General features: G+C 67.6%; 56 protein-coding genes and 1 tRNA gene (2 of these 57 running past the window's edge). 23 read left to right on the top strand and 34 right to left on the bottom strand.

The window, feature by feature from the left end; translation table 11 throughout:
• The 5 genes from V5F89_RS00250 to V5F89_RS00270 all read right to left on the bottom strand — a co-directional run.
• On the bottom strand, positions 1 to 354 hold the start of the coding sequence (locus V5F89_RS00250; protein WP_338446270.1) for a methyltransferase family protein. 1005 nt of this gene lie to the left of the window's left edge; only the first 354 of its 1359 coding nucleotides appear in the window; it begins with the start codon at positions 352 to 354; the stop codon falls past the left edge of the window.
• 211 nt (positions 355 to 565) lie between these two features.
• Positions 566 to 1912 (bottom strand): PQQ-binding-like beta-propeller repeat protein, encoded by a 1347-nt coding sequence (locus V5F89_RS00255; protein WP_338446271.1) that lies wholly within the window; start codon positions 1910 to 1912, stop codon positions 566 to 568.
• A gap of 19 nt (positions 1913 to 1931) precedes the next feature.
• Complete coding sequence (locus V5F89_RS00260) at positions 1932 to 2699, bottom strand: tetratricopeptide repeat protein (RefSeq protein ID WP_338446272.1); 768 nt, start codon at positions 2697 to 2699, stop codon at positions 1932 to 1934.
• Positions 2700 to 2824: 125 nt separating this feature from the next.
• A complete protein-coding gene (locus V5F89_RS00265) occupies positions 2825 to 3976 on the bottom strand; it encodes a glycosyltransferase (RefSeq protein ID WP_338446273.1) in 1152 nt (383 codons plus the stop codon).
• Entirely contained in the window at positions 3973 to 4833 is an 861-nt protein-coding gene (locus V5F89_RS00270; RefSeq protein WP_338446274.1) for an alpha/beta hydrolase, read from the bottom strand. The genes V5F89_RS00265 and V5F89_RS00270 overlap by 4 nt, the downstream gene beginning before the upstream one ends.
• An 87-nt stretch (positions 4834 to 4920) precedes the next feature.
• Here V5F89_RS00270 and V5F89_RS00275 point away from each other — a divergent pair, with 87 nt between their 5' ends.
• Together V5F89_RS00275 and astD are read left to right on the top strand one after the other, a co-directional pair.
• The gene (locus tag V5F89_RS00275) at positions 4921 to 6315 is read left to right on the top strand and encodes a protein adenylyltransferase SelO family protein (RefSeq protein WP_338446275.1); all 1395 of its coding nucleotides are present in this window, start codon (positions 4921 to 4923) and stop codon (positions 6313 to 6315) included.
• A gap of 104 nt (positions 6316 to 6419) precedes the next feature.
• The gene (gene astD, locus V5F89_RS00280; protein ID WP_338446276.1) at positions 6420 to 7832 is read left to right on the top strand and encodes a succinylglutamate-semialdehyde dehydrogenase; all 1413 of its coding nucleotides are present in this window, start codon (positions 6420 to 6422) and stop codon (positions 7830 to 7832) included.
• Here astD and V5F89_RS00285 read toward each other — a convergent pair.
• Positions 7819 to 8580 (bottom strand): hypothetical protein, encoded by a 762-nt coding sequence (locus tag V5F89_RS00285; protein ID WP_338446277.1) that lies wholly within the window; start codon positions 8578 to 8580, stop codon positions 7819 to 7821. The two genes, astD and V5F89_RS00285, sit on opposite strands and share 14 nt — an antisense overlap.
• 86 nt (positions 8581 to 8666) lie before the next feature.
• On the opposite strand from V5F89_RS00285, the gene V5F89_RS00290 reads away from it, so the two are divergent.
• Positions 8667 to 9776 carry a PA0069 family radical SAM protein gene (locus V5F89_RS00290; protein WP_338446278.1) on the top strand — a complete coding sequence of 370 codons (1110 nt, stop codon included), beginning with the start codon at positions 8667 to 8669 and terminating at the stop codon, positions 9774 to 9776.
• A gap of 45 nt (positions 9777 to 9821) precedes the next feature.
• Here the strand turns inward: V5F89_RS00290 and V5F89_RS00295 are convergent, their stop codons facing one another.
• From V5F89_RS00295 to V5F89_RS00305, 3 genes are read right to left on the bottom strand one after another with little or no spacing between them, the layout of a single operon-like run.
• Positions 9822 to 10718, bottom strand: coding sequence for an RES family NAD+ phosphorylase (locus V5F89_RS00295; protein WP_338446279.1), 897 nt, complete (start codon positions 10716 to 10718; stop codon positions 9822 to 9824).
• Between the two features lie 37 nt (positions 10719 to 10755).
• A complete protein-coding gene (locus tag V5F89_RS00300) occupies positions 10756 to 11187 on the bottom strand; it encodes a DUF1330 domain-containing protein (RefSeq protein ID WP_338446280.1) in 432 nt (143 codons plus the stop codon).
• Positions 11184 to 12794 carry a long-chain fatty acid--CoA ligase gene (locus V5F89_RS00305; RefSeq protein ID WP_338446281.1) on the bottom strand — a complete coding sequence of 537 codons (1611 nt, stop codon included), beginning with the start codon at positions 12792 to 12794 and terminating at the stop codon, positions 11184 to 11186. The genes V5F89_RS00300 and V5F89_RS00305 overlap by 4 nt, the downstream gene beginning before the upstream one ends.
• Positions 12795 to 12877: 83 nt before the next feature.
• Between V5F89_RS00305 and V5F89_RS00310 the strand changes: the two genes are divergently transcribed.
• Positions 12878 to 13285, top strand: coding sequence for a hypothetical protein (locus tag V5F89_RS00310; RefSeq protein ID WP_338446282.1), 408 nt, complete (start codon positions 12878 to 12880; stop codon positions 13283 to 13285).
• On the opposite strand, the gene dnaE is transcribed toward V5F89_RS00310, so the two are convergent.
• The 5 genes from dnaE to V5F89_RS00335 form a co-directional block, all read right to left on the bottom strand.
• Positions 13226 to 16699 (bottom strand): DNA polymerase III subunit alpha, encoded by a 3474-nt coding sequence (gene dnaE, locus V5F89_RS00315; RefSeq protein WP_338446283.1) that lies wholly within the window; start codon positions 16697 to 16699, stop codon positions 13226 to 13228. The two genes, V5F89_RS00310 and dnaE, sit on opposite strands and share 60 nt — an antisense overlap.
• Before the next feature lie 122 nt (positions 16700 to 16821).
• Positions 16822 to 17313: a glutathione peroxidase gene (locus V5F89_RS00320; RefSeq protein ID WP_338446284.1), complete on the bottom strand. Its 492-nt coding sequence runs from the start codon at positions 17311 to 17313 to the stop codon at positions 16822 to 16824.
• Positions 17314 to 17373: 60 nt separating this feature from the next.
• On the bottom strand, positions 17374 to 17649 hold the full coding sequence (locus tag V5F89_RS00325; protein ID WP_338446285.1) for a hypothetical protein: 276 nt from the start codon (positions 17647 to 17649) through the stop codon (positions 17374 to 17376).
• Between the two features lie 50 nt (positions 17650 to 17699).
• A complete protein-coding gene (locus tag V5F89_RS00330) occupies positions 17700 to 18374 on the bottom strand; it encodes an ABC transporter ATP-binding protein (protein ID WP_338446286.1) in 675 nt (224 codons plus the stop codon).
• Positions 18367 to 19608 (bottom strand): lipoprotein-releasing ABC transporter permease subunit, encoded by a 1242-nt coding sequence (locus tag V5F89_RS00335; RefSeq protein WP_338446287.1) that lies wholly within the window; start codon positions 19606 to 19608, stop codon positions 18367 to 18369. The genes V5F89_RS00330 and V5F89_RS00335 overlap by 8 nt, the downstream gene beginning before the upstream one ends.
• A gap of 165 nt (positions 19609 to 19773) precedes the next feature.
• On the opposite strand from V5F89_RS00335, the gene purF reads away from it, so the two are divergent.
• Both purF and V5F89_RS00345 read left to right on the top strand, forming a co-directional pair.
• Positions 19774 to 21240 carry an amidophosphoribosyltransferase gene (gene purF / locus V5F89_RS00340; RefSeq protein WP_338446288.1) on the top strand — a complete coding sequence of 489 codons (1467 nt, stop codon included), beginning with the start codon at positions 19774 to 19776 and terminating at the stop codon, positions 21238 to 21240.
• Positions 21240 to 21962, top strand: coding sequence for an SDR family NAD(P)-dependent oxidoreductase (locus tag V5F89_RS00345; RefSeq protein WP_338447589.1), 723 nt, complete (start codon positions 21240 to 21242; stop codon positions 21960 to 21962). The genes purF and V5F89_RS00345 overlap by 1 nt, the downstream gene beginning before the upstream one ends.
• 430 nt (positions 21963 to 22392) lie before the next feature.
• On the opposite strand, the gene V5F89_RS00350 is transcribed toward V5F89_RS00345, so the two are convergent.
• Together V5F89_RS00350 and V5F89_RS00355 are read right to left on the bottom strand one after the other, a co-directional pair.
• Positions 22393 to 22710: a hypothetical protein gene (locus tag V5F89_RS00350; RefSeq protein ID WP_338446289.1), complete on the bottom strand. Its 318-nt coding sequence runs from the start codon at positions 22708 to 22710 to the stop codon at positions 22393 to 22395.
• 286 nt (positions 22711 to 22996) lie between these two features.
• Positions 22997 to 23087, bottom strand: a tRNA-Ser gene (locus V5F89_RS00355).
• Positions 23088 to 23348: 261 nt separating this feature from the next.
• On the opposite strand from V5F89_RS00355, the gene V5F89_RS00360 reads away from it, so the two are divergent.
• Positions 23349 to 24428, top strand: coding sequence for a peptidylprolyl isomerase (locus tag V5F89_RS00360; RefSeq protein ID WP_338446290.1), 1080 nt, complete (start codon positions 23349 to 23351; stop codon positions 24426 to 24428).
• 121 nt (positions 24429 to 24549) lie between these two features.
• Here V5F89_RS00360 and V5F89_RS00365 read toward each other — a convergent pair whose 3' ends face one another.
• The gene (locus V5F89_RS00365) at positions 24550 to 26640 is read right to left on the bottom strand and encodes a bifunctional (p)ppGpp synthetase/guanosine-3',5'-bis(diphosphate) 3'-pyrophosphohydrolase (protein ID WP_338446291.1); all 2091 of its coding nucleotides are present in this window, start codon (positions 26638 to 26640) and stop codon (positions 24550 to 24552) included.
• Positions 26641 to 26736: 96 nt separating this feature from the next.
• Here V5F89_RS00365 and V5F89_RS00370 point away from each other — a divergent pair, with 96 nt between their 5' ends.
• From V5F89_RS00370 to V5F89_RS00400, 7 genes are all read left to right on the top strand, one after another.
• Complete coding sequence (locus V5F89_RS00370) at positions 26737 to 26964, top strand: AbrB/MazE/SpoVT family DNA-binding domain-containing protein (protein WP_338446292.1); 228 nt, start codon at positions 26737 to 26739, stop codon at positions 26962 to 26964.
• A gap of 5 nt (positions 26965 to 26969) precedes the next feature.
• The gene (locus V5F89_RS00375; protein WP_338446293.1) at positions 26970 to 27356 is read left to right on the top strand and encodes a type II toxin-antitoxin system death-on-curing family toxin; all 387 of its coding nucleotides are present in this window, start codon (positions 26970 to 26972) and stop codon (positions 27354 to 27356) included.
• Between the two features lie 93 nt (positions 27357 to 27449).
• Positions 27450 to 28895 carry a cytochrome ubiquinol oxidase subunit I gene (locus V5F89_RS00380; protein ID WP_338446294.1) on the top strand — a complete coding sequence of 482 codons (1446 nt, stop codon included), beginning with the start codon at positions 27450 to 27452 and terminating at the stop codon, positions 28893 to 28895.
• Positions 28895 to 29890 (top strand): cytochrome d ubiquinol oxidase subunit II, encoded by a 996-nt coding sequence (gene cydB, locus V5F89_RS00385; protein ID WP_338446295.1) that lies wholly within the window; start codon positions 28895 to 28897, stop codon positions 29888 to 29890. The genes V5F89_RS00380 and cydB overlap by 1 nt, the downstream gene beginning before the upstream one ends.
• A complete protein-coding gene (locus V5F89_RS00390) occupies positions 29890 to 30021 on the top strand; it encodes a DUF2474 domain-containing protein (RefSeq protein WP_338446296.1) in 132 nt (43 codons plus the stop codon). The genes cydB and V5F89_RS00390 overlap by 1 nt, the downstream gene beginning before the upstream one ends.
• A gap of 1545 nt (positions 30022 to 31566) precedes the next feature.
• A complete protein-coding gene (locus tag V5F89_RS00395; RefSeq protein WP_338446297.1) occupies positions 31567 to 31854 on the top strand; it encodes a putative quinol monooxygenase in 288 nt (95 codons plus the stop codon).
• 52 nt (positions 31855 to 31906) lie between these two features.
• Positions 31907 to 32344: a MarR family winged helix-turn-helix transcriptional regulator gene (locus V5F89_RS00400; protein ID WP_338446298.1), complete on the top strand. Its 438-nt coding sequence runs from the start codon at positions 31907 to 31909 to the stop codon at positions 32342 to 32344.
• Positions 32345 to 32380: 36 nt separating this feature from the next.
• On the opposite strand, the gene V5F89_RS00405 is transcribed toward V5F89_RS00400, so the two are convergent.
• From V5F89_RS00405 to hemF, 3 genes are all read right to left on the bottom strand, one after another.
• The gene (locus V5F89_RS00405; protein ID WP_338446299.1) at positions 32381 to 34297 is read right to left on the bottom strand and encodes a M1 family metallopeptidase; all 1917 of its coding nucleotides are present in this window, start codon (positions 34295 to 34297) and stop codon (positions 32381 to 32383) included.
• 111 nt (positions 34298 to 34408) lie between these two features.
• Entirely contained in the window at positions 34409 to 35434 is a 1026-nt protein-coding gene (locus V5F89_RS00410) for a hypothetical protein (protein WP_338446300.1), read from the bottom strand.
• Positions 35435 to 35527: 93 nt separating this feature from the next.
• The gene (gene hemF, locus V5F89_RS00415; RefSeq protein WP_338446301.1) at positions 35528 to 36406 is read right to left on the bottom strand and encodes an oxygen-dependent coproporphyrinogen oxidase; all 879 of its coding nucleotides are present in this window, start codon (positions 36404 to 36406) and stop codon (positions 35528 to 35530) included.
• Between the two features lie 46 nt (positions 36407 to 36452).
• On the opposite strand from hemF, the gene pdeM reads away from it, so the two are divergent.
• Both pdeM and infC read left to right on the top strand, forming a co-directional pair.
• Entirely contained in the window at positions 36453 to 37148 is a 696-nt protein-coding gene (gene pdeM, locus V5F89_RS00420) for a ligase-associated DNA damage response endonuclease PdeM (RefSeq protein ID WP_338446302.1), read from the top strand.
• A gap of 178 nt (positions 37149 to 37326) precedes the next feature.
• The gene (infC, locus tag V5F89_RS00425; RefSeq protein ID WP_338446303.1) at positions 37327 to 37806 is read left to right on the top strand and encodes a translation initiation factor IF-3; all 480 of its coding nucleotides are present in this window, start codon (positions 37327 to 37329) and stop codon (positions 37804 to 37806) included.
• Positions 37807 to 37839: 33 nt separating this feature from the next.
• Here infC and V5F89_RS00430 read toward each other — a convergent pair whose 3' ends face one another.
• Positions 37840 to 38520 carry a hypothetical protein gene (locus tag V5F89_RS00430; RefSeq protein ID WP_338446304.1) on the bottom strand — a complete coding sequence of 227 codons (681 nt, stop codon included), beginning with the start codon at positions 38518 to 38520 and terminating at the stop codon, positions 37840 to 37842.
• Positions 38521 to 38691: 171 nt separating this feature from the next.
• Here V5F89_RS00430 and V5F89_RS00435 point away from each other — a divergent pair, with 171 nt between their 5' ends.
• The 6 genes from V5F89_RS00435 (at position 38692) to V5F89_RS00460 (ending at position 45086) form a co-directional block, all read left to right on the top strand.
• Complete coding sequence (locus V5F89_RS00435; RefSeq protein ID WP_338446305.1) at positions 38692 to 39270, top strand: hypothetical protein; 579 nt, start codon at positions 38692 to 38694, stop codon at positions 39268 to 39270.
• A gap of 111 nt (positions 39271 to 39381) precedes the next feature.
• Positions 39382 to 40800 carry a DASS family sodium-coupled anion symporter gene (locus tag V5F89_RS00440; RefSeq protein ID WP_338446306.1) on the top strand — a complete coding sequence of 473 codons (1419 nt, stop codon included), beginning with the start codon at positions 39382 to 39384 and terminating at the stop codon, positions 40798 to 40800.
• A gap of 167 nt (positions 40801 to 40967) precedes the next feature.
• Entirely contained in the window at positions 40968 to 42287 is a 1320-nt protein-coding gene (locus V5F89_RS00445; RefSeq protein WP_338446307.1) for a cystathionine gamma-synthase family protein, read from the top strand.
• A complete protein-coding gene (locus V5F89_RS00450; RefSeq protein WP_338446308.1) occupies positions 42287 to 43174 on the top strand; it encodes a hypothetical protein in 888 nt (295 codons plus the stop codon). The genes V5F89_RS00445 and V5F89_RS00450 overlap by 1 nt, the downstream gene beginning before the upstream one ends.
• A 39-nt stretch (positions 43175 to 43213) precedes the next feature.
• On the top strand, positions 43214 to 43921 hold the full coding sequence (locus tag V5F89_RS00455) for a rhomboid family intramembrane serine protease (protein WP_338446309.1): 708 nt from the start codon (positions 43214 to 43216) through the stop codon (positions 43919 to 43921).
• 175 nt (positions 43922 to 44096) lie between these two features.
• A complete protein-coding gene (locus tag V5F89_RS00460; protein WP_338446310.1) occupies positions 44097 to 45086 on the top strand; it encodes a hypothetical protein in 990 nt (329 codons plus the stop codon).
• A 127-nt stretch (positions 45087 to 45213) separates the two neighbouring features.
• Here V5F89_RS00460 and V5F89_RS00465 read toward each other — a convergent pair whose 3' ends face one another.
• The gene (locus V5F89_RS00465; RefSeq protein WP_338446311.1) at positions 45214 to 45747 is read right to left on the bottom strand and encodes a J domain-containing protein; all 534 of its coding nucleotides are present in this window, start codon (positions 45745 to 45747) and stop codon (positions 45214 to 45216) included.
• 168 nt (positions 45748 to 45915) lie between these two features.
• Between V5F89_RS00465 and V5F89_RS00470 the strand changes: the two genes are divergently transcribed.
• Complete coding sequence (locus tag V5F89_RS00470) at positions 45916 to 46062, top strand: hypothetical protein (protein WP_338446312.1); 147 nt, start codon at positions 45916 to 45918, stop codon at positions 46060 to 46062.
• A 46-nt stretch (positions 46063 to 46108) separates the two neighbouring features.
• Here V5F89_RS00470 and pal read toward each other — a convergent pair whose 3' ends face one another.
• The 12 genes from pal to V5F89_RS00530 all read right to left on the bottom strand — a co-directional run.
• Positions 46109 to 46621, bottom strand: a complete 513-nt coding sequence (pal, locus tag V5F89_RS00475) for a peptidoglycan-associated lipoprotein Pal (protein ID WP_338446313.1) — start codon at positions 46619 to 46621, stop codon at positions 46109 to 46111.
• A 73-nt stretch (positions 46622 to 46694) separates the two neighbouring features.
• The gene (gene tolB / locus V5F89_RS00480; protein WP_338446314.1) at positions 46695 to 48116 is read right to left on the bottom strand and encodes a Tol-Pal system beta propeller repeat protein TolB; all 1422 of its coding nucleotides are present in this window, start codon (positions 48114 to 48116) and stop codon (positions 46695 to 46697) included.
• Positions 48113 to 48928: a TonB C-terminal domain-containing protein gene (locus V5F89_RS00485; RefSeq protein ID WP_338446315.1), complete on the bottom strand. Its 816-nt coding sequence runs from the start codon at positions 48926 to 48928 to the stop codon at positions 48113 to 48115. Before V5F89_RS00485 ends, tolB begins: the two co-directional genes overlap by 4 nt.
• 12 nt (positions 48929 to 48940) lie before the next feature.
• A complete protein-coding gene (locus tag V5F89_RS00490; RefSeq protein ID WP_338446316.1) occupies positions 48941 to 49384 on the bottom strand; it encodes a biopolymer transporter ExbD in 444 nt (147 codons plus the stop codon).
• A 1-nt stretch (position 49385) separates the two neighbouring features.
• A complete protein-coding gene (gene tolQ, locus V5F89_RS00495) occupies positions 49386 to 50081 on the bottom strand; it encodes a protein TolQ (RefSeq protein WP_338446317.1) in 696 nt (231 codons plus the stop codon).
• Complete coding sequence (locus V5F89_RS00500) at positions 50078 to 50539, bottom strand: YbgC/FadM family acyl-CoA thioesterase (protein WP_338446318.1); 462 nt, start codon at positions 50537 to 50539, stop codon at positions 50078 to 50080. The genes tolQ and V5F89_RS00500 overlap by 4 nt, the downstream gene beginning before the upstream one ends.
• A gap of 59 nt (positions 50540 to 50598) precedes the next feature.
• Positions 50599 to 50976: a histidine triad nucleotide-binding protein gene (locus V5F89_RS00505; RefSeq protein ID WP_338447590.1), complete on the bottom strand. Its 378-nt coding sequence runs from the start codon at positions 50974 to 50976 to the stop codon at positions 50599 to 50601.
• The gene (locus tag V5F89_RS00510; protein ID WP_338446319.1) at positions 50976 to 51290 is read right to left on the bottom strand and encodes a phosphoribosyl-ATP diphosphatase; all 315 of its coding nucleotides are present in this window, start codon (positions 51288 to 51290) and stop codon (positions 50976 to 50978) included. The genes V5F89_RS00505 and V5F89_RS00510 overlap by 1 nt, the downstream gene beginning before the upstream one ends.
• A gap of 50 nt (positions 51291 to 51340) precedes the next feature.
• Positions 51341 to 51841 carry a DUF892 family protein gene (locus V5F89_RS00515; protein ID WP_338446320.1) on the bottom strand — a complete coding sequence of 167 codons (501 nt, stop codon included), beginning with the start codon at positions 51839 to 51841 and terminating at the stop codon, positions 51341 to 51343.
• A gap of 158 nt (positions 51842 to 51999) precedes the next feature.
• Positions 52000 to 53445, bottom strand: a complete 1446-nt coding sequence (locus tag V5F89_RS00520) for a TolC family protein (protein ID WP_338446321.1) — start codon at positions 53443 to 53445, stop codon at positions 52000 to 52002.
• Between the two features lie 4 nt (positions 53446 to 53449).
• Positions 53450 to 54550, bottom strand: a complete 1101-nt coding sequence (locus V5F89_RS00525; RefSeq protein ID WP_338446322.1) for an ABC transporter permease — start codon at positions 54548 to 54550, stop codon at positions 53450 to 53452.
• A protein-coding gene (locus V5F89_RS00530; RefSeq protein ID WP_338446323.1) for an ABC transporter permease crosses the window boundary here: on the bottom strand, positions 54547 to 55166 show its 3' portion. Its footprint extends 511 nt past the window's final position; only the last 620 of its 1131 coding nucleotides appear in the window; the start codon falls outside the window, past its right edge; it ends in the stop codon at positions 54547 to 54549. The genes V5F89_RS00525 and V5F89_RS00530 overlap by 4 nt, the downstream gene beginning before the upstream one ends.

The following is a 55166-nucleotide window of genomic DNA, read 5'->3' on the forward strand; positions in this document are numbered from 1 at the left end:
GATGATCGCCCAGGTCGCCCAGAGCGCACCGATCTTGACGATCGAGACCGGCAGGACTTCGGCCAGCGGCCGCCGGCGGCTCCAGTCGATCCCGGTCGAGGGGTTGCGATGGACTTTGTCCACCAGCACCGACCAAGCCGCCATCGGCCCGGCGGAGAAAGCCAGCGCGGCCAGCGCGGCATAGGGGCCGGACAGCGGCGCGCGCGGACCGGGCAGCGCGAAAGCCTCGGCCAGCTGCGGCCAGTTGCGGCAGAACACGATCCACGCGAGCAGGCCGAGCAGCCCGGCCAGGCCCACGCCCGCCGAAACGTCGCTCGCCGGAAGGGCTTTCGCCGGGGGCTGGTGCGCGCTCATCTCGGCCCGCGCGATAGCGGCAAAGGGTTAAGGACGCGGTAAGGCTGGCCCGCTTGCGCGATGGCCCACCCCGCTGCGACTAGCTTCGCCTCCGGCTCAGCAAGTCTCGCTCCCCTCCCGCAAGCGGGAGGGGGTGGCTGGTGGATGCGCCTTGCTGCGAGAGACCTCCCCCCCTCCCGCTTGCGGGAGGGGTCGGGGGTGGGCACGGCACTCAGCGGAAGGCGTGGATCGTGCCCGAATCGTCGAGCAGATAGAGCGTCCCGTTGGCGACGATCGGGGGCAGCGACACCGCTTCCTTCAGATCGACGAACAGGCTGGCCGACCCTTCGGCAGGGCTGACGCGATAGATCTGCCCCTGGCTGCTGGCCACCCACAGGGTGTTGCCCGCCAGGACCGGCCCGGTCCAGAAGATCTCGCCCTCGCGATCCTCCTCGTCGCGATAGCGCTGGAGCTGGGTCATCCAGCGGACTTTGCCCGACGAGCGGGCGATCGCGAGAAGGCGCGCATCGTCGGTCAGCGCGAAGATCCATTCGCCCGCGACCGCAGGGGTGGAAATGCCCGCGACGTTCAGTTCCCAGATCCGCTGGCCGGTGACCAGTTCGTAAGCCGCCATGCGGCCGCCCTGGCCCAGGGCGTAGACTTTGCCCGAATCGATGATCGGGTCGGCGTCGATGTCGGTCAGCGAGCCGACCTCGGTCGAGATCGAGGTTCGCGCCAGCGCGTCGGACCAGACGACGAGGCCGTTTTCGTAGCGATAGGCGACCAGCTCGCCCGAGCTGTATCCCGCGATCACCGTGCCCTGCCCCGCCGCCGGCGCGGCCACGCCGAACACGCCGGCCTGCGCCAGCGAGCCGGATTCGTTCCAGCGCGGCGCGCCGGTCGCGGCATCGAGCGCGTGGATCTGGTTGTCCTGCGTCATCACGTAGACCGAATTGAACGCGATCGTCGGCGATCCGCGCAGCGGGCCGGCGGGCTGGACTTTCCAGATCTCCGCCCCCGTTCGCGCGTCCAGCGCGGCGACTTCGCCCACGCCGTTGGTGGCATAGACCCGGCCCTCGTGGAACGCCGCGCCCCCGCCGAAAGCGGACGCGCGGGCATTGCCGGCCTGCTCCATCCGGTAGGTCCAGCGCGGGGTGCCGCTTTGCGCGTCGAAGGCGTGGACCACCCCGTCGGTGCCGACGGCAAAGAGCATTCCGCCGCCCACCACCGGCGCCGATGCCAGCCGCCGGCGCTCGCTCCCGCCGGCGATCTCGGCCGTCCAGGCCAGCGCCGGGCTGTCGGACAGCGCGAGGTGGCCGTAGGACTTGTCCGCCGTGCCGCCCGCCTGCGGCCAGGCGGCGTTGGTCTGCGCCGGGGGAAGGACCACGGCAATGCCGGCCAGCGCCGGATCGACCCTGGCGCCCATCTCGATCCGCGACAGGACCGGCTTGCGTTCGCCCAGCGTCGGCGTGGTCTTGGTGTCGCCGCCGCCGCCGAAAATGCCGCAGGCGCCCAGCGCCATCGCCAGCGCGACGACCGTGACGCCCCGGCCCGGATTGGAAATGCTGTTCGTTGTCATCGGATAGATCCTGAAACTGCTATTGCGCCTGCCGATCGCCGCCCGCGGGCGTGCGCATTTCTTCGAGCACGGCATCGACATCCTCGATCGCGTCGACGCCTAGCGCACCGGCCATCTGCCGAGCCCGCGAACGCAGACCTTCGGGCAGGCTGTCGTCCTTGGCGATCGTCGCCAGCAGCGTGCCCGCCTCGCGCTCCTTGCCCTGTTCGAGATAGGCCATCGCCACCAGTTCCCCCGCGCTGGCGAAGAACGGCTTGCCCGGAACCGCCAGCGGTTCCAGCCGCTCGATCGCCTCGGCCGGTGCGATCGTGTCGAACGTCGCCGCCACCTGGCGCACCGTGGCCAGATCGCGCAGCAATTGCGGCGCGTCGTCGTTGGCCGCGATCCGTGCGTAGATCGCCGCGGCATCCTCGGCCCGCCCCTGCTCCATCGCGGCGCCAGCTTCGATCAGCGCGGCCTGGATCGCCGCGCCGCCGGCTTCGCCCTCCAGCGGCGCGAGCCTTTCGACCGCCCCGTCGAGATTGCCCGCCTGAACCTGGTCGAGCGCGGCGACCAGCGTTTCGGATTGCCGCTCCATCGCCGCTTCCTGCCGGCCGTCCCAGAACAGGTAGCCGCCGAACGCCGCCAGGCCGAGCACGAACACGCCGATCAGCAGCTTGCCGTAACGCTGGGCGAACTGCGCATACTGGTCCTGCCGCACGGCATCGTCGACTTCGCGCACCAGCACGTCTTCTTCGGCGGCGCGGCGCCGTTCGGGATTCTGCTTGGATGGGAGGTTGAGGGCCAAGATTCGGCTCTTTCAAATTTCCGTGACAGGTCGGCGGGGGTGTTTAGCGGATGGGCGCATCAATTCAACTTGGAAACCTGCCTGTCCCCGGCAGCGTGAACCGCAGGTGAAGCCGGCAGGGCGCCTCACCCCAGCCCCTTGCCGCCCAGGGCGGAGGAATAGAGCCGGCGATAGGTGGCAATCATCGGCTTCTCGTCGAACGCTTCGCGCGCCTTCGCGCGGTTCGCCTGCCCCACATCGGCGCGCAGGGCGGCATCGCCCGCCAGCCGCGCAAGATTGCCGGTCAGCGCGGCCTCGTCGCCCGCGGGGCCGATCAGCGGCGCATTCGCATCGGCCACCATCGCGGCGAGATCACCGACTGCCGGCGCGGCGACGGGCAGCCCGGCGGCCATCGCCTCGACCACCGAGATCGGGAACTGCTCGCTGTCGGAAGACAGCGCGAAAATGTCGAACAGGCCGACGTAGCGCGCGGGATCGGGCGCGAAGCCGGGCAGGTGGACCCTGTGGCCGATGTCGTATTCGTCCGCCTCGGCCCGAATCGCGTCGCGTTCCGGCCCCTCGCCCACGATCACCAGGTGCCAGTCGTCGGGCAGGCCGCGAAAGGCGCGCACCAGCCGGGGCAGGTTCTTGACCGGGCGCAGGCCGGCGAGCGTGCCGACCCAGAATTCGCCCTTGCGCTTGATCACCCCGCGCAGGGCATCGGGCTTCGGCCGCCTGGCGAAGGCGCGGGTGTCGATCCCGTTGGGGATGTGCTTGACCCGCCCGATCGGCTGCTCCCACACCTCCAGCGCGATGCGTTCGAGCGTTTCGGACGGCACGACCAGCCCGTTGGAGCGGCCGAGCGCGATCTTGCGGAACCAGTTGCGCGTAGACTTCAACCGCTCGCGCTCGTCCTCGTTGAAGCCGTCCTCGTGATGGATCAGCGGGGGCAGGGCGAACACGTCCTTGAACACGGTGTGCGCCAGCACCGCGTTCATCGCGCCCCAGTTGTAGGTCAGGACCAGGTCGTATCCCCGCATCGCCCTGGCCAGGCGTTGCAGGCGGCCGGGGGTCGGCTTGCCCTGGAGCGTGGGAAAATCGCGCGGGTAACCGACCGCCACCTGGCGCGCGATATATCGCGCGGCCTCCATCCGCTCCGGCTCCGCCGAAACGATCGCGTGCGCGGCCTTCGCGCCGAAGGCGTTGATCAGGCGCACGGTGCGCAGTTCCTTGCCCCCGGCCGAGAACGTCGAGTGCAGATGCAGGATGCGCGGCTTGCCGCCCGTGCGCCCGCTCATGCCGCGCGGGCCATCAGCCGGTCGATTGCCGCCAGCGCCTCGGGTTCGTCGAGCAGGGGCGCATGGCCGACATCGGGGACGGTGACCAGTTCGGCATCGCCGTGCCGCGCGACCATCGCCTGCGCGGTCGCAGCGGAAAACAGGTCCGACAGCGCGCCGCGCACGATCAGCAGCGGCGCGGACCCCAGCGCCTCGAACGCCGGCCACAAGTCGGGCGGCGCCGCGCCCTCGCCGGCCTGGAACGGTTCCGCGATGTTCATGTCGTAATCGAACGCGATCCGCCCGTTGGGCTGCACCGCCATGCCCCGCTTGGCCATCGCGATCCAGTCTTCGGTGCCGAAGCCGGGATGGGCCGCAGCGTGGACTTCCTCCAGCGCGCGGGCGGCGTGCATCCAGGTGGGGAAATTGCGCCCCTGGCCCACGTATTCGCCGATCCGGGCAAGTCCGCCGGTTTCCACTTCCGGCCCGATGTCGTTGAGCACCGCGCCCGCGATCCGCCCCGGGTCGGCGGCAGCCAGCAGCATCGTCATCAACCCGCCCAGCGAGGTGCCGACGGCGACGAAGCGCTCTATCCCCTCTTGCGCCAGCAGCGCTTCGACATCGGCGACATAAGTCGCGGGGGTATAGCTGGACGCATCGCGCGCATATTCGCTTTCGCCCCGCCCGCGCATTTCCGGCACGATCACGCGCCGCCCTCCCGCCAGACGTTCGGCCAGCATGGCGAAATCGCGCGCGTTGCGGGTCAGCCCGTGCAGGCAGAACACCGGCGCGCGATCGGCCCGCCCGGCATAGTCGCGGTAATGCAGCTTCAGGCCGTCCGGGCTGTCCCAGAAGCGGTCGGTAAATCCAGTGCCCATCGGTTTTCGGGAGTTTCCTGTGTCCAAATCCTCGCATCGCGGGGCAGCCGCATTGCCAGCCCTGCCCGCACGCCCCACTATCGCCGTATGAGCCAGGAACCGCAAGCGTCGCCCTATCGCCCCGATCCGGCCATCGCCCCGCTCGCCGGATGGATCGCGGACGCGGTCGAGCCGGCGCGGTTCCCGCAGGCCGCGATCCGCTTCCGCAACCGCCGCTGGGATCGGGCGATCGGCCTGGACGATCGGGACGACGATCGCTGGGCCGCCCATTTCGCGCGGTTCGATCCGCTGCCCGGAAACCTGCCGCAGCCGCTCGCCCTGCGCTATCACGGGCACCAGTTCCGGGTCTACAATCCCGAGATCGGCGACGGGCGCGGGTTCCTCTTCGCCCAGCTGCGCGACGGGGCGGATCGCCTGCTCGATCTCGGCACCAAGGGTTCGGGGCAGACGCCCTACAGCCGCATGGGCGACGGGCGGCTGACGCTGAAGGGCGCGGTGCGCGAGATCATGGCGACCGAAATGCTGGAGGCGCTGGGCGTCTACACCTCCAAGACGCTCTCCGTGATCGAGACCGGGGAGGAGCTGGTGCGCAGCGACGAGCCTTCGCCCACCCGCTCCGCCGTGATGGTCCGCCTCAGCCATGGCCATATCCGCATCGGCACCTTCCAGCGGCTGCTCGCGCTGGAAGAGGGGGAGCACATGGCGCAACTGGTCGACTATTGCCTCGCGCAGTTTCCCGGCTCGCCGCCGCCGGACGATGCGCCGGGCCGCGACGAGCCGGCCGTGATCCTGATGCATCAGGCGGTGGAGCGCATGGCCGATCTTGCCGCGGCATGGATGGTCGCGGGGTTCGTCCACGGCGTGCTCAACACCGACAACATGAACATCACCGGCGAAAGCTTCGACTACGGCCCCTGGCGCTGGCTGCCCGCCTGGGACCCGGGCTTTACTGCCGCCTATTTCGACCATGGCGGGCTCTATGCCTTCGGCCGGCAGCCCGAAGCGGTGCACTGGAACCTGGGGCAGCTCGCGGTCGCGCTGCGCCTGCTGGCCGATGCGCCGCCGCTGATCGCCGCGCTCGAGCGGTTCGGGCCGCTCTACATGGCGGCGGTGGCGCGGCGCTGGTGCTGGCGGCTGGGGGTCGAGCCGATGGGCGAGGAGCGTGACGGGAACCTGGTCGCCGCCTGCGAACGGGCGATGCGCGAAAGCGGCGAGCAGCCGGACCGCTTCTTCCACCGCCACCGTGGCGGGCGAGCGGCCGAAGGCGATCTCGCCGCCGCGCTGGAAGGTTACCGCCCCGTGCCGGGCAGCCACCCCTATTGGGACGAAGACGCGCCCCAGACGATGCTGATCGAGGAAGTCGAGGCGATCTGGTCGGCGATCGACCGGAGCGACGACTGGCAGCCGCTCGATGCCAAGATCGCGGCGGTCCGCCGTATGGGGGAGGCGCACGGCGCCCCGCCCCCGCCGGCGGGGCACTGACGAGCCGGCCGGCGGGACAATCGGGCTGGCGGACTGTCGGTTTGTGACTACATGGCGCTTGTGGCATTGGCCGGCTGGCCGAAATTTCAGGGAATTAAGCTCTGGTGAGCAGTGACATCGTTTCGTTCGAGCCCGCGACGGGCGGGGAATTGTGGCGCAGCCCCGCAGGCGACGTCGACGCCGCGGTCGAGCGCGCCCGCCGCGCCTGGCCGGAATGGGCGGCGCAACCGCTTGCGACCCGGATCGAGCTGTGCCGGCGCTTCGCCAACGAAGTGCGCAAGCAGGCGGACGCTTTCGCCGAACTGATCGCGCGCGAAACCGGCAAGCCGCTGTGGGAAGCCCACACCGAAGTCGAAACGGTCATCAAGAAAGTGGACATCTCGGTCACCGCCTATGCGGAGCGGACCGGGCAGAAGAAGCTCGACAGCGCCTTGCAGGGCACGGCCGCCGTCCGGCACAAGCCGCACGGGGTCATGGCCGTGCTCGGCCCCTACAACTTCCCCGCGCACCTGCCCAACGGTCACATCGTTCCGGCGCTGATCGCGGGCAACGTGGTGGTCTTCAAGCCGAGCGAGAAGACGCCCGCCGTGGGCGAGTTTCTGGTCGAATGTTTCCACCGCGCCGGGATTACCGACGCTGTCGTGCAATTGCTGGTCGGCGGGCCGGACGAAGGCAAGGCGCTGGTCGCCCACCGCGGGGTCGACGGGGTGCTGTTCACCGGATCGGCCCAGGCCGGCATCGCGATCAACCGCAAGCTGGCGACCAGCCCGGGCAAGATCGTGGCGCTGGAAATGGGCGGCAACAACCCGATCGTGGCGATGGATACGCCGAAAGTGTCCGACGCGGCCACGCTGGTGATCCAGTCGGCCTTCACCTCCGCCGGACAGCGCTGCACCGCGGCGCGGCGGCTGATCGTGAAGGACAGCATGTACGATGCGCTGGTAGGCGAGGTGAAGGCGCTGGCGAGCCGCATCGTGGTCGACGAACCCTTTGCCGACCCCGCGCCCTTCATGGGCCCGGTGATCGACAACCAGGCGGCCGACCAGCTGATGGAAAGCTTCCTCTATCTGCTGTCGAACGGGGGCAAGGCGATTCGCCACATGACCCGGCCCGACGACGACCTGCCGTTCCTGTCGCCCGCGATCATCGACACGACCGCGATGGCCGAGCGCCCCGACGTCGAACTGTTCGGCCCGCTCCTGCAAGTGATCCGCGTCGCCGACCTCGACGAGGGGATAGCGGAGGCGAACAATACCCGGTTCGGCCTCTCCGCTTCGCTGATCGGGGGCACGCCGCAGGATTACAACCGGTTCTGGGCCAATATCCGCGCCGGGATCGTCAACTGGAACCGGCCCACGAACGGCGCCTCCTCCGCCGCGCCGTTCGGCGGGATCGGCCTGTCGGGCAACCACCGCCCGGCGGCTTACTACGCCGCCGACTACTGCGCCTATCCGGTCGCGAGCACCGAGATGGATCAGCCGCGCGCCAGCCCGGGCGTGGGCTTCAGGGACGCCTGACCGGGCGCGCCGCCGCCGGTGGCGACTGCCAGGCGACGAGATCGACCGCGGTCGCCCCTTCGCCATCGGTGTGGGCGTAGACGGCGAAGGCGGCCCCTCCCCGCGTTCCTTGCAGAACCTGCTCTTCGCCCCGTTCCGACCGGCGCGAGGTATAGCCCGCCGCGCGGGCCCGCGTGTGATAGAACGCCAGCACTTCGGCCAGCGGCACCGGCGTGCGGAACACCGCGGCCCGCAGGGCGCAGGCCGGGGAATCGTTGCCCGCCGCATCCTGCGCCGCGGCACGCGGATAGAGGGGAAAGACCTCGGGCATCCGGGCGGCCCAGATAAAGCCGCGCTCCGCCTGTTTGGCGCACTGTTCGCCCGCTCCGGCCAGAACGGCCCGCTGGGTCAGCGAGAGGCGCGCGGCGAGCGGAGCGGGCTCTCCGGTCTCCTCCACCGGCGGCAATTCCATCATCGCCTCGCGCCCGCCGACCAGCGCCATCGCCTCGTCCCGCGCCGCTTCGACGGCGCGCGGGGTGCGGTTTTCCAGCGGCAGCGCGCCGTCGATACCGCCGGTCAGCGCGGCATTGGCTTCGTTCTGGCGCGACAGGTCGGGATCGACGAGAATCGGATCGTTGATCGCCGCCAGAACCGCCGGATCGACCTGCCGCTCGGGCGCAGGCGGATCGGCCTCGCCGCAGGCGGCAAGCGGCACGAGTGCCAGCCCCGCCAGCGCGGAGACGATCGGTTTTGCCCGGGCTTCGAACATCCGGGCGGCCTAGCGCAAATTTGCGAGAATAGGGTTAACCGCACGGAACGCTGGCAAACCGCTTTTGTTCATGCTATGTTCCGATCATGGATCGACGCCTCGAACCCGAACTCGAACCCGAAATCGGCGGCCGCGGTGCGCAGTCGAGCGCGGTTCCGACGCGATTCGGCCTGGCCACGCGCGAGGCCGATGGCGACTGGCGCGATCACGTCGAATCGCTGGACGGTCCGCCGGTCAAGCTGCGGACCACGGTGACCGAGGAAAATCCCAGGACGATCCTCACCTTCAATCGCTCGCCCGACATTGCATTCGACCGCTCGATCAACGCCTATCGCGGGTGCGAGCATGGCTGCATCTACTGTTTCGCGCGCCCCACCCATGCCTATCACGATCTCTCCCCCGGGCTCGATTTCGAGACGCGGCTGTTTGCCAAGCCCGCCGCGGCGGAGCTGCTGCGCGCGACGCTGGCCAAGCCCGCCTATCGCCCGCGCCCGATCGCGATGGGCACCAACACCGACCCCTACCAACCGATAGAGCGCCGCTATCGCATTACCCGCCAGGTGCTGGAGGTCTGCCTCGACGCGCGGCATCCGGTCACCATCACGACCAAGTCCGACCGGGTGATCGACGATCTCGATCTTCTCGTGCAGCTTGCGCGGCGGCGGCTGGTGGCGGTGGCGGTTTCGGTGACGACGCTCGACCCGAAGCTGTCGGGCAAGCTCGAACCGCGCGCGGCCGCCCCGGCCAAACGGCTGGCGGCGCTGGGCAAACTGGTCGACGCCGGGGTTCCCGCGCACTGCTCGGTCGCCCCGATCATCCCGGCCATTACCGATGCCTTCATGGAAGAGATCGTGGCGCGCGCCGCCGCCCTCGGCGTGCGTTCGGCCGGGTGGATTCCGCTGCGCCTGCCGCACGAGGTGGCGCCGCTGTTTCGCGAATGGCTCTCGGTCCATTTCCCCGAACGGGGGGACAAGGTCATGTCCATCGTGCGTTCGATCCGCGCCAAAGACGGACAGGGGCGCGACAACGATCCCGACTTCTTCAGCCGGATGAAGCCGAGCGGCGTCTGGGCCGACCTCTTCCGCGCCCGCTTCCGCCTCGCCTGCAAGCGCGCCGGCATCGGCAAGACGCGGTTCGAACTGGACTGCTCGCAATTCCGCCGGCCCGAAGTCGGCGGACAGATGCGATTGCTCTGAGGCGGGGGTGCGGGGCAGGCCGGCGCCGTCTCGATGAAAGCGGCTCTAACCTTCGGATTCCTCGCCATGGGGGATCCACAGCGGGTCGAGCTGGACCGCCGTGTTCGGGCGCGGGTCGTGCTCGGCCGACCAGTGGAGCCGCCCTTCCGGGGTCACGCCGGAGACATGCAGAACCCGATCGAGATCGTACATTCCCATCGCGAGGTGCCGCGCGCGCGATCGGCGGGCGGAAAACAGCCCCCATTTCTTCCACACCCGCTCCGTCCGCACGGCGAAGCATACGCCGCCCAGGTGCCGGCGGCTGGGATAGGCGATGGCGTCGATCGTCGGGTGGCGGCCGAACAGCGCGAGCGCGACCTGCGAACTGGTGACGTAATCGTCGTCGCGGCTGGTCAGGCAATCGAGCAGGAAGGCATCGGCCATCAGGATCGCCCGCGCCTCCTGAGGCGGGCAGGCGGCGAGCGAATCGGTCAGCTTCAGCGCATCCTGCGGCGCCAGGAACGCGGTGCCGGTGCGATAGGCCTGTATCCACTCGCCGATCGGCGCCACCTGCACCGATTGGCCGGGGCGGATGCTGAAATCCGACAGGACGACATCGTCGTCGTCCGCGCGCACTTCGGACAGCGCGGTGTCGCGCCGGTCGGCGAGATAGAGCACCGCGAACCCTTCGGGATTGGCCCGGCCCGGCGCCTGCCGCTGCCCCTTGCGCCAGATCAGTTCCTCGACCGTGTCGACGCTATCGCCGGGATCGAGCACGCGCGCCCGGCGATAGCGCGCGGCCTGGCCCCAGTCATGCGCGATGATCGGGTGATGCGCGACGAGATGGGCGATCGTCGCCGCGCGCGCATCCTCGTCCGCGGCATCGAATTCGGCGATCAGCCTCACAAGCTCTTCGGTGGGAACGGGCGGGAACCTGTCGGTCAGGCACGTTTCGGCATCCATGGCCCTGCTCTAACCCCCGAATATGACAGTTCCGTCGTCAGCCGAAGCCGTCGCCGCCCTCGCCCGGCTTGAAGCGCACAAGGCGGCTGTCCACCAGGGCGGCGGTGCGGTTGACGACCGCCTTCTGGTATTCGGGATCCTTGATCATCTCGAAGAACCCCGCGCTGTTGGGGTATTGCGCGACGAAGCCGTCGTGCCAGCGGCGATCGTCCGGCCCGGTCACCATCGTCTGGAACACGCCGCGCCAGACGATACTGCCGCCCACGCGGCGGAAAATCGGCCCGCTGGTGCGGCCGTATTCCTCGTAAGCGCGGCGCCCCGTCCAGCCTTTGCCGGCATGTTCGTGCCCTGCCGGATATTCCGCGAGATCGCGATAGAGCAGCAGGTTGAGCATATGGATCGGCTCGTCGCGCGGCAGGGCCTTGAAGGCATCGAAATTGGCGCGGCTCGGGTCGATATAAACGGTCATTCGGCGGCCTCCAGCTTGTAATCCGAAAAGCGTGCGCGCAGATCCTTCTTGCTGATCTTGCCGGTCGCGGTGTGCGGAATCTCGTCGACGAATTCGACCGCATCGGGCAGCCACCATTTCGCCACCAGCGGCTCGAGATGGGCGATCACCTCTTCCGCCGTGCATTCGCAGCCGCCCTTGACGACGACGAACAGGACGGGGCGCTCGTCCCACTTGGGATGCGGCATTCCGATCGCCGCCGCCTCGGCCACCTTGGGATGGCCGCAGGCGGCATTTTCCAGTTCGACCGAGCTGATCCACTCGCCGCCGGACTTGATCACGTCCTTGGTCCGGTCGGTCAGTTGCAGCGTCCCGTCGGGATGAAGAATGCCGACATCGCCGGTGTTGAACCACCCATCCTCGGTCACCGCGTCTTCTTCCGCCTTGAAGTAGCGCTTGATGATCCAGGGCCCGCGGATCTGCAGCGCGCCCGCGCTCTTGCCGTCGCGGGGAAGCTGCTTGCTCCAGTCGTCGAGATCGACCGTGCGCAGCTCGACCCCGAAGACCGGCCGGCCCTGCCGCGTCACGATGTCCACCTGCTCTTCGAACGAGAGGCTGTCCCAGTCGGGCGTCGGCGCGCCGACCGTGCCGATGGGCGAGGTTTCGGTCATGCCCCAGGCATGGGCCACCCGGCTGCCGTTCTTCATCAGCCGTTCGATCATGAAACGCGGCGCGGCCGAACCGCCGATGATCGCCTGTTGCAACTTGGGAAGCGGGGTCCCGGTGCTGTCGCAATGCTGGAACATCGCCAGCCAGACGGTCGGCACCCCGGCCGAATGGGTCACGCCTTCGCGCTCCATCAGCTCGCACAGGACCGCCGGATCGTTGACCGCCGCATAGACGAACTTGACCCCCGTGATCGCGCCGGCCCAGGGCAGCCCCCAGCTGGCCGCATGGAACATCGGCACGACCGGCAGCATGACGCTGCGCGCATCGAAATCGAAGGCATTGGGCTGGACGCCCGACATCGCGTGGATCATGGTCGAGCGGTGTTCGTAGAGCACGCCCTTCGGGTTGCCCGTCGTGCCGCTGGTATAGCACAGCATGCACGGGTCCCGCTCGTCGACCGCCACCCACGACGTATCGCCGTCGTGCGCGCCGATCCAGTCTTCGAATGCGACGCCATCGAACCCCTCGGGCGGGTCGTAGCAGATATAGTGCTCGATAGTGGTCCATTTGTCGCGCATCTTGTCGACGATCGGCTGGAACGCGGCATCGTAGAGCAGCACGCGATCCTCGGCATGGTTGGCGATATATTCGAGCTGGTCCTCGAACAGGCGCGGGTTGATCGTGTGCAGCACGCCCCCCGCTCCCGCCACGCCGTACCAGCTGACCAGGTGGCGCGAATGGTTCATCGCCAGCGTGGCCACCCGGTCGCCCTTCGCGATGCCGAGCGCGCGCAGGGCCTGCGTCATCCGCAAGGCATCGCGGCGAATGCCCGCCCAGGTCGCGCGCGTTTCCGTGCCGTCGGCCCAGTAGGTCACATGCTCGCGCGTGCCGTGTTCGCGCGCGGCATGATCGATCAGGTGGGTTACCATCAGGTCCCAGTCCTGCATGGCTCCAAGCATAACCGTCCTCTCCCATTCGATTTCGCTTTGCCACTTTCATGGCGATGCTTGCGCGGCATTGCAATCGGCTGCAAAGGCCGAGCATGAGCCCGCTTCAGCACACCAAGCTTTTCCTCATCGAATATACCCACCTCGCGAAAGACGCGCTGCACATCTACGTGGCGCTGGCGATCCTGCTGGGGGCCTGCCTGGTGTTCGGCTGGAAAGTGCGCCAGTGGCGCCCCTGGCTGCTGGTCCTGGCGGCGGCGCTCGCCGGCGAAGTGTGGGACTGGTACGAAAACGACGCTCTCGGCCGCAGCGCCGATTACGATGGCCACTGGAAGGATCTGTGGAACACCATGCTGGTGCCCACGATCCTGCTGCTCGCCGCGCGCTACACGCCGATTTTCGAGAAACCGCGGGCGCCGGATGCCGAAAGAAGGGACGCCCCCTCAGGCGACGAGGCGCAAGTGCCCGCCCCCGCGGCGGGTGGTGAGCGAGACTTTGTCTAGCCCCGGCACTTCGGCCAGCCGCTCCGCCAGTTCGCCGTCGATCTGATAGTCGCGGCCGAGGCGCAGCAACGGTTCCACGTCCATCCCGGTCTTCAACCGCACGTAGACTTCGCCATGGCCCGGCGTGCCGACCGCCAGCGCCATCTTCAGCTCGGTCAGCGCCTCGGGCGTGGCGACGTCCATCGAAAGCACCATGCGCGACCCGCTCTTGACTTCGTCCAGCGGGCGCGCGCCGCGCACCGTCACCCGTGGCGGCTCGTCGGGGCTGGGGCTGTCGAGTTCGACGTTCAGCAGCACGCAAGTCCCCTCCGCCGCCCATTTCTGGAAGCTTTCGACCAGCGATTCCTCGAAACAGGCGGCGCTGAACTGGCCGGTGCTGTCGGAGAAGTCGGCGCGCACGAACTCGCCCCCGCGGCGGGTCCGGCCCTTGCTCACTTTCTCCACCATCGCCGCCATCACCGCCGGCTGGCGCCCGCCCGCCGAGCCGCCGCCTTCCATCAGGCTCTGGTAACTGCGCGCGCCGTTGGCGCTGGCGATCGCGCGATATTGCTCCACCGGATGGGCGGAGAAATAGAACCCGAAATTCTCCCGCTCGTTCGCCATCCGCTCGGAGCGGCTCCACGGCTCGGCCTCCTTCAGCCGCAGCGTGTCGCCCGCGCGTTCTTCCCCGCCGAACAGCCCCGCCTGTCCGCTCTCCCGCTCGCGGTTGGCGGCCTCGGCCACGGCCAGCAGCATGTCGATATTGGCGTAAAGCTTCGCCCGGTCGGGTTCGAGGCTGTCGAGCGCGCCGGCGCAGATCAGACCTTCGAGCTGGCGGCTGTTCATCGAGCCTTTCGGCAATCGCTCGAACAGGTCCTGCAGGCTTTCGAACCAGCCGTTCGCCTCACGCTCGGCGACGAGTGCCTCCATCGCCCGCTCGCCGACGTTGCGAATGCCCGCCAGCGCATAGCGCACGGCATAGCCTTCGTCGGTGCGCTCGACCGTGAATTCGGCTTCCGAGCGGTTGACGTCGGGCGCGCGCACTTCGACCCCGCCGCGCCGCGCGTCGTCCACGAACAGCGCCAGCTTTTCCGACTGGTGCATGTCGAAACACATCGATGCGGCGTAGAACTCTTCCGGGTAATGCGCCTTGAGCCAGGCCGTCTGATAGGCGAGCAGCGCGTAAGCGGCGGCGTGCGACTTGTTGAAGCCGTAGCCGGCGAACTTGTCGATCAAGTCGAACAGCTCGTTGGCCTGTTTCGGTTCGATTCCCGAAACCGTCTTGCATCCTTCGACGAAGCGTTCGCGCTGGGCGTCCATCTCGGCCTGGACTTTCTTGCCCATCGCGCGCCGCAGCAAGTCGGCATCGCCGAGCGAATAGCCGGCGAGGATCTGCGCCGCCTGCATGACCTGTTCCTGATAGACGAAGATGCCGTAAGTCTCGGCCAGGATCTGCTCCAGCTTGGGGTGCGGATACTCGATCGGCACTTCGCCCGCCTTGCGCTTGCCGAACAGCGGGATGTTGTCCATCGGGCCGGGGCGGTAGAGCGAAACGAGCGCGATGATGTCTTCGAACTTGGTCGGCTTCACCGCGGTCAGCGTGCGCCGCATCCCCTCCGATTCGAGCTGGAACACGCCGACCGTGTCGCCGCGCTTGAGCAGGTCGTAGACCGCCGGGTCGTCCCACGCCAGTTGCCCCAGATCGACCGCGATCCCGCGCTTACCGAGCAGTTGCACGGCTTTCTGCAGGACCGACAGGGTCTTGAGGCCGAGGAAGTCGAACTTGACCAGTCCCGAGCTTTCGACATGCTTCATGTCGAACTGCGTCACCGGCATGTCCGACCGCGGATCGCGGTAGAGCGGCACAAGCTGAGCCAGCGGCCGGTCGCCGATCACCACGCCGGCCGCGTGGGTCGAGCTGTTGCGCGGGAACCCTTCCAGCTGCATCGCCAGATCGACGAGCCGCTTCACCTCGTTGTCGTTGTCGTATTCGCGCTTGAAATCGGCCGCGCCGTTCAGCGCGCGCGGCAGGGTCCAGGGGTCGGTCGGATGGTTGGGCACCATCTTGCACAGCCGGTCGACGTGGCCATAGCTCATCTGCAGAATCCGACCGCAGTCGCGCAGGACCGCGCGCGCCTTGAGCTTTCCGAAGGTGATGATCTGCGCGACGTGATCGTGGCCGTACTTGCGCTGGACATAGCGGATCACTTCGCCGCGGCGCGTTTCGCAGAAGTCGATGTCGAAGTCGGGCATCGAAACGCGCTCGGGGTTGAGGAAGCGTTCGAACAGCAGCCCCAGCCGGATCGGATCGAGATCGGTGATCGTCAGCGCCCAGGCGACCAGCGAGCCGGCGCCCGAACCGCGGCCCGGGCCGACGGGGATGTCCTGTTCCTTGGCCCACTTGATGAAGTCGGCAACGATCAGGAAATAGCCGGGGAACCCCATGCCGACGATAATGTCGACCTCGAAATCGAGCCGCTCGAAATAGACCTTGCGCTCTTCCTCGCTCAGATCCTCGTAAGCCGACAGGCGCGCTTCCAGCCCCTTGCGCGCATCCTCGGCCAGCATCCGCGCCTCGCCTTCCAGATCGCCCGCCAGGCTGGGCAGGATCGGGGGGCGGCTGGGCGGCGCAAAGGCGCAGCGTTGGGCCACGACCAGCGTGTTCGCCGTCGCCTCGGGCAAGTCGTCGAACATCTCGGCCATCGTGTCGGCCGGCTTGACCCATGCCTCGCGGTTGGAGCGGACGCGGTCCTCCGCCTCGATATGCGTCGAGCCGGCAATGCACAGCATGGCATCGTGCGCATGATACATGTGCGGTTCGGCGAAATTGGCGGGGTTGGTCGCGATCAGCGGCAGGTCTCGGCGATAGGCGAGATCGACCAGCACCTCTTCCGCCGCGCTCTCCACCGGGTCGTCGCGCCGCGCCAGCTCGATATAGAGCCGGCCGGGGAAAAGCGCCGCCAGCCGTTCCAGCAGCGCATCGGCATGATCGTTCTGCCCTTCGGCCAGGAGCCGGGTCAGAGCCCCCTCGCTGGCGCCGGTCAGCGCGATCAGGCCGTCGGTCCGCCCTTCAAAATCGGCCATCGCGACATGCGGCTCCAGCTCCAGCGAACGGTCGAGATGCGCGCGGCTGACCAGATGGCACAGGTTGTCCCACCCCGCCTCATCCTGGGCATAGAGCGGCAGGTAGTCGATCTGCTTGCCTTCGGCATCGCGGGCGACCCCCAGAAGGGTGCCTATGATCGGCTGAATCCCTTCGTCGAAGCAGGCCCTGGCGAACATGACCGCGCCGTAAAGCCCGTTGCGGTCGCAGATCGCGATGGCCGGAAAGCCCCGCTCTTTCGCCAGCTTCGCAATCGCCTTCGGATCGATCGCGCCTTCGAGCATCGAATAGGACGAGAGCACGCGAAGGGGAACGAAGGGCGCAAAGGACATCGGGCGAATATGCGGGTGCGGCCCGGATTCGCCAAGGGGGCGGACCGCGCGTTTCCCCGGACCGCTCGCGCTGGAGTCGTTTTCAGCAAAGCTGAAGCGGCACCGGCCCGAGGAATGCGACGCTACAGCAGCGCCTCGATATCGGCGGCCAGGTTTTCCGGCTTGTCGGTCGGGCCATAGCGGCGCACGACATGGCCCTGGCGGTCGATCAGGAACTTGGTGAAGTTCCACTTCACCGCCTTCGATCCCATCAGGCCGGGCGCTTCCCGCTTCATCCAGTCGAACAGCGGCGAGGCGCCATCGCCGTTCACCTCGACTTTGGCCATGAGCGGGAAGCTGACGCCGAAATTGACCTGGCAGAACTGCGCAATTTCGTCGGCATCGCCCGGCTCCTGCCCGCCGAACTGGTTGCAGGGGAAGCCCAGCACCTCGAACCCGCGATCGCGGTAAGTGCGATAGAGCGTCTCCAGCCCTTCGTATTGCGGGGTGAAGCCGCACTTGCTGGCGGTGTTGACGACCAGCAGGACTTTGCCGAGCTTGTCCTTCAGATCGATCGTCTCGCCATTGTTGGCGGCGACGGTGAAATCGGCAATCGTGGTCTTGGGCGTGGTCATAGGGCGCTCCCGCTCCGAAAGCCCGTGCCTAGCACGATTTCGACAGGCGCGGCGGATTCTTCAGCCGGGAAAGTCGTCGCGCGCCGCGAGCGCCTCTATCTCCGCCCGTTCGAGCCGATGGTCGCCCGCCTTCTGGATCACGAACCCGCCGCGCTGCTCGGGCGGATAGGCCATGACCTGGGCGACCATTTCGGCCAAAGTCCCGCTCCGCAACCCTTTCGCACCGTCGAGCAGGCCCTGACCGTCGTCCGCCTCGTGGATGGAAGCGCGATCGTCCCACTGCACGCCCTTCTCGTGGGTTTTCGCGGCCTTGTAGGTGCTGGGATGGTCGGTCATGCAAATTCCTCCTTCGCAAAGGCCAACGCCCGAAACGCCGTGCGGGTCCGCTATTCCAGCCGCCCTTCGTGCAGCCGCAGCACGCGGTCCATCTTCGCGGCCAGCCGTTCGTTGTGCGTCGCGACCAGCGCCGCGCTCCCTTCTCCGCGCACGAGGGCGAGGAACTGTTCGAGCACGCCATCGGCCGTATGCTCGTCGAGGTTGCCGGTCGGCTCGTCGGCAAGCACCAGCGTCGGCCGGTTGGCCAGCGCGCGCGCCACGGCGACCCGTTGCTGCTCGCCGCCCGAAAGCTGGCTGGGCCGATGATCGAGCCGCTGCGCCAGGCCGAGCGCGGACAGCAGTTCGCGCGCACGATCGGTCGCCTCCTCGCGCCCGCGGCCGGCGACGAGCTGCGGCAGGATCACGTTCTCCTCCGCATTGAAATCGGGCAGCAGGTGGTGGAACTGGTACACGAAGCCCAGATGTTCGCGCCTGACGCGGGTGCGACCGTCGGAAGGCAGCGAACTGGCCTGCGTTCCGGCAATCTCTATCGATCCGCCGAAACCGCCTTCGAGCAGGCCCACTGCCTGGAGCATCGTCGACTTGCCCGATCCCGAAGGGCCGAGCAGCGCGACGATCTCCCCCGGTGCGATTTCGAGGTCGATCCCGCGCAGCACGTCGATACGCACGCCGCCCTGTTCGAAGCTGCGTGTCAGATTGGCGAGGCGGACGACGGGCTCACTCATAACGCAGCACCTGGACGGGATCGGTGCTGGAGGCCTTGAACGCCGGGTAGAGCGTGGCCAGGAAGCTCAGCACCAGCGCCAGCGCGACGATCCCGGCGATCTCCAGCGGATCGACCCGCGCGGGCAATGTGGACAGGAACCGGATCGACGGGTCCCACAGGTTCTGGCCGGTGACGACTTCGATCACTTTCACGATCTGCTGGCGGAATGCGAGGACGAGGAAGCCGAGCACCAGCCCCGCGACCGTGCCCAGCGCGCCGACCGTGAACCCGGTGGTGACGAAAATCTTCAGCAGGCTGCGCCGCGTGGCGCCCATCGTGCGCATGATCGCGATGTCGCGGGTCTTGGCGCGGACCAGCATGACCAGGCTGGAAAGGATGTTGAAGGCCGCCACCAGCACCATGAAGCTCAGCGCGAAGAACATCGCCACCCGTTCGACCTGCAGCGCTTCGAACAGCGTCGAATTGATCGTCTTCCAGGTGTTGATCACCGCCCGCCCCTCCAGCTGGCGGCGGACGGGTTCCAGAATCTCCTCCACTTTGTCCGCGTCGGTGGTCTTGATTTCGATCATGCCGACCGAATCGCCCATCAGCAGCAATTGCTGCGCATCCTGCATCGGCATGATCACGAACTGATCGTCGTAATCGTAGATCCCGACTTCGAAGATCGCGGCCACGCGATAGCCGACCTGGCGCGGCATTGTCCCGAACGGCGTCGCCCGGCCTTCGGGATTGTAGAGCGTGATCGTATCGCCCGCGCGCAGCCCCATATTGGCCGCCAGACGCGATCCCAGCGCGACATTTTTCGCGCCGCCCTGCAATTCGCCCAGATTGCCGGCAACCAGGTTGGGCGCGAGGTCGCGAATATCCTCCTGCGTGTTGCCGCGCACCAGCACGCCGGCGATTCGGCCGTTGTAGCTGGCCATCAGCGGCTTTTCGATCAGCGGAGAGGCGCTGACCACGCCGGGCGTTTCGCGCACGTCCTGCAGCACGCTTTCCCAGTTATCGAGCCGCTCGCCATAGGCCTGCACGATCGCATGGCCGTTCAGCCCCACGATCTTGTCGAGCAGTTCGGCGCGGAAACCGTTCATCACGCTCATCACGATCACCAGCATGGCGACCGAGAGCATGACGACCCCGATGCTGATCCCGGCGACCAGCGCAATGAACGCCTCGCTCTTGCCGGGCAGCAGGTAACGCCGGGCGATCGTTCGTTCGAAAAGAGAAAGTACCAAGGGCGAAGGGTTCTTCCGTTGCTGGGATGCCCGGCTTTAGGGTTGCTTTCCTGACCGTGCAATGAAATCCCTGATGCACGCGGCGGGCGCCACGCTACCCTTGTAATCGCGCGGTAACATCGCCATTGAGCGCCGCGAGACGCGCGCAACCGGATCGCATCGCAAATGAACCTCACCCACCCGTTCCGCGACGAGGACGGCGACAAGCTCCGCGAGGAGTGCGGCGTCTTCGGCGCGATCAATGCAGCCGACGCCGCGGCGGCGACCGCGCTGGGCCTGCACGCGCTGCAGCATCGCGGGCAGGAAGCCGCGGGCATAACCAGCTTCGACGGCACCGAGTTCTATCAGCGCCGCGGAATCGGCCAGGTGGCCGAAAACTTCTCGTCGAGCGAGGCGATCGCGGAGCTGCCCGGCTTCATGGCGGCCGGCCATGTGCGCTATTCCACCACCGGGGGATCGGGCCTGCGCAACATTCAGCCGCTCTATGCCGATCTCGCCAGCGGCGGTTTTTCGGTCGCGCACAACGGCAATATCTCGAACGCCGGCGCGCTGCGGCAGGAACTGGTCGGCAAAGGCGCGATCTTCCAGTCGACTTCGGATACAGAGGTCATCATCCACCTCGTCGCGACCAGCCGCTATCCGACGATGAGCGACCGGCTGATCGACGCCCTGCGGCTGATCGAGGGCGCTTACGCGCTGATCGTAATGACGCCCGAGGGGATGATCGCCTGCCGCGACCCGCTGGGCATTCGCCCGCTGGTGATGGGCAAGATGGGCGATGCCACCGTGTTCGCCAGCGAAACGGTCGCCTTCGACGTCGTCGGGGCCGAATTCGTCCGGCAGGTCGAACCGGGCGAACTGATCAAGGTCGATTTCGACGGCAATGTCGATTCGCTGCATCCGTTCGGCACGCACAACCCGCGTCCGTGCATTTTCGAGCATGTCTATTTCAGCCGGCCCGATTCGATTTTCGACGGCCGCAGCGTCTATGCCGCGCGCAAGGCGATCGGCGAGCAGCTCGCGATCGAAAGTCCGGTGGATGCCGACCTCGTGGTTCCGGTGCCCGACAGCGGCGTTCCCGCGGCGATCGGCTATGCCCAGCAATCGGGCGTGCCGTTCGAACTGGGCATCATCCGCTCGCACTATGTCGGGCGCACTTTCATCCAGCCGAGCGACGGCGCCCGCCATTCCAGCGTCAAGCGCAAGCACAACGCCAATCGCGCGCTGGTGGAAGGCAAGCGCATCGTGCTGATCGACGATTCGATCGTGCGCGGCACCACCAGCATGAAGATCGTCGAAATGATGCGCGAGGCCGGCGCGACCGAGGTCCACTTCCGTGTCGCCAGCCCGCCGACCGCGCATTCGTGCTTCTACGGCGTCGACACGCCCGAACGGTCCAAGCTGCTTGCCGCGCGGATGGAAATCGAACCGATGCGCGAATTCATCAAGGCGGACAGCCTCGCCTTCGTTTCGATCGACGGCCTCTATCGCGCGGTCGGCCACGAGCCGCGCGATCCGAACTGCCCGTCGTTCTGCGATGCCTGCTTCACCGGCGACTATCCCACCCCGCTGACCGATCTCGCCAACCGCGAAGATCGCGACGCCCAGCTCTCTTTCGACAAGGTCGCATGATGGCCAACAGCAAATCTCTCGAAGGGCGCGTCGCGCTCGTCACCGGCGCGAGCCGCGGGATCGGCGCGGCCACCGCGATCGCGCTTGCCGGCAGGGGCGCGCACGTGATCCTGACCGGCCGCGAGGTGCGGGCGCTGGAAAGCGTGGAGGACACGATCCACGACGCCGGCGGAAGCGCCACGATCGCGCCGCTCGACTTGTCGGAGCAGGATGGCATCGCCCGCCTTGCGGCCGCCGTCGCCGGCAGGTGGGACAAGCTCGACATTCTGGTCATTTCCGCGGCCTATCTGCCCACTCTTACCCCGGTGACGCAGATCGATCCCAAGCAGTTCGCCCAGGCCGTTACGACCAACCTCCTGGCGACCCAGGCGTTGATCGCGGCTTTCGATCCCCTGCTCAAGCGCAGCGGCCAGGCGCGGGTAATCGGCCTGACCAGCAGCGTCGGCAGCGAACCGCGGGCGTTCTGGGCGGCCTATGGCTCGACCAAGGCGGCCTTCGAATCGCTGCTCGACAGCTATGCCGAGGAAGTCCGCAAGCTGGGCGACATCCGGGTCGCCATCGTCGATCCGGGCGCGACCCGCACCGCAATGCGGGCCAAGGCCTATCCGGGGGAAGATCCCGCGACGGTGAAGGAACCCGCCGTGGTGGGCGAACGGATCGCGGCGCTGGCAGGCGAAGATTTCCCCACCCGGCATCGCGAACGCGTGGAGAATCCGGCTTAACCGCGTTCGTCAGCCCCGCCGGAAACGGCAGCAAACAGCATTCCCGGCGGCCGCGCACGCCCTATGCGGCGGCAAGCGAAAGGGAAACGGTCGTTCCGCTCGCTCCGGTGCCTACGAGCGCCTGATCCACCTCCACTCCGGCCCGCTCTCCTGCCGAGGCCGAGCGCATGGAGCGCCTTGGCGACTTCGTTTGCCCGCTCCCAGCCTCCTCCCCCGCCCTGCGTGAGCGCCTTGGCGTCTCAAACTACAACCAAAACGGGCATGAGATAGGGGAGCGATCGATTATTCGCCGGAGCGATCTTGACTCGAGGCCAGCGTCCACAGCGACACCTTGCGCCATGCGCCAGGCTGGGACTCGAGAGCAATCGCTGCGGCAGATCCGCACCGGCCGCCTTGCCGGGATCGGCTGCCGCAGACAGAATGCCGGGCGTCAGGCCCGTGTCTTCATGGCCCGGCCGATCCCCGGATCGGCCAGACTGCGCCGCCATCGCCGGATCGCGCGTTTGCAGAGATGCCCGGCGGAGTAGAACAGGAGGGCGTAGATCAGCTTCACCAGGAAATTGAGCGCCACGCTCTCGGCAGTGAAGCTGAGGTTTCTTTCGATCGCGGTGAACACAGGACTGTTCGTGGTCACAAGGCAGAGCCCGGTTATGCCCGCGGCGACGACCGGTGCGATCAGCAGGCCGGATCGCCACCGATCGGAAAACCAGCCGATAACGAACATCGCAAGCCAAGCTACAATCAGCATCTCTCCATCCCTCCGTTCGGCCGGCCCGTTTTTCGGGTCCCTGGCTACCGCAACGCGACCGGTGTTCGGCCTTCTCGTTGCGAAACTCGCGCCACTCTGGAGAATAATATGTCGCTAGACAAGATCGGGGCAAGCCGATTGTGTCCTCGCGGGAACGGGCATCGTTCTATCCGTCCTCGCTGGAACGCCTTTCCGGCATAGGCCCGGTCGAGAGGACAGCGCGGGCTTCCACCGTGCAGCCCAGGAAACACCGAGATTTTCTTGGAGATCGCGAGAAACAGCCGGGTGGCGGAGCGGGTGGGATTCGAACCCACGATACGGGGTTGCCGTATACACACTTTCCAGGCGTGCGCCTTCGACCACTCGGCCACCGCTCCGCATGCCTGCTGGGCAGAGGCGCGCACCTAGCGGGGGATCGAGGGTAGCGCAAGACGTGGCGCCCCCGGCACGCGGCGGGAAGAAGCGGGCGGGCGCGAAGGGGCGTGCACAGGCGCGCCAAAACGTGCTAGCAAGGATGTCGACGGCGGCGCTGCGCGGATCGGCATTCCCGGCGAACGCCGCCGCAGAGCCCCTTTCCGCCCCCCAAAACGCGTGGAAAGGGGCTTTTGCTTGAAGCCCGCCGCTGGCAAGCTCTCGTCATGAAGACCGCCGCCACCGCGCTGGGCGCCGCTGCGCTCGCACTCGCCCTTCCCGCCGCCGCGCAGAACGGGGCCGAGGCGCCGCCCGGTCCGGGCGAGATCGTCGCCGCCGCTCCCGCGTCCGAATGGATCGCCATCGCGCCCGAGGACCTGCTGGTGATGACGCTCGCGCCCGGGGCGGACGGGGCGGAGCGCAAGGTCGCGATTCAGCTTATGCCGCCGCCGTTCTCGCAAGGCTGGGTGGAGAATATCCGCACCCTCGCCCGCGCCGGGTGGTACGACGGAATCGCCGTCACCCGGGTGCAGGACAACTACGTCGTCCAGTGGGGCGATCCCCATGCGGAGGACGAAGCCAAGGCGAAGCCGCTGCCGGACGGGCTGCGGGTGATCGATGAAGCGAACTACGCTGTGAGCGATAGCCAGCCCGCTTTCGCGCACTTGCGCGACGCGCTGGTTGAGCGAGCTCGCCAGCGGGCGCAAATCGCACGCGACAACATCGAACGGCAAGCGGCCGCTAATCAAGCGACCCGCGACGGGTCGCCCACCATGTTCATTCCAAGGAGGGTCCCCGGAATGGTGCTGATCCAGAAGGGCCCCTATGCTGACGCGACAAGTTTCATCAATGGCTGGCCCACCGGCCTGGCTCGCGACGCAATCTGGCCCATCCACTGCTACGGCATGGTCGGTGTCGGGCGCGGGTATTCGCCCGATACCGGCTCGGGCGCCGAGCTTTACACCGTGATCGGCCATGCACCGCGCCATCTCGACCGCAATATCGCGCTGGTCGGGCGGGTGGTCGAGGGGATCGAGCATCTTTCCAGCCTGCCGCGCGGCACCGGGCCGCTGGGCTTCTACGAGGACCCGGCGCAGCATGTCCCGATCCGGTCGATCCGCGTCGCGAGCGACTTGCCCGAAAGCGAACGGCCGCGGTTCGAATATCTCTCGACCGAGGGGAAGAGTTTCGCCCGCTATGCCGAGGCGCGGGCCAACCGGCGCGATCCGTTCTTCATCGTCCCCGCCGGCGGCGCGGACATCTGCAATATTCCGGTGCCGGTGCGGCGAGTGCCGGAAGACGGCTGAACCGCCGACCGCCAGCGCCGGCCCGCACCGCACCCGGCCACCCATAGAATACCCTGCCGTTGGGTAGCCGGGTTGGGGAAGCGGGCCGGTGCCGCTTCAGCCTTGCCGAAAACGCCTCTCGCTAGATCCGCTCCGCCTGGGCCACGGCGTCGCTGGCGCGCAGGGCGCTGAGGATGCGGGTGAGGTGGGCGAGGTCCTGCACCTCCAGATCCAGCTCGTACGTCTGGAACGGGCTGTCGCGCTGGACCTGGTCGAGCGCGACCACGTTGGCGAGGTTCTGCGCGAAGATCGCCGCCATGTCGGCCAGCGTGCCGGGCCTGTCGTAGAGCGTGACTCTGAGCCGCCCGACGGCGCCGACCGAACGCCGGCCCCACGACAGGTCGAGCCAGTCGGCATCGATCCCGCTCGCCAGTTCGAAGCAGTCGATCGCGTGGACTTCGACCCCCTCGCCCGGCTTGCGCAGGCCAACGATGCGGTCGCCGGGAATCGGGTGGCAGCAGGTGGCGAGGTGGAAACCGACCCCCGGGGTCAGGCCGCGAATCGAAATGACCCGCTCGCGCGTGGGCCAGGTGCCGTCCTCCGCCATTTCGGCGGTGCAGCCGGGCACCAGCGCTTCCATCACTTCGCGATCGTCGAGCTTGGCCGAACCGATCGCGTACATCAGGTCCTCCTCGTCCTCCAGCTCCAGCCGGGCGACCGCGTCGCGGATCGCCTTCTTGCCGATCTTGGCCGGGACGCGCGCGACGATCTCGTCGAACAGCTTGCTGCCGATTTCCGCCACTTCGGCGCGTTCCTTCAGCCGCACCGCGCGGCGCACCGCCGCCCGCGCCTTGCCGGTGACGACGAAGCCGAGCCAGGACAGCTGCGGTTCGGCATTCTTGCCCTTGATGATTTCCACCACGTCGCCGTTTTCCAGCCGGGTGCGCAGCGGCATGTGGCGGCCGTTGATCTTCGCCCCAACCGTCTGCGCGCCGAGATCGGTATGGACGGCGAAGGCGAAATCGACCGCGGTGGCGCCGATCGGCAACTGGAACAGCGCGCCCTTGGGCGTGAAGGCGAAAATGCGATCCTGGTAAATCGCCATGCGCGTGTGTTCGAGCAGCTCCTCCGCATCGTGGCTGGCATCGACGATCTCGATCAGGTCGCGCAGCCAGCCGACCTGCCCGTCGGGCCGGTCGCCCTGCTTGTAGGCCCAGTGCGCGGCGAGGCCGAACTCGTTGGTGCGGTGCATCGCGCGGGTGCGGATCTGCACCTCGACCCGCATCGAGTTCTCGTAGATCAGCGAAGTGTGGATCGAGCGATAGCCGTTCGTCTTCGGCGTCGAGATGTAATCCTTGAACTTGCCGGGAATGAATTGCCAGGTCGTGTGCAGCACGCCCAGCGCGGCATAGCAATCGGCTTCGCTCTCGCAGATCACGCGGAAAGCCATGATGTCGCTGACCTGGTCGAACGGCAGATGGCGTTCGGCCATCTTGCGCCAGATCGAATAGGGGTGCTTCTCGCGCCCCGAAACCTCCACCTGCAGGCCCGCTTCGGCCAGTGCCTGCTTGATCGTCAGCGCGATCGCATCGACCTGGCCCCCGCCCTGCCGGCGGATCTGTTCCAGCCGGCCGGTGATCGTGCGGTAGGCTTCGGGCTCGAGCTGTTCGAAAGCGAGCAGCTGCATCTCGCGCATATATTCGTACATCCCGACCCGCTCGGCGAGCGGGGCGTAGATATCCATCGTCTCGCGCGCGATGCGGCGGCGCTTCTCCGGGCTCTTGATGAAATGCAGCGTGCGCATGTTGTGCAGGCGGTCGCCCAGCTTGACCAGCAGCACGCGAATGTCCTCGCTCATCGCCAGCAGGAACTTGCGCAGGTTTTCGGCCGCGCGCTCGTTTTCGGGCATGGCCTCGATCTTCGACAGCTTGGTCACGCCGTCGACCAGCCGCGCGACCTCCTCGCCGAAATTCTCCTCGACATCCTCGATCGTCGCCAGCGTATCCTCGACCGTGTCGTGCAGCAGCGCGGTGACGATGGTTTCCTGGTCGAGCTGGAGATCGGTCATCAGCCCGGCGACCTCGACCGGGTGGCTGAAATAGGGATCGCCGCTGGCGCGCTTCTGCGTGCCGTGTTTCTGCACGGTGTAGACATAGGCGCGGTTGAGCAGCGCCTCGTCGGCGTCGGGGTCGTATTCCTTGACCCGCTCAACAAGTTCGTACTGGCGCAGCATCGCGGCAACGATGTGAGGATTAGAGGGGGCACCGCAAGTTTTTTCGTGCAGGCGCAGCGGATTGCGATTGCGCGCAAGAGGCGTTATAACACGGGTATGAACGCGACGCTCAAGATCACCCGAATCGGCAATTCCGCCGGAATCATCCTGCCGAAGGAGGTGCTGGCACATCTCGAAGCGGAGATTGGCGCCGATGTTGCAGTCGTCACTACACCTCGAGGCATTGAACTCACCCGTCCAGACGACGATTTTGAAACGCAGATGGCAGCTGCGCGCGAAGTGATGATGCGGCGCAAGCGTGCGCTCCGCGAACTCGCAAAATAGGATAGATGCCGGATCAACCGACATGGGTTGCGACAGCAGTCGCCCAAGCAGCACATGCTGAGCAACTTGCGGAGCACGGCGGTGGCGAAGGTATCCGTGACCTTCAGCTGCTTGAAAGCGCGATGGCTCGACCGAGAAATCTCGCTGCCTACGGGCACCCGGATATTGCGGCTCTCGCAGCGGCCTATGCCTATGGTATTGCGCGCAACCATCCGTTCGTCGATGGAAACAAGAGAACGGCAGCGGTCGTAAGTGAAACCTTTCTCACTCTGAACGGGTATGCGCTCAACGCGACCGATGCGGAACTCGTAGTCGCGTTTGTCGCCCTTGCGGCGGGCGAGCTTGGCGAGGACGAGCTGGCCGACTGGTTCCGGGAACGGATCGCCCGCTGAACGGCACGGGGGCCGGTTGCGCCGCGCGCAACGGCTGTTTCCCCGAATGGCGATATACGCGCCGCGCGATCTTCGCTATAACTCTCAGCCGCGATGTTGCAGGACCTCGACGCCATCCTCCTCGCGAGGATCCAGTTCGCCTTCACGGTGAGTTTCCACTTCATTTTCCCGGCCTTCTCGATCGGGCTCGCGAGCTATCTCGCGGTGCTGGAGGGGCTGTGGCTGAAGACCGGGCAGCAGCGCTATCACGACCTGTTCAAATACTGGGTGAAGATCTTCGCGGTCGCTTTTGCGATGGGCGTCGTGTCGGGCATCGTCATGTCCTACCAGTTCGGTACCAACTGGGCGGTCTTTTCCGACAAGGCCGGCCCGGTGATCGGGCCGCTGATGGCCTACGAAGTGCTGACCGCCTTTTTCCTGGAGGCCGGCTTCCTCGGCGTCATGCTGTTCGGGATGGAGAAAGTGGGGCGCAAGCTGCACTTCGCCGCGACCTGCATGGTCGCGCTGGGCACGTTCATTTCCGCGTTCTGGATCCTCAGCGTCAATTCGTGGATGCACACCCCCACCGGTTTCGTGATGGGCGACAACGGGCAGTTCCTGCCGGGCGAAAGCTGGTGGGACATCGTGTTCAACCCCAGCTTCCCCTATCGCCTGGTGCATACGGTGATCGCCGCCTACCTCACCACCGCCTTCGCCGTGGGCGGCGTGGGCGCCTGGCACCTGCTGAAGGATCGCACCAACCCCCATGCCCGGACGATGTTCTCGATGGCCATGTGGATGGCCGCGCTGGTCGCGCCGGTGCAGATCTTCGCCGGCGACATGCACGGGCTCAACACGCTGGAGCACCAGCCGGCCAAGGTCATGGCGATGGAAGGGCATTACCAGAGCCACCCCGAGGGCGCGCCGCTGATCCTGTTCGGCATCCCCGACAGCGAGGCGGAGACGGTCCGCTACGCGGTGGAGATTCCCAAGGCCTCCTCGCTGATCCTCAAGCACGACCCCGACGCGCCGCTCGCCGGGCTCGACACGATTCCCGAAGAGGACCGGCCGCCGGTGGGGATCGTGTTCTGGTCGTTCCGCGTCATGGTCGGGATCGGCTTCGCCATGCTGGGGATCGGGCTGTGGAGCCTGATCGCGCGCTGGCGGGGCAGGCTCTACGACTGGCGCTGGCTCCACCGCGGAGCGCTGGTCATGGCGCCTTCGGGCTTCGTCGCGGTGCTCGCGGGATGGATCACGACCGAGGTCGGGCGCCAGCCCTGGACCGTCTACGGCCTGCTGCGCACGGCGGATAGCGCCAGCCCGCTCGACGCGCCGGCGGTGGCGACATCGCTGATCGCTTTCGTCGTCGTCTATTTCGCGGTCTTCGGCGCGGGCACCTGGTATATCCTGAAGCTGATGGCGAAATCGCCGCAACCGGGCGAGCGCGGGGTCAAGATCGGCGAGCGCGGGCCGATCCGCACCTCGGGCATCACCCCGGGGCCGACGCAGAACCCGGGCGATCCCGACACCCTGCCGCGCAACCGGAAGGAGGCCGAGTGATGGACCTGCCGCTGATCTGGGCCTTCATCATCGCCTTCGCCGTCTTCGCCTATGTCGTGATGGACGGGTTCGACCTCGGCATCGGGGTCCTCTTCCCCGGCTTCGCAGTGGGGGAAGAGCGCGACAGCGCGATGAATTCGATCGCCCCGGTGTGGGACGGGAACGAGACCTGGCTGGTCCTGGGCGGCGGCGGGCTGTTCGCGGCCTTTCCGCTGGCCTATGCCGTCGTCCTGCCGGCGACTTATCCGCTGATCGTCGCCATGCTGCTGGGCCTCGTGTTCCGGGGCGTGGCGTTCGAATTCCGCTGGCGCGATCCGGCGCACCGCGCGTTCTGGGACCTCGCCTTCACCGGCGGCTCGCTGGTCGCCGCGATGACGCAGGGGATGATCCTGGGCGCGCTGCTGCAGGGGATCGAGATCGACGGGCGCAATTACGACGGGAGCTGGTGGAGCTGGCTGACCCCCTATACCCTGCTGACCGGGCTGGGGACGGTGGCGGGCTATGCCCTGCTCGGCAGCACCTGGCTGATCTGGAAGCTGGAGGGACCGGCGCAGGACCATGCCCGGCGCATGGCCTTCCGCGCCGCGATCGCGACGCTGGCGCTGCTGGCGGCGGTCAGCCTCTATACCGTGTTCCTCGACGCGCAATATTTCGACCGCTGGTTCTCGATGCCGAGCGTGCTGTTTGCAGCCAATGTCCCGCTGCTGACCGCGATCATCGCCTTCCTGCTGTTCCGCGGCCTTGCGAAAGGCTGGGAAGCGGCGCCGTTCTGGCTCAGCCTGGCATTGTTCTTCCTCGGCATGGCGGGCCTCGGCCTGTCGATGTTCCCCTATATCGTGCCCGACGAGATCACGATCTGGGACGCGGCCGCGCCGGCCAGCAGCCAGGCGTTCATGCTGGTGGGCGTGGCGATCACGATGCCGCTGATCGTCGCCTATACCGCCTGGGCCTACTGGGTCTTCCGCGGCAAAGTCGGGCACGAAGGATACCATTGATGGACGAACCGGGCCGCCGCGCCGAGCAGCGGCCGCTGTGGCAGCGGCTCGCCTGGCTGGCCGCGATCTGGCTCGCCAGCGTCGCCGTGCTGGGCGCCGTGGCGTGGCTGCTGCGGCTGTGGATCGCCTGATCGGCGGCGCTGGGGGCCTTTCGTCGGCGGCGGCGGTTTGCCATTCGTGCCCCTTGCCATCCCGCTCTTTGTCGGCCGCGCTTGCCATCCCGGCTTCATCAGCCGCGCCCCTTTCATTCCTGCGCATTGCCATCCCCGCTCTTCGCCATCCCCCACCTCTTGCCATCCCCACCCTTCGCCATCCCCCCACCTCTTGTCATCCCCGCGAAAGCGGGGATCCATCGTCCGGCGGCAGAACCTGGATCCCCGCTTTCGCGGGGATGACACAGAGAGAGTTGTGCGGGAATGACAGAGGGAATCGCTTGGGGCTGGAAGAGCGAATCGCCCGGCGATGACAGAGCGAATCGCCCGGCGATGACAGGGGGGAGTTGCGCGAGAGCGACGGGGGGACTTACGCCGCGATCACAGAAAGAACCGCGCCGGGACGGCGAACGGCCGGACTGAGGCTTCCCCCGCCCCTGCGTCTGCGCCGGCATGAGCGCGTCCACGCCGCATCCTCCGGCGGCGAACCCGGATGCGTGACGCCTGGAACTCGGATCGCGCGGCCGGTGCGGCACGCCAGGCGGCGTGCGCGCGGGTCGGGCGGTTGGCGGTTTATTCGCGAACGACCGACGGACGCGCCACGGCGTGAGGTTCGCCGCACACATCCGCTTGCCCGCCGCCGCCGCGGTGGGGCCCGGTTCGATCCCTCGATTTCCGGGACTGGCGGGCGCGGACGGCCGGGACTCGCCAAAAGTCCGCCCATGCCCCGTGGCTGATCGGCCACGCCAACGTGCGGGTGAGCCGCTGCCGGGAGACCCGGGGCTGATCGCCGGGTTCGCAAGGGCAACGGGCAGACACCGCCAACATCCATATCCCGGCTTCCGGCGGAAGGGAGCGAGCTTCCGGCTCCATGGGAGATCAACGCCCGAGCCCGAATGCATCGCACGCCAGCCGCACCGGCCGCGCCGCCGTGAGCGGGAAGGGAAGCCCCTGTCCGCGCCGGCGGAATAGAGACCTGTCGCCGTCGACAAGGCGCAGGCCCCGATCCTCGTTGCCCGGCGTTGAGGCCCACCGGGCGGGGGTGTGCATAACCCAAATGGTTCGCAATGTCAAGATTGGTGTGCCGATTTGTTGCTGCTGGGGTGGGTGGGAGGCGGGATCCGCCGTCCCGTCGGCGATCGGGACCGGGTTGAGAAGGTGGGGCGGTTGGCCGCTGGGAGGCGGGGGTCAGGGTTCTATCGGCGGTTGGAGCGGGTGAGGCGGTTGGGACAAGGCCCCTCCGTCAGCCGCTTGCGCGGCTGCCACCTCCCCAACGCAAGTCGTTGGGGAGGACCGGTCCCGGCCTCGCCCATTCCTCCCCAACGCAAGTTGTTGGGCAGGACCGGCCCCGGCCTCGCCCGATCCTCCCCATCGTCTTGCGATGGGGAGGGGGACCGCGCGCGAAGCGCGTGGTGGAGGGGCCCCTGCCCCAACGGGTGCCGGCAGACACCCCCGCAAACACCTTTACCGCCATTACATACCATGATACTTATCATGCTACTTCAAACCGATCAGGAGCCTCGCATGCCGCTTTCCGCATTCGCCACGATCAGCCCGAAGCCCGCGCATTTCGCCGAGGCCCGAGCCGCCGTTCGCGCGATCGTCGCGCCGACGCGGGCCGAAAGCGGGTGCCTCGCCTTCGACCTTCACGAGGGGGAGGAGAGCGGCCGGCTTCATCTTTACGAAGTCTGGGCCGATCGCGCGGCGCTCGATGCGCACTACGCGCAGGACTACACCCGAGCCGTGTTCGAACGATACGAAGACTGGCTGACCGAACCGGTCGCGATCGTCTTCATGCAGCCGGTGGCGTGACGCCCGTGAACAAGCGCACATCGCCCGCCCCGCCAATCGACAGGGCACGGGCATGTTCTTCCTGAAGGACCTGCCTTCGGCGCGGATGATCGAAGGCTATGCCGCCGCCCACGGCGTGCCCGCGCAGACGGTGGCCGACGCGCTGACGATGATGCGCCGCGCCAGCCTGCTGATCCGTCGGCTGGAAAGCTATTTCGCGGAACACGGCCTGTCGCAGCTTCGCTTCCTGTTCCTGATCGTCATCGACCGCGAGCCGGACCGCGAGACGCTGACGGTGGGCGAGATCACCGACCGCCTCGACGTCGCAGGCCCGGTGATCGCGCGCACCCTGCGGGCGCTGGAACGCGACGGCCTCGTCGCCGCCGGCAAAGACGGCAAGGATGCACGAACCAAGCACGTCCGCCTGACGGCCGAGGGCCACGCCACGCTGGAACGCCTGCTGCCCGGCTATTTCGCGATCATCGCGGATGAAATGGACGGCGGGGCGTGACCGGTTCGCCGGTCCCGGCCCCGACCGGCAGGCGGATCACCCCTCCCAGCCGACCACTTTGTCCACGCTGTCGCGGGTCACGGCGTGGTAGCCGGCGCGGGTTTCGGTGTAGATGCGCTTTGCGATGTCCGCGCCCCATTCGCCCTCGTCCATCAGGGTGACGAACAGCGGGCGGACGAACTTCGCGCGGCCGACTTCGGCGAGGAAGCTTTCCGCCTGCGGCACAGCGGGCGCGTAGCGGTTGGCGAGCGCGAGATCGAGCCACAGGAACAGCTCCTCGTTGTTGCCGGTCGCGGCCAGGCCGAGCTGCCGGTCGAGCGCAGCGAGCTGCTCTGCCGAGCGGTCGCGCGGGACCTGGCGCAGGAAGCGCTGGCGCTCGGCCGACGTCCAGCCGCGCCAGGTTTCCGCCGCCGGGATCGTCCCCTGTGCGGCATAGGCGGCCGAGGCGGCATCGACCGCTGCGAAAGCCGCCGGGTCGGGCTTCGCCACATTCGCCGGCAGGCCGGGCTCGAAAATCCATTCGCGCAGCATCAGCCGCTCGGCCTCCGCCGCGTCGCGCGCGAGGTTGGCCCGCATGTCTTCGTAGATCATGTTCGAGGTCGCCGGCTGGAAGGCGTGGTTGTCGAACCACTGGCGCAGCCAGGCGTCGAACCGCTCGCGCCCCACCGCCCGCTCCAGCGTGCGAAGGAAAGCCGCGCCCTTGTTGTAGACGATCGCGCTGCCCGCGCTGTCGGTCCCTTCCGGGTGGTGCAGCGCGGTGCCGGGCGCGTCGTGGCCGACCTCCTCCAGCGTCTCGAGGATCGCCATGTAATCGAGCGCAACCTCCTGCCGGGCGCGCTTTTCGCCGTAGATCGCCTCGACGATCCGGTTTTCGAAATAGGAGGTGACGCCTTCGTTCAGCCAGCCGTCGCCCCAGACGGCATTGGTCACCAGGTTGCCCGACCACGAATGGGCCAGTTCGTGCGCGACCAGCCCGGTCAGGCTGCGGTCCCCGGCGATAAAGGTCGGCGTCAGGAAGGTCATCACCGGGTTTTCCATCCCGCCGTAGGGGAAGGCCGGCGGCAGGACGATCATGTCGTAGCGGCCCCAGCGATAGGGGCCGTAGAGCTTCTCCGCCGCTTCCACCATATCCTCGGTATCGGCGACTTCGCGGTGCGCGCGGTCGAGCACTTCGGGCTCGGCCCAGACGCCGGTGCGCGGGCCGATCGCGCGGAAATCGATGTCGCCCGCGGCGATCGCGATCAGGTAAGGCGGGACCGGCTTGTCCATCACGAAAGTGAACGCGCGCCGGCCGTTGCCGAGGTCTTCCGGCTCGCCCTGCGCGACGCCGGACATGACCACGTCGAGCGGTTCGGGCGCCGTGATCCGCGCACGCCAGGTCTGGCGGATGCCGGGGCTGTCCTGGGTCGGGATCCAGCTGCGGTTGAGGATCGCCTGCCCCTGGCTGAACAGGAACGGGTGCTCGCCCCCAGCGGTCTGCTCGGGCGACAGCCATTGCAGCGCATCGGCCTGCGGGTTCGCGGTGTAGTGGACCACGATCCGCCGCGCCTGCGCATCGCCGGCCCCGATCGTCACCGTGACCGGTTCCCCTTTCGCTTCGACCCGCTCGCCGATCTCGAACGGCAGGGGATTGCCGCGCCCATCGGTGATCCGGTCGATCCGCAGGCCGTTGCTGTCGAGCACGATCTGCGCCGCATCGTCGCGGGCAAGGATGTCGAGCGTGGCAGTGCCGGCCACGCGCTTGCGCGCGAAATCGAGCGCGAGGTCGAGATCGACGTGCGTCACCCGCGCGACTTGCGGCTGCGCGAAAGTGGCGCTGTCGACGGCATCGGGCGTGGTCAGGATCGGCGCCACGATCCGCTCCGCCTGCGCGGCGGGCGGCGGCGGCGTATCCACGGTCGTGCAGGCGGTCGTCGACAGGGTGGCAAGCAGCAGGGGCAGCGCAAGACGCATGGGGAAGAACTCCGGCCGGAAGGATGGGAATGCCGCGGGGTTAGTCCATTTTCATCGGCCACGGCAAGCCACCCGGCGCCGCGCGGGTCGAGGCGGCACCCGTCCCGGCGTTCAGCCGGTCCGCGCGCGCAAGGCCGTCAGGAAGGCGGCAGGCTCGTCCAGTCGGAGGCCGATCGTGGTCACGGGCCGCGTCGCGCCGAACATCGTCTCGCGCGCAACCGGCCGCGCGAGGCGCAGGACCGCGTTCGGGGTGGACAGGATCGACAGGTCGAGAACGCCTTTCCCCTCCGGCTTGCAGCCCGCCCAGCCGCCCTCGACCCGCGCGATCGCCGCGTAGGGCACGAACATTTCGACCACGAACCCCGACCGCACGAGAACCCCGGACGGAAGAAGCAGGACTGGCCGCAATCGCAGGCTCTTGAGAAGGGCCACGACGAACACCAGGCCCCAGGCCCCCAGCGCGAACAGGATCCAGGCGGCCAGCGTGTTCAGGTGGATCAGGACGAAATGGACGATCGCGATCTCCAGCACCTGGAGAACGGCCAGAGCCGCTATCACCGGGACGGCATAGGCGTGGCACGCGAAACTCTCCGCATCGTCGGGGCAATGGGGCGTGCGGTTCCAGGCGAACAGCGCAATGGCCAGCATTTCGACCTCGCGCCGCACGACGCGAAGCAGGCCTTGCGGAAGTATCGCCCCGGCGGCCGCGCCCATGCGCTGCGCGCCGGACCCTTGCGCCGCACGATAGGCGGCAAGCGCAGCCATCGCCTGCCAGCCGCAGAATGCGAGAACCGTCAGCGCCATCGCCGCGGAAAGGGTCGAAACATCCAGCAGCGCATTGCGCACCGGTTCGGCCGATACCAGCGGCACGATCAGGCAGGCCAGAGCCGCCGCCTTGACGATGAAACCTGCCCCCGGGCGATGGCGAGGCGCCCGAACGATCATCGCCAGGCCGATCGTGTCGCACACGAGCCACAGAAACAACGCAGCGTACAGCAAGGGATTTTCGACGGCCCATTCGCCGTGGCTGAAAATCCGTCCGCCCAGGATCACCGCAAAGGGCGCGAGGAGGACCGCGGTCCTCCCATGTGTCAGGAAGATGCTGCGGAAGCCGTCCGGCGCGATGGATGCGGTCATGGCCGGAGCGTAGGCCGACGGGGCGAATCTGGCAACACGATCCGCGCCGCGTCGGACGGATTCGTATGGGGCGAAGCAGCGTGGGGCGGCCGGTCAGTTCCACACCGCTTGCGGCGGCAGGCTCATCAGGATCGCGTCGATATTGCCGCCGGTCTTGAGGCCGAACAGCGTGCCGCGGTCGTAGACGAGGTTGAATTCGGCATAGCGGCCGCGCCATTCGAGCTGGGCCTTGCGGTCCGCCTCGGTAAACGGCTCGTCCATGCGCCGGCGGACGATCCGCGGGAACACGTCGAGGAAGGCGCTGCCGACATCGCGGGTGAAGGCGAAATGCCGTTCCCAGGCCGCGACCTCGCCGCTTTCCTCTCCGTCCTGCCCCGTGCACTCGAGATGATCGTAGAAAATCCCGCCGACCCCGCGATGCACGCCGCGGTGGGGGATGAAGAAATAGTCGTCGGCCCACTTGCTGAACCGTTCGTAATACGTCGGGTTGTGCGCGGCACAGGCGGCGCGCAGCGCGGCGTGAAACTCCTCGGTATCCTCGTCCCGCGGGATCGGCGGATTGAGATCGGCCCCGCCGCCGAACCAGGCCCTGGCCGTGGTCAGGAACCGGGTGTTCATGTGCACCGCCGGCACATGCGGATTGGCCATGTGGGCGACCAGGCTGATCCCGGTCGCGGTGAATTGCGGGTTCTCCTCCGCCCCGTGAATCGTGCGCGCGAACTCGGGCGCGAACGTGCCGTGGACGGTGGAGACGTTGACGCCGACCTTTTCGAACACTTTGCCTTTCATCACCCCGCGCACGCCGCCGCCGGGATTGTCGTTGCCCTCTTCCTCCCGCTGCCAGGGGAGATAATCGAACGCTGCGTCCGATCCCGCCTCGCGCTCGATCGCCTCGAACTCGGCGCAGATGCGATTCCGCAGGTCCTCGAACCAGTCTTTCGCGCGGGCGGTATAGGGCGTCCAGTCGGTCATCGCGCCAACCCTTGCCAAGCGCGGCGGCGTGGGGCAAGAGCGGACCATGGTTCCCCTTTCGTTCGCAGGCGAGGACTTTGCCCTCACGCGCGCCAATGCGCTCTACTGGCCGCGCGAGCGGGCGCTGCTGGTGGCCGACCTGCATCTCGAAAAGGCGAGCTTCTATGCCCGGCACGGGCAGATGCTGCCGCCTTACGACAGCCGCGAGACTCTGGAGCGGGTGGCGCTGGCGATCCGCGAAACCGATGCCCGCCGGGTCTATACCCTGGGCGACAACTTCCACGACAGCCAGGGCAGCACCCGGCTGGAGGATCATGCCGCGGGTATGCTTTCCGCCCTCACCCGCGCGACCGACTGGGTGTGGATCACCGGCAATCACGATCCCGCGATGGAAGCGCGCAGCGGCGGCTCCATCGCGCGCGAGCTTGAGGTTGCAGGCATCGTCCTGCGCCATCAGGCCCAGGCGGGCGAGACCCGGCCGGAGCTGTCGGGGCATTACCACCCACGCCTGCAGCTCACCGTGCGCGAGCGGCATATTCGCCGCCCCTGCGCGGTCGTGGCCGAAGGCGGCACAGGCGCCGGCGGGCGGATGATCCTGCCGGCTTTCGGCGCGCTGACCGGGGGCATGAACGCGGCAGATCCGGCAATCCGCGCGGCGATGCAGCCGGCGGAGCGGATCGACGCGGTCCTGCCCCTGCGCGGCAGGCTGGCCCGGTTCCCGCTCTGGCGGCAGGCGGCGTGACGGGGATGCACCGGCGCAACACCGCGCACGCGCCATCGCCAAGGCCCCTAGCGAATCCCGGCGTTTCGGCTTACATGGGGCGCTTCGACAACGGCAAACACCAGGAGACTGCCCCATAGCCCGTCCCCCCCGGCGCTCATTCCAACCGCCCGTGAAGAGCGGCCCGCGCTTTGACAACATGATCCAGTCCGACAAGGTTCGCGTGATCGATCACGAGGGTGAAAACCTTGGCGTGATGTATACTCGCGAAGCGATCGCACAGGCGGCCGATGTCGGCCTGAACCTCGTCGAGGTTTCGCCCAATGCCGACCCGCCGGTGTGCAAGTTCCTCGACGTGGGCAAGTACCGGTACGAGGCGCAGAAGAAGGCAAACGCCGCGCGCAAGACGCAAAAGACGCAGGATATCAAAGAGATAAAGATGCGTCCGAACATCGACGATCACGATTACGACGTGAAGATGCGCAACGTGAACAAGTTCATCGAAAACGGCGACAAGGTGAAAGTCACCCTGCGGTTCCGCGGGCGCGAGATGGCGCACCAGCAGCTCGGCATGAACCTGCTCCGCCGCGTGCAGGAAGACGTCGACGAAATCGCCAAGGTCGAGGCTTTTCCCCGCCTCGAAGGCCGCCAGATGCTGATGGTGCTGGCGCCGAAATAAGGCTTCGCCGCCGGACGCCCTGCCCCGGCGGGCCTATTCGACCCGGAAATCGAGAATCGTGAAGCGCGCGGGTGCGGTGGCGAACACGCCGTGTCCGCGCCCGCCGCGCGATCCGAAGACGAAGCCGACCCGCGCGGCATTGGCAAGCGCCGCTTCGAACGCCTCCGGCGCGCTGCGCCGGTTGGCGCCCTGCACCGCAACCCAGTTGGCGTCGAGCGGCACGGACACTTCGTGCGTGCCCGGCGTCAGCGGCCCCATCAGCGCTTCGGGCGCGTACCAGCGATAGGTGGCATAGCGCCCCCGCGCCTTCCAGTTGTCGCCGCGCCGCTGGAAATAGAGCGACAGCGTCGCCTCGCGGTCCGGGTGTTCCTGCGGCCGGAAGCGCACGCCCCGCTCCCCCTCGATGCGATAGCGCAGGACGATCCGCCGCGCCCCGGTCAAGGGGCCGGTCCGGCGCGTCACGTAGTGGACATGGCCCGCGCGCGCGTTCGGCCAGGGGAAATCGAAATAGGCACGATCGCCCGCCCGCGTGGCCGTGGCGGGCATTCCGGGCGAAAGGCTGCGTCCCTTGTAGAACGGCCCGATCTGCCACTCGTCCGCCTGCTGTCTGACCAGTTCCGAAAGGCGGGAGAGCTGCGCGTCGGCAGGGGTGGCGATCAGGGCGGCGAGCGGCAAGGCGGCCAGCGAAGCGGCAATGGCAAGGGTGCGGATCATGGCTTGACCATGACGCATTGCGCTTTAGCCTCGGCTGAACCGCCGGTTCTGCGCTGCGACAGCGATCTGCCGCATCCGCCTGCCCGGCCGCCGAGATGCCGAAGCTGCCAAGCGGACACATCCGGCATGTGCCAGACCCGGTCGCCCAGACCCGGCCGTAAGGGGAAGTCCATGGAATTTCGATACCGCACCGTCTCGCTTGCCGCTCTCGCTCTCGCGCTGTCCGCATGCGGCGAGGCCGATCGCCGGACCGAAGGACCGGGGCCGGAGGCGCTCGACACTCCGGCGTCGCCCGCGCCATCGCCCACCGCCGCCGCTGCGGCCGGCTCCGGGCGGGAAAGCGCCGGGCAGGACGGGGCCCCGGCCCCCGATCCCGCCCGGCTCATACCGGAGTCGGAGAAGGGCGAGGCCGGGGCGCGGAAAGTGCTGCAGGATTTCGCCCGCGCTGTCGAGTTCGAGGACTTCGACCGAGCTTACGCCATGCTGGGCGACGACGCGCGGGAGGAAATCACCCGCGCCGACTTCACCGCGCTGTTCGAGAACTTCGACGGCATCACCGTCCTCCTCCCGCCCGGCCGGATGGATGGCGCGGCCGGCTCGCTCTACTACGAAGTGCCCACCACGATCACCGGCGAGAACGGCCGGAAGCTGACCGGCACCACGGTTCTGCGGCGCGTCAACGACGTGCCCGGCGCGACGGCGGAGCAGCTTCGCTGGCGCATCCAGTCGTTCGAGGTTTCGCCCGGCTGATTTCGCTCCGCCTGCCAAGTTAACGGTTGCGCGGCGACATCCCGCCCTGCACTCTGCGCGGCAAGGACAAAGCGCCCCCGGCCAACGCGGGGCACGCGAGGGGAGCGGGGATTGAGCGCACAGCGTATCGGGCTGGCACTGGGGGCCGTGGCCCTGGCGGGGAGCACGATCGCGCCCCTGCCCGGCGGAATGCCGCGCGAGGCGATGATCGTGGCGGGCCTGGTCGTGCTGATGGCCGCCTGGTGGATGACCGAGGCGATTCCGCTGACCGCCACCGCGCTGATGCCTTTCGTGGTCCTGCCGCTGGCCGGGATCATGACCGCCAAGGAAGCGGCCAGCGCCTATTACGAACCGATCCTGTTCCTCCTGCTGGGCGGGGCCTTCATCGCGCTGGCGATCGAGCGCACCGGCCTGCACCGGCGGCTGAGCCTGGCGATCCTGAAAAGCGTGGGCGGCAGCGGCAAGGGTGGCGCCTCGCGCCTTCTGCTGGCCTTCATGGTCAGCGCGGCGCTGCTTTCCATGCTGATTTCGAACACTTCGACCGCGCTGATCATGATGCCGATGGCGCTGGCCGTGCTCGCCGGCGGCGGCTTGCCGGCGGAAGACAGCGAGGGGCTGGCCGGCGCGCTGCCGATGGGCATTGCCTTTGCCGCCAGTATCGGCGGGCTGGGCACGATCGTCGGATCGCCGACCAACGGGATCGCGGTCGCGCTGATCGACACGATGACGGGGATGCGGATCACCTTCGCGCAATGGATGCTCTACGGCGTGCCGGTCGTCCTGCTGGGCGTGCCGCTGGCCGCGTGGATCGTCGGCCGCGTCCAGCGCGTGGCGGACCATCCGTTCGACGTTGCCGCCGCGCGCGCGGCGATCGACGACCGTGCGCCCTGGACCAGCGCGGAAAAGCGCCTGGTGCCGGTGATCGCGATCACCTTTCTCGCCTGGCTGACGCAGCTTCTGGTCGCCCCGCTGCTGCCGCCCGGATCGTGGACCGACGGCACCATCGCGATCATCGCCGCGCTCGTGCTGTTCGTCCTGCCCGACGGGACCGGGCGGCCGATGCTGCTGTGGAAGGAAGCCGACCGCGCGCCCTGGGGCGTCATCATGATGTTCGGCGGCGGCCTGGCGCTGGCCGCCGGGATGCAGGCATCGGGGCTGGCCGACTGGCTGGGCCGGGCGCTCCTGCCGCTGGAGGCGCTGCCGCTGGTGGCGATCGCGCTCGCCATCGTGGCGCTGGTCGTGCTGGTGACCGAATTCGCCAGCAATGTCGCCACGGCCAGCGCGATCGTCCCGGTCGTCGCCAGCCTGGTCGTCGCGCTGGGGGCCGATCCGATCCTGCTGGCCATGCCCGCCGCGCTCGCCGCCAGCTGGGGCTTCATGCTGCCCGCCGGAACCGGCCCCAACGCGATCGCCTGGTCCACCGGCCACATCCGCATCACCCGCATGGTCGGCGCCGGCGTGCTGCTCGATCTGGCGGGGATCTTCCTGATCGTCGCGTGCGTATGGGGCATGGCGGCGCTCGTCGCCTAAATCCCCATGTGCGAGCGAGTTGAAACCGCTCGGGCGCGGGAGTATTCGCGATGCCGCTATCGGCACCGGGCGGAGATGCGTTCCTGCGGAGGTTAGGAACGGGCGCCGCGCGGTCGCCCTATCGGCTCCTGCCTTCCTGGGAGCGTGACGCAAGGAAGGACATTCCCATGCCCGACGCGATCGATTCGACCGACAAGCCCACCCCGCGGCGCAATCCCAAGCCCGAACCGACCCGGATCGACGGGCGGCAGCTCAAACCCAGCACATTGATGATGGGCCACGGGTACGACCCGGCCCTGTCCGAAGGTTCGCTGAAACCGCCGATCTTCCTCACCAGCACGTTCGCCTTCGAAAGCGCGGCGGCGGGCAAGCGCCATTTCGAAGGGATCACCGGCCTGCGCCCCGGCGGGGCGGAGGGCCTGGTCTATTCGCGCTTCAACGGCCCCAACCAGGAAATCCTGGAGGACCGGCTGGCGATCTGGGACGGGGCGGAAGATGCGCTCTCGTTCTCCAGCGGGATGACCGCGATCTGCATCCTCATGCTCGCCTATGTCTCGGCCGGGGACGTGATCGTCCATTCCGGCCCGCTCTATGCCGCGAGCGAGGGGTTCGTCGCCAAAGTCCTGTCGCGCTTCGGCGTGACTTATGTCGACTTCCCCGCCGGCGCGACGCGCGAGGAGCTGGACGACGTGCTCGCCCGTGCCAAGGCCCAGGCCGAGACGCAGGGCGGCAAAGTCGCGATGATCTATCTCGAAAGCCCGGGCAACCCGACCAATGCCCTGGTCGATGTGGAGGCCGTGCGCGACGCGCGCGATGCCGCGCTGGACGGCGAGGTGACGCCGATCGCGATCGACAACACGTTCCTCGGGCCGCTGTGGCAGCGGCCGCTGGACAACGGGGCGGACATCGTCGCCTATTCGCTGACCAAGTATGTCGGCGGCCATTCGGACCTCGTCGCCGGCAGCGTCGCGGGGGCGAAGAAGTGGATGGACCCGGTCCGCGCCCTGCGCAACACGATGGGCGGGATCGCCGATCCCAACACCGCGTGGATGCTGCTCCGCTCGCTGGAAACGGTCGAGCTGCGGATGCAGCGCGCGGGCGAGAACGCGGCCAAAGTCTGCAAATTCCTGGCCGGGCATCCGAAAGTGGTCGGCCTCGGCTATCTCGGCATGATCAAGGATGCGCGGCAGCAGGACATCTATCAGCGGCACTGCTTCGGCGCGGGGTCGACCTTCTCGCTGTTCATCGACGGGGGCGAGGCCGAATGCTTCCGCTTCCTCGACGCGCTCAAGGTCGCCAAGCTCGCGGTCAGCCTGGGCGGGACCGAAACGCTCGCCAGCCATCCCGCCTCGATGACCCACCTCTCGGTCCCCGAAGGGCGCCGGGCGGAACTGGGCATTTCGGACAATCTCGTGCGCATTTCGATCGGGATCGAGGATGCGGACGACCTGATCCGCGATTTCGACCAGGCGCTCGAGGCCGTTTGATGGCGCAAGTCGGCTTCCTCGCCTGTGCCGAGACTCTGCCCGGCGACGGGCCGCGGCGCGCCGACGCGTTCGAGCACGATCTCGAAGTCGCGGCGCTGCGCCCCGCCCTCGCCGCGCGCGGGATGGACCTCGTGGAGATCGACTGGCGTGCGCCGGTCGATCGCTTCGCGCCGTTCGACGCGGTCCTGATCGGCACGTCCTGGGATTACCAGGATCGGGCCGACGCCTTCCTCGCCCGGCTGGAAGACCTGGAGGCGCGCGGCGTGAAAGTCCACAACCCGCCCGCCGCGGTCCGCTGGAACCTCGACAAGTGGTACTTGCGCGAGTTGGAAGAGGCGGGCGCGACGATCGTGCCGACGATCTGGGAAGACAATCCCGGCCGGGCCGAGGTGGCTGCGGCAATGGACGCTTTCGCCACCGACCGGGTGGTGGTGAAGCGGCGGATCGGCGCGGGCGGCGAGGGGCAGCACAGCTTCACTCGCGAGACCCTGCCCGATAGCGGCTGGACAATGGGCCGCGCGGCGATGATCCAGCCGTTCCTGCCCGCCATTCTGGAGGAAGGCGAGTTCACTTTCGTCTTCGTCGAAGGGGCCTTTTCCCACGCGGTCAACAAGCGCGCGGCCAAGGGGGAATACCGCATACAGTCGCTGTTCGGCGGGACCGAGGCGCTCTATTTCCCCGGCGCGGAAGACCTTGCCCGCGCGGCCGAGGTGCTTGCCGCGCTGCCGTTCGACGACCTGCTCTATACGCGCATCGACATGGTTCGCCTGCCGTCGGGCGAGCTGGCGGTGATGGAAGCCGAACTGATCGAACCCTACCTCTATCCCGAGCAGGGCCCCGAACTGGGCGAACGCCTGGCCGCGGCGCTGGCGGCGCGGCTGGGCTGATCCCGTCACGGGGCGGCAGGGCACGGAGGTACAGGGTCAATGCGCGTTGTCGATCCCGAACCGGAAGGCGATCCGCTTTCGCGCGAAGCGGCCTATGGCGAAGAGGCGGCCCGGCGTCGGCTGCTGATCCCCCCGCTCATCCTCGCGATACCGATGATTGCCGCGTTCCTCGCCCTTGCATGGACGCAAGGCGGGATGGGCGAGTGGGCCGTCTCGGGGCCGCGCCTTGCCGAAGGGCGCTACCACCTGATCGTGACCCACATGTTCGCCCATGCCGGCCTCATGCATATCGGGTTCAATCTCGTGGCCCTGTTCGCGCTTGCGCCGGCCGTCACGGAACGGCTCGGCCCCTTGACGCTGCGCAGCGCGGCAGCGTTCTTCGCCCTGTTCTTCGGATGCGGGATCGCGGGCATGGCCCTGTGGCTGGCCCTGAACCCCGCGAGCGAGATCCCGATGCTCGGCGCCTCGGGCGCGATCTTCGGCCTGCTCGGCTTCCTGATGCGTCAGCCCGATCCGCACGGGAAGCCGATTTCGCTCGCCAGCCCCGCCATGGCCCGCGCGTTCGCCGAATGGATCAAGCTCCATCTGCCGCTGGTCGCGCTGTTCGCCATCCCGCTGCTTCTCGGTTCGGACTTCTTCGGCCTCGCATGGGAGGCCCATCTCGGCGGCTTCGTCGCCGGCCTGCTGCTCTGCGGCCCCATCCGGGCATGGGCCGGGAACCGCCCGGCGCCGATGCCTCTGGACTGACGACGTCAATCGCCGATCGGCCTGGGTCGCGAACTCATGAATGTCGAATGGCGGAAAGCGACAACATCTTTGTCGTTCAGTCACATTGCACCGAACGCCGAATGCAGTCATTGCTGCGCCACACGTTTCGACCGGAATGATGATGTGCTCAATGGGAGCAGAGCCAGAGAGTCGAATGACCGGGAAAATCTGGATTCTCGGTAGCGCCCAGGTCTTGGCTTTGGCAGCTCTCTGTGCTGTCAGCGCGGAGCTGCTGACCGCATACTCCGATAGCACTGGCAACATCGGCGCCGTCCTGTTCAACCTGATCTTTTTCATGGCCCTTTATGGGGCGCCCGCCTTGCTCGTGCGAGAACTTGCCCGGCGCTTGGGATGGGGCTGGCCTTCCCTGCTGTTGCTCTGTGCCGCTCTGGGTGTTCTCCAGGCCTGCATTATCGACCAGTCCATGTTTGCCGAGCAGTACCACGGATATGCCGGCTGGGAAGAGAGCCGGTCGGCCACCTTAATCCCAGAGTTCGGCATCAGCGCACACAATGCCTACAACTTCATCATCGGCCATGTCATCTTCAGCTACGCCGGCCCCATCGCAATAGCGGAAGCTTGGTGGCCAAAGCGTGCGGAAACGCCTTGGCTGCGTCCCTTCGGCATAATCGTTGCAGCGGTTTTCTACGTGGGATCGGCTGCATTGATAATGTTTGACCCGGAGTCGCAAAGTGCCTCTCAGGCCCAACTGATTGTTTCTTGGCTTCTAGTCGCAGCATGCTTTCTGACGGCCGCCCTGATTGGCCGCATCGATAAGAGTGCCCGGTCAACACCAACCCGTCGTGTGAGCCTTCTTGTGGTGCTGGCGGTGACGTTCCCTGTGGCTGCGTTAAGCAATTTCGCTGGGGAGGATTGGCTCGGCGTGGTGGTGGGGCTGGGTTCGACGATCCTAATCCTCGCCATGATCATCCGGTTGAGGATGCGATTTGTCTGGACACCCCGGCACTCTGCAGCCGTGGCACTCGGCTATCTGCTCAGCCGTGGTGTGCTTGCCTTCACCTATTTCCCGCTTCTTGGCGAGGTAGCGCCCTTGCCCAAGTACCTTCACAATGCGGCAATGTTGGCGGTTGTCCTTACCGCAGGCGTCATCGCCCTTAGGGTTGGGGGCTCAAGAGACCGCTGATTCAATCTACGAAAGCCGTCGTCCGATCTCTGCCGCCCGATTTATGCGTCTACGCCCCCTGACCGCATTCGGCCATTGGCCAGCTTCGCTTTCGACGGGTGGGGCATCGAACGTCGGTTCCGGGTGGCTACCCCTGCCATTCGCGCCGTTCTTCCGCCTTGCGCAGCACTTCGTAGGCGAGTTGCAGTGCGTGGAATCGTTTCGCCGCCTCGGCATCGCCGGGCTTGACGTCGGGGTGCACTTCCTTGGCGCGGTTGCGGTAGGCCTTCTTCACCGCGGCGAAATCGGCATCCGCCTCCAGCCCCAGCAGGTCGAGCGCGCGCATCTCGTCGGCCGAGCGCGATCCGTCGCCGCTGCCGCCCCAGCCATAATGCTGCGCCTCGGCATAGCCGGCATTCTCGGCGCGCTCCGCCCGTGCGCGCTCCTCTTTCTCCAGCTTGTCGAGTCCTTCGAAATAATCCCACCGCGAATTGTATTCGGCCGCGTGGCGCTGGCAGAAATACCAGCGGTCGGGGCTGTGGGGCGCCTTGGGCGCGGGGCAGTCGCCCGGTTCCTCGCACCCGTGGCGGTCGCACAGGCGCACCGTGGTCGCCTCGCGCGCCGAGCCATAGCCGCGCCAGCGCGGGAAACCCCAGTCGAGAGATCGGCGGGCGCGGCTCAAACCACACCCCCGATATGCGTTTGTCGGATTGTCATCGGGGTCAGTCTAGGGATGGTTGCGCCCGGTTGGAAGCGCGGCCATTGAAGTTGCGAGAAAAATGCTGCACTGCAACATGGCGTTCATCTTCGGTCGCTATGGGTGCAGGACGCAACGATGGGATTCGCGTGAATGAGCCGGCAACTGACCTATTCCGCCACGGTGAGCGTCCTTGTCATGGCGCTGTTCGCGCTCGTTTCCGGCCTCGAGCCGCCGGCGAGCACTGCCGCAGGCGCGCCGGCGCCCATCCCGTTCGCGGTTCTGACCGGCCTGAACTGAACGAAACGGTCGCGCCCCCCGTGCGGCGGGCGCGACCGGTCGTGCATCAGTTGACCACCACGCTGACCGCGCGCCGGTTCTGTGCCCATGCGCTCTCGTTCGAGCCGAGCGCGACGGGGCGTTCCTTGCCGTAGGACACCGTGCGGATGCGATTGGCCGCAACGCCCAGGCTGACCAGATAGTTCTTCGCCGCATTCGCGCGGCGCTCGCCCAGGGCGAGGTTGTATTCGCGCGTGCCGCGTTCGTCGGCATGCCCTTCGACCGTGATCGAGATGTTCGGATACTGCGCGAGATATTGCGCCTGCGTCTGCAAGGCGGCCATGTCCGCACTGTCGATATTGTAGCGATCGGTATCGAAATAGATCACGTTCTGCCCGTTAACCGCATTCTCGAAATGCGCCTGGGTGCCGAGAACGGGGCCGGAGGGCTGGGCCGGCGCGGTCGGCGCGCTGGTGGTGGGCGCCGGTTCGGGCGGCAGCGATTCGGGCGGCTCCTTCTTGCAGGCCGCAAGCGCGACGGTTCCGGCGAGAAGGGCGACAGTTGCAAAACGTAGTTTCATCGGCGTTTCCTCATGCCAAGATCGGGTTGCGACCCCAACGACCCACCAAAGGGCGACACTTCAAAGAATGCACTCAGGGGAGAATCGGTCCCCAGGCCGGGTCCGACGCATCGACCGGCGTCGGCAATCTCCTTTCGTTACGGCCGGTGAGATCCACCTGCCAGAGCGAAGTCCGCCCCGAGCCGCGCTCGGTGCGGAAAAACTGGATGATGCGGCCGTTCGGGCTCCAGGTCGGCGCCTCGTCCTGCCAGCCATTGGTCAGCGTGCGCAGGTTGCGCCCGTCCGGGGTCATCACCGCGATGTTGAAATCGCCCGCGATGCGGGTGAAGGCGATCTGGTCGCCACGCGGGCTCCATTCCGGCGTCGCCGCGCGCCCGCCGAAGAAAGTGAGCCGGCGCTGGTTCGAACCGTCGGCGTCCATGACGTAGATCTGCTGCGACCCCGAACGGTCGCTTTCGAACACGATCTTGCTGCCATCGGGCGAATAGGACCCGCCGATATCGATGCCGGGTGCATTGGTCAGCCGCACGCTGGGCCCGCCTTCGGCCGAGATGCGGTAGATGTCGGTATTGCCGGCAACCGCCATCGAATAGAGGATCCAGCGCCCGTCCGGGCTCCAGCGCGGGGCGATCGTCGGATTGCTGTTTTCGGTCACCAGCGTCTGCCGCCCCGAACCGATGTCGTAGACGTAGATGCGCGGATTGCCGTCGACGTAGGAGAGATAGAGCAGCTTGCGATAGTCGGGCGAATAGCGCGGGGTGAGCGCGGTGGAGCGCCCGGTTGTGATGAAGCGATGGTTCGCCCCGTCCGAATCCATGATCGCAAGGCGCTTGACCCGGTTATCCTTGGGTCCCGTCTCCGCGATATAGGCGATGCGGCTGTCGAAGAACGGATCCTCGCCCGACAGGCGCGAATAGACGAGGTCCGCACACTTGTGCGCCGCGCGCCGCCAGTCCGCGGGCGGCACGACCCAGCCTTCGCGCACGAGTTCGCTCTTGAGCGCCATGTCGTAGAGATAGCAGCCGACCACCAGCTTCCCGTCCCCCCGCGCGCGGACGTAACCGTGGACGAGCATTTCCGCCCCCCGGCTGGACCAGGTCGGCCAGTTGGGCGCGGTGATCTGCGCGAAAGTCGGCTGCGGCAGCGAATCCGGGCCGACCGGCTGGAACAGGCCATTGTTCTTCAGATCGTTGAACACGACCCGCGCCAGTTCCTTGCCCAGCGCCGCCGTGCCCGAGGAATTGGCCGGAGTGGGCGCGTCGCGATCGGTGGCGAAGCCGGGGATCGCAATGCCGAGATCCTGCCATTCGCTTTCGTCGGTGACGGTAAAAGTCAGGCCGCCGTCCTGCGCCTCGCTCTGCTCGATCGTCTCGACTTCGCCCCCGGTCGGGACCGGAGCGCCGAGATCGCTGGCCGAGGCGGTCGGCGGGGGCTCCTGCGCCGCCGCGGGGGCCGTGGCAAGAGCAAGCGAGAAGAAGGCTAGGATCGGTTTCATCGCGAAAGGTTCCTGTCGAATCTGGCGCCGTCGATGGACTTCCAGGCGTTATAGTATTCGGGCGGCAAGTCGAACGGTGCCGCCAGCTGGACCGCGCGGATCGCCCGTTCGGCATGGAGCGCCTTCTGCGGTCGGTTGGCGGCCGTTTCGCCCGACTGGCTCACAACGCGCGGGGTGCCGGCAAGGCTCCCGTCTTCGTTGAGGCGGAAGGAAAGAACCGTGACCAGCTGGTCGGCGTCCACCCCCTGCGGAGCCGACCAGTGCGGTTTTATCTGCCGGGTGATGGCCTGGATCAGCGAGGCTCTGGCGCTGGCGCCGATCTGGCTCGCCGGGATGCGCGTTTCCTCGGTCGTCGTGCTCGATCCGGCGCCGCCCAGGAAATCGCTGCCGATCCGGCTGCCCCCGCTGCGCTGCGGTTCGCTGCGTTGCGGGGGGCTTTCGCGCCGGGGCCGCTCGCGCCGCGGCTCCTCGCGCGCCGGTGCCTCGCGCTGCGGCGCGGCTTCGCGTGGCCGCGGTCGTTCGGGTGGAGCCGGGCGTTCCAGCTCCGCCGGGGGCGGGATTTCCAGCGGCGGCGCGGGGGCCGGGCGTTCGTTGAGCGTGGGCGCGATTGCCGCGCGGCTTTCGGCCACCGGGTCCGGCGCGACGGACACCGGGCCGACATCCTCGGCCAGGCTGACGACCATGCGTTCGGGAATCGGCGGCGGGTCGGAAGCGCGCGGCTGGAACAACAACATGGCGACGAGCGCGACATGCAGCGCCACGGCAATGCCGAGGCCGATCCGTTCTTCGGAAGTCAGGGCGACGCTTGCCATCTCGCCAATCAGCTATGGTGCCGAAACTGAACCATGCGTGACCAGCGCGATCCGGTTGCACCCGGCCCGGTTCAGCTCGCCCATCACGGCCATCACGCGCCCGTAGTCGAGCGAGCGATCGGCGCGCAGCGTCATCTGCCGGCCGGCACCCGCGCCGCAGCCCAGATTGGCCAGCCGGTCGGGCAACTCGCCCGGGGCAAGCGGGCTGTCGTCGAGGTAGATCGTGCCGTCGCCGGTGATCGAAACGGTCACTTCCTGCTGGTCCTGCGGCAAGGCGTTGGCTCGGCTGTCGGGCAGGTCCACCGGCACCCCGGCGGTCAGCATCGGGGCGGTGACCATGAAGATGATCAGCAGCACCAGCATCACGTCGACCAGCGGCGTTACGTTGATTTCGGCCATCGGCGTGCGGCGGCTGCCGCGCGCGCGCCGTCCGGTCCGGGCCAGTCCCATCGCCATGCTACATGCGCTCCAGTTCGCGGCTCAGGCTGGCGTGAAAGCGGTCGGCGAAGCGTTGCAGGCGCGCCTCGAACGCGTTCACCGCATGGCTGAAACGGTTATAGGCGATGACTGCGGGAATCGCGGCGAACAGCCCGATCGCGGTGGCGAACAGCGCCTCCGAAATGCCCGGCGCGACGACCGCGAGCGAACTCGATTCCTGCGCGCCGATCTGGAAAAAGCTGTTCATGATGCCCCAGACCGTGCCGAACAGGCCGACGAACGGCGCCACCGAGCCCACGGTGGCCAGGAAATTGAGCCGCTGAGCCAGTTCGTCCGCCTCTTCCGCCACCTGCCCTTCCATCGCCATCGCGACCCGGTCGCGCAGGCCCTCGCGGTCCTTCACCCCGCCTTTGGTCGAGCGGCGCCATTCGGCCATGCCGGCGCCCGCAATGCGCGCGATCGGCACGTTGCGCTTGGCATGTTGCTGCATGAACCCGTCGAAATCGTCGGTCCGCCAGAAATCGGCCTCGAACGCGGTCGCGCGGCGGCGCACGCCGCCCATCCGCAGGGAGAACGAGACGATGATCATCCAGGTCCAGATGCTCGCCGCGATCAGCCCGACCATGACGAGCTGGACCACGATATCGGCATCGAGAAACAGTTGCACCGGATCGAGCCGGTTGGGCGTCGCCGCCGCGAGTTGCGATAGGATCATTGCGGTTCTTCTTCGCTGGAGAGGAGGGATTTGAAGGCATCCTGCCACGCCCGGGGCTGGCGGCGCGGGCGGCCGTCGGGGGCGACGAAACCGACCCGGAGGTCGGCCACGGCAAGCAGGTCTTCGCCGCGCAGCGCGCGCTGGTGCATGCGGCAGCTCGCGGCACGAAGCTGGGTGCAACGGGTCTCGATCACGATATCGTCGTCGAGCCTGGCCGGGCGCAGATAGCGGAGCGCGAGATCGGCGACGGCATAGGCCCCCTCCCCCGCTTCGATCGCCGCGCGCTGGTCGATTTCCAGCCGGCGCAGCAGATCGGACCGCGCGCGCTCGAACCAGCGCAGGTAATTGGCGTGATAGACCACCCCCGACAGGTCGGTATCCTCGTAATAGGCGCGCACGGCATAGAGATGCCGGGTGCCGTCGATCAGGCCGTCGGGCGGGGTGGGACGCAACGTCATCGTGGCGCGGGCCTTAGCGGAAGCGGGACTCGGCGGGCAATCGAAACCGCAGCCCGTGCCTATTTCGCGATCATCCGCCCCAGCGGCTCGCCGCCGAAAATATGAACGTGGAGATGGGGCACTTCCTGCCCCCCGTGCTGCCCCAGGTTGGCCAGCAGGCGATAGCCCGGCTCCACCAGCCCCTTGTCGCGCGCGACTTTGCCCACCGCGCGCACGAAGCCGGCGATTTCGGCGTCGCTGGCCGTGGTGCTGAAATCGTCCCAGCTCACGTACTTGCCCTTGGGGATCACGAGCGTGTGGATCGCGGCCTGGGGATTGATATCCTCGAAGGCATAGGCCCATTCGTCCTCGTAGACTTTGGTCGAAGGGATTTCGCCCCGCAGGATCTTCGCGAAGATATTCTCGTCGTCGTAAGGCTGGGTCGCGTCGATCGGCATCATTCGCTCCTGGCAGCTTTTTCGTCGAGGCCCGAAACCCCCTCGCGCCGGTCGAGTTCGGCGAGCACGTCGGCAAACGCGATATCGCGCGCGGAGAGCAGGACCAACAGGTGAAACAGGACATCGGCCGCCTCGCCCACCAGCTCCTCGCGCGAACCGGACAGGGCGGCAATGGCCGCCTCGACCCCTTCCTCGCCCACCTTGCGCGCGATCGCCGGCAGGCCGCGGGCATGCAGCCGCGCGACGTAGCTGGCATCGGGATCGGCACTGCGCCGCTGCGCGATCGTGTATTCGAGACGGGCCAGGGCATCCATGCCGCCAGTCAATGCGGACGGGCAGGCGCGCGGTCAATCCCAATCGGCCGTCATGCACCGCCCGGCCCGGCCGCACCCCCGGCCGTTCGAGCCAGGGGCCCGAGCAGGTCGAAAAGCGCCCGGTCGCGCGCTTCGGTCGCCTCGCGGCAAGACATGAGCGTCGCGATTGCAGCCGAATCCGCCAGTTGCCGCGCCACGACCTGCGCCGTGTCGAGCGAGGCCCGCTGCGCCTGGAGCGCCTTGCGGATCGCACCGACGATGGCCAGATCCAGCAGGGGCCCGACCGGAAGCGTGCGCGTATCGCGCTCCGCATCGTCGAGAATGCCCGCCATCCACAGGTTCTCCGGCCCCGAACGCTCTCCGGTGGTCGCGAACAGGCGATCGGCGCATGTCTCCGCTTCGGAACGCAGCTGGCCGAGCGAATGGCGCAGCGCGGGCTCGTCCGCCTTGTCCGCCACCGCAGGCGTGCGGCGGGCGAGCAGGCGCGCGCCGGCGGCCAGATCCCACACGCAAAGCTGCAGAAAGTCGTCGAGAGTCTTCGTTTCGGCCACGAGCGATGAAATGCCGCGCCCGCCCGGGACGTTCCCGGAATGCGCGGCGACGATATCGCCCTTCGCCGCGCGCAGGCGGCCGCCGCATCGCAATCGTGCAGGGCAATCGCGCAGGGCAATCGCGCAGGGCCACGAACCTCTGCCGCTCCGACCGGCTGTCAGTCCTGCGGGCCGCGATGCGCCGGGCCCGGCGCACTTTCCGCCCCGGCGCGCCAGCCGCCGCCGAGCGCCTTGAAGACGCCGATTGCGGCGCGAGCGGTGTCCGCCCGCGCCTGCGAGAACGCCTGTTGCCGGGCCAGCATCTCCAGCCGCGCCCGCTCGTGCGAAAGGCGATCATCCTCTCCCAGGGCAAAGCGCCGCTCCGCAAGAGCGAAAGCCTCGCGCTGCGCGGCCAGGGCCCGGGCGGCGGCGGCTTCGGCGTTCTGCGCCTCGAGATAGCGATTGATTGCGCTCTCGCTGTCGGCCAGCGCTTCGATCACCGCATTCTCGTAGCGTGCAGCGGCGACATCGGCGCGCGCGTCGGCGGCGCGTATCTGCGCGCGGATGCGGCCGCCCGAGAAAATCGGCCACGAAAACGTCGGACCTAGGGAGAAGCGGAGCGATTCCGATCCGAACAGGTCGCCGGCGGCGCGCGATTGCGTCCCGATGCCTCCGACCAGGGAGAAGCGCGGGAACAGGTCGGCAGTGGCGACGCCCACGTCGGCAACGGCGGCCGCCAGTTCGCGCTCGGCGATCCGAACGTCGGGGCGCCGCCGCAGGAGCTGCGAACGCACGCCGACCAGGATCGTCTCCGGGCTTGCCGGAACGGGGCCGTCGTTGCGCAGCATCGGCACCAGCGCTTCCGGCGGTTCGCCCACCAGAGTCGCCAGGCGATAGGCGGCCGCGCTTTCGCGGGCGCGGACGTCGGCCAGACGCTGCTCCGCCACTGCCGCTTCGGCCGCGGCACGATCGGCATCGAGCTTGCTGCTCTCGCCCGCGCGATAGCGAAGCGTGGTCAGCCGCGCGAGTTCGCCTTGCGCCCCGGCACTGGCGGCGACTTGCGCGATCGATGCCTGCGCCTCGCGCAAGTCCATATAGCTGCGGGCGATCTCCGCCCCGAGCACGACCAGCACGTCGTGCAGGCCCGCCTCGGCCGCCCCCACCCGGGCTTCGGCCCCTTGTGCTTCGCGCGTGCGCCGGCCCCACAGATCGACTTCCCAGCTCGCATCGAAGCCCAGGTCGAACAGGCTGAAACGCGGATCGAAGCCGGGGACCTGGCCCACCGGGATTTGCCCGTTCTCGGCAATGCGGTTTTCGGTCGCGGCGGCTTGCGCACCCACTTCGGGCAGCCGGCGGCCGACCACGGCGTCGCGGTTCGCGCGCGCTTCGGCGAGCCGCGCCCGGGCCTGTTCGACGGTCGGCGAACCGGCCATCGCACGTTCGATCAGAGCGGTCAGGCCTTCGTCGCCGAACTGCCGCCACCACGCCGGATCGACCGCCCCGGCCGAAACGGGCTCGATCCATGCGTCCGTCACTGCGGTGGCCGGCGCCTCGTAGTCCGGCCCCACCGCGGCACAACCGGCAAGGAACGAACCGGCGGCGAACAGGGGAAACGTGCGTATCATCGGGTCACTCCATGCGCGCGCGGAACAGCCAGCCGGATGCCGTCAGGGTAACGGCCGCGATCGCGACAAGCGGCCACAAGTCGGCGAAGACGACGTCGGCCGGCTGCGCCTTGAGAAACTGGCCGAGCGAAATATCGAGGAAGTATCGCGCCGGATTTGCATATGTGACGGTCTGCAGCCAGCCGGGCATGTTTTCGATCGGGCTGGCAAAGCCCGACAGCAGGATCACCGGCACCGTCACCACGAACGAGCCGAGGAACGCCTGTTGTTGCGTCTTCGACAGGGCGGAAACGAACATCCCGATCCCGACCACTGCGAGCAGATAGGCGACGAGCCCGAGGTAGAAGAGCGCCAGCGAACCGGTGAACGGCACGCCGAAGACCAGCGGCGCCAGAATCAGAAACACCGTCCCGTTGACCACGCCCACTGCAAACGGGGGAAGCATCTTGCCGATCAGGATCTGCGGGACGGTGAGCGGGCTGACCATGAGTTGATCGAACGTCCCCAGCTCGCGCTCGCGCGCGACGGCCTGCGCCGTGATCGACAGGCCGGCGATGGAAACGATGATCACGATCAGGCTGGGCAGGTTGAACCACAGGTATTCGAGGTTGGGATTGAACCAGTTCGTCGTGACCGCGGGCGCGGAGGGCGGCGGGCGGTCGGGACGCAGCTCCGCCCCGGCCTCGCCTGCGATCTGGGCGACGTAGGAGCCGACGATCTGCGCCGCGTTCGAACGGCGCCCGTCGAGCACCACGCCGACCGTCGCGCTTTCCCCGCGCGCCAGCGACCGGTCGAAATCGCCGTCGATGACCAGCGCGGCGATCACCTCCTGCCGGTCGATCGCCTGTTCGAGAGCGGCGGCCGATTCCAGCCGCACGATCCGCGCGAAATTCGGGCTGCCGGCCAGGCGCGACACGATCTCGCTGCTGGCCGCGCCGCTCGACCGGTCGAGCACGCCGATGTCGACGTTCCGCACTTCCAGCGTCGCGGCGAAGCTGAAGATCAGCAGCTGCAACAGCGGCGGAACGACCAGCGTGATGCGCCCCCGGGGATCGCGCAGCAGCGCCCAGAATTCCTTGATCACGACGGCCCTGAGCGCGCTCATCGGTCGAGGCTCCGCCGCGTGATGCGAAAACACAGGACAAAGAACAGCGCGCCGAATGCCAGCATGATTGCGATCCGCGGCAGCAGCAGCGCCCATACGTCCCCGACCAGGAACACGGTCTGCAGGCCGGGAATGAAATATCGCGCCGGAACGGCATAGCTGATGAGCTGGATCGCGCGCGGCATCGACGCGATTTCGAACAGGAACCCGGACAGCATGAAGCTGGGCAGGAACCCGGTCAGAAGCGCCACCTGGCTGGCGATGAACTGGTTTCTGGTCGCCGCCGAAATCAGCAGCCCCTGGCCCAGCGAAGGCATGAGATAGGCAACCGATATCGCCAGCAGCGCCGCCACCGATCCGCGAAAGGGCACGCCGAAGGCAATCAGCGCAAGGGCCGTGCATATCGCCATCGAGAGCAGCGCGAGCACGAAATAGGGCACGATCTTGCTGGCGAGAAATTCAGTCATCCGCATCGGCGTCGCCATCATCGCCTCCATCGTGCCGCGTTCCCATTCGCGGGCAATGACCAGGCTGGTCAGAAGCGTGCCGATCATCGTCATCACGATCGCGATCGCACCGGGGACAAGGAAGAACCGGCTGGCGAGCGCCGGATTGT

This window comes from Pelagerythrobacter marensis, from assembly GCF_036700095.1.
In the GTDB taxonomy this organism is placed as follows: Bacteria; Pseudomonadota; Alphaproteobacteria; order Sphingomonadales; family Sphingomonadaceae; genus Pelagerythrobacter; species Pelagerythrobacter marensis_A.

Bases quoted from the DNA above. Each gene is read 5' to 3' on its own strand.
- V5F89_RS00255 (WP_338446271.1), bottom strand. From the start codon at position 1,912: ATGACAACGAACAGCATTTCCAATCCGGGCCGGGGCGTCACGGTCGTC.
- V5F89_RS00265 (WP_338446273.1), bottom strand. From the start codon at position 3,976: ATGAGCGGGCGCACGGGCGGCAAGCCGCGCATCCTGCATCTGCACTCG.
- V5F89_RS00270 (WP_338446274.1), bottom strand. From the start codon at position 4,833: ATGGGCACTGGATTTACCGACCGCTTCTGGGACAGCCCGGACGGCCTG.
- V5F89_RS00275 (WP_338446275.1), top strand. From the start codon at position 4,921: ATGAGCCAGGAACCGCAAGCGTCGCCCTATCGCCCCGATCCGGCCATC.
- V5F89_RS00285 (WP_338446277.1), bottom strand. From the start codon at position 8,580: ATGTTCGAAGCCCGGGCAAAACCGATCGTCTCCGCGCTGGCGGGGCTG.
- V5F89_RS00290 (WP_338446278.1), top strand. From the start codon at position 8,667: ATGGATCGACGCCTCGAACCCGAACTCGAACCCGAAATCGGCGGCCGC.
- V5F89_RS00295 (WP_338446279.1), bottom strand. From the start codon at position 10,718: ATGGATGCCGAAACGTGCCTGACCGACAGGTTCCCGCCCGTTCCCACC.
- V5F89_RS00300 (WP_338446280.1), bottom strand. From the start codon at position 11,187: ATGACCGTTTATATCGACCCGAGCCGCGCCAATTTCGATGCCTTCAAG.
- V5F89_RS00305 (WP_338446281.1), bottom strand. From the start codon at position 12,794: ATGCTTGGAGCCATGCAGGACTGGGACCTGATGGTAACCCACCTGATC.
- V5F89_RS00310 (WP_338446282.1), top strand. From the start codon at position 12,878: ATGAGCCCGCTTCAGCACACCAAGCTTTTCCTCATCGAATATACCCAC.
- dnaE (WP_338446283.1), bottom strand. From the start codon at position 16,699: ATGTCCTTTGCGCCCTTCGTTCCCCTTCGCGTGCTCTCGTCCTATTCG.
- V5F89_RS00320 (WP_338446284.1), bottom strand. From the start codon at position 17,313: ATGACCACGCCCAAGACCACGATTGCCGATTTCACCGTCGCCGCCAAC.
- V5F89_RS00325 (WP_338446285.1), bottom strand. From the start codon at position 17,649: ATGACCGACCATCCCAGCACCTACAAGGCCGCGAAAACCCACGAGAAG.
- V5F89_RS00330 (WP_338446286.1), bottom strand. From the start codon at position 18,374: ATGAGTGAGCCCGTCGTCCGCCTCGCCAATCTGACACGCAGCTTCGAA.
- purF (WP_338446288.1), top strand. From the start codon at position 19,774: ATGAACCTCACCCACCCGTTCCGCGACGAGGACGGCGACAAGCTCCGC.
- V5F89_RS00345 (WP_338447589.1), top strand. From the start codon at position 21,240: ATGGCCAACAGCAAATCTCTCGAAGGGCGCGTCGCGCTCGTCACCGGC.
- V5F89_RS00350 (WP_338446289.1), bottom strand. From the start codon at position 22,710: ATGCTGATTGTAGCTTGGCTTGCGATGTTCGTTATCGGCTGGTTTTCC.
- V5F89_RS00360 (WP_338446290.1), top strand. From the start codon at position 23,349: ATGAAGACCGCCGCCACCGCGCTGGGCGCCGCTGCGCTCGCACTCGCC.
- V5F89_RS00365 (WP_338446291.1), bottom strand. From the start codon at position 26,640: ATGCTGCGCCAGTACGAACTTGTTGAGCGGGTCAAGGAATACGACCCC.
- V5F89_RS00370 (WP_338446292.1), top strand. From the start codon at position 26,737: ATGAACGCGACGCTCAAGATCACCCGAATCGGCAATTCCGCCGGAATC.
- V5F89_RS00375 (WP_338446293.1), top strand. From the start codon at position 26,970: ATGCCGGATCAACCGACATGGGTTGCGACAGCAGTCGCCCAAGCAGCA.
- V5F89_RS00380 (WP_338446294.1), top strand. From the start codon at position 27,450: ATGTTGCAGGACCTCGACGCCATCCTCCTCGCGAGGATCCAGTTCGCC.
- cydB (WP_338446295.1), top strand. From the start codon at position 28,895: ATGGACCTGCCGCTGATCTGGGCCTTCATCATCGCCTTCGCCGTCTTC.
- V5F89_RS00390 (WP_338446296.1), top strand. From the start codon at position 29,890: ATGGACGAACCGGGCCGCCGCGCCGAGCAGCGGCCGCTGTGGCAGCGG.
- V5F89_RS00395 (WP_338446297.1), top strand. From the start codon at position 31,567: ATGCCGCTTTCCGCATTCGCCACGATCAGCCCGAAGCCCGCGCATTTC.
- V5F89_RS00400 (WP_338446298.1), top strand. From the start codon at position 31,907: ATGTTCTTCCTGAAGGACCTGCCTTCGGCGCGGATGATCGAAGGCTAT.
- V5F89_RS00405 (WP_338446299.1), bottom strand. From the start codon at position 34,297: ATGCGTCTTGCGCTGCCCCTGCTGCTTGCCACCCTGTCGACGACCGCC.
- V5F89_RS00410 (WP_338446300.1), bottom strand. From the start codon at position 35,434: ATGACCGCATCCATCGCGCCGGACGGCTTCCGCAGCATCTTCCTGACA.
- hemF (WP_338446301.1), bottom strand. From the start codon at position 36,406: ATGACCGACTGGACGCCCTATACCGCCCGCGCGAAAGACTGGTTCGAG.
- pdeM (WP_338446302.1), top strand. From the start codon at position 36,453: ATGGTTCCCCTTTCGTTCGCAGGCGAGGACTTTGCCCTCACGCGCGCC.
- infC (WP_338446303.1), top strand. From the start codon at position 37,327: ATGATCCAGTCCGACAAGGTTCGCGTGATCGATCACGAGGGTGAAAAC.
- V5F89_RS00430 (WP_338446304.1), bottom strand. From the start codon at position 38,520: ATGATCCGCACCCTTGCCATTGCCGCTTCGCTGGCCGCCTTGCCGCTC.
- V5F89_RS00435 (WP_338446305.1), top strand. From the start codon at position 38,692: ATGGAATTTCGATACCGCACCGTCTCGCTTGCCGCTCTCGCTCTCGCG.
- V5F89_RS00445 (WP_338446307.1), top strand. From the start codon at position 40,968: ATGCCCGACGCGATCGATTCGACCGACAAGCCCACCCCGCGGCGCAAT.
- V5F89_RS00450 (WP_338446308.1), top strand. From the start codon at position 42,287: ATGGCGCAAGTCGGCTTCCTCGCCTGTGCCGAGACTCTGCCCGGCGAC.
- V5F89_RS00455 (WP_338446309.1), top strand. From the start codon at position 43,214: ATGCGCGTTGTCGATCCCGAACCGGAAGGCGATCCGCTTTCGCGCGAA.
- V5F89_RS00460 (WP_338446310.1), top strand. From the start codon at position 44,097: ATGACCGGGAAAATCTGGATTCTCGGTAGCGCCCAGGTCTTGGCTTTG.
- V5F89_RS00470 (WP_338446312.1), top strand. From the start codon at position 45,916: ATGAGCCGGCAACTGACCTATTCCGCCACGGTGAGCGTCCTTGTCATG.
- pal (WP_338446313.1), bottom strand. From the start codon at position 46,621: ATGAAACTACGTTTTGCAACTGTCGCCCTTCTCGCCGGAACCGTCGCG.
- tolB (WP_338446314.1), bottom strand. From the start codon at position 48,116: ATGAAACCGATCCTAGCCTTCTTCTCGCTTGCTCTTGCCACGGCCCCC.
- V5F89_RS00485 (WP_338446315.1), bottom strand. From the start codon at position 48,928: ATGGCAAGCGTCGCCCTGACTTCCGAAGAACGGATCGGCCTCGGCATT.
- V5F89_RS00490 (WP_338446316.1), bottom strand. From the start codon at position 49,384: ATGGCGATGGGACTGGCCCGGACCGGACGGCGCGCGCGCGGCAGCCGC.
- tolQ (WP_338446317.1), bottom strand. From the start codon at position 50,081: ATGATCCTATCGCAACTCGCGGCGGCGACGCCCAACCGGCTCGATCCG.
- V5F89_RS00500 (WP_338446318.1), bottom strand. From the start codon at position 50,539: ATGACGTTGCGTCCCACCCCGCCCGACGGCCTGATCGACGGCACCCGG.
- V5F89_RS00505 (WP_338447590.1), bottom strand. From the start codon at position 50,976: ATGCCGATCGACGCGACCCAGCCTTACGACGACGAGAATATCTTCGCG.
- V5F89_RS00510 (WP_338446319.1), bottom strand. From the start codon at position 51,290: ATGGATGCCCTGGCCCGTCTCGAATACACGATCGCGCAGCGGCGCAGT.
- V5F89_RS00520 (WP_338446321.1), bottom strand. From the start codon at position 53,445: ATGATACGCACGTTTCCCCTGTTCGCCGCCGGTTCGTTCCTTGCCGGT.
- V5F89_RS00525 (WP_338446322.1), bottom strand. From the start codon at position 54,550: ATGAGCGCGCTCAGGGCCGTCGTGATCAAGGAATTCTGGGCGCTGCTG.